A 57671-nucleotide genomic window follows, 5' to 3' on the forward strand; every position below is an offset into this window, starting at 1 on the left:
GTGGCTCGTCCATAGCGGTAGTATGCCGGATTCTACTGATTCTCGCAACTCAGGAGTGACCCACCCTGAACGGATACGACTACACTTCCCCCTGCATCAACGCGACCAATTCGCGCTGATCATCCACATCGTAGGGGCCAAGGACGGCCACATGGAGCGCCTCAGGCAACAAGAGGCGCTGCGCCACCTGCTGAATCTGCGCCGCCGTCACCGCCTCAACCTCCGCCACCACCTGCTCAACCGGTATCACATGATCATAGCGCAGCATATGGGCACCATTACGCGAGGCAACCGACCATGTATCTTCGAGCGAGAGCAGAATGCCACCCTTCACCTGCTCCTTCACCATCGCCAACTCCTCCGCCGTGACCCCATGACGCACCAGATCGTGCAGCATATCACGGCAGATCACCAGCCCATCGCGCAGCGACTCCGGCTCAACACTCCCATAGATCACCCACATACCGGTATCCGAGAGTTCGGTATGGTAGGAACCAACGCTATAGGCCATCCCATTCTCTTCGCGCAGCACCTGGAAGAGGCGTGAAGACATCCCACCACCCAAAACTGAATCGAGCACCTGTAATGCCCGCCGTTCCGGGTCGTTATAAGAGAGACCGGGTACACCCAAGCAGAAGTTACCCTGTTCAATATCGCGCACCATGAGCTTCACCTGGGGGCCACGACAGGCTTGTGGGATCAGCAACGGGGCGGGTGGCAACCCAGGTGGCAGATCAACAAAAGCACGATCCACCGCCTCAACCACCTGATCAACCGTAATATTGCCCGCCACTGAAATGACCATCGTATTACGATTGTAGTGGCGCTGAAAGAAATCAATCAGGTCACTGCGCGAAGTCGCTGCGACCGTCTCGACACTCCCGGCAATATCGCGCCCCAAGGGCTGTTCGCCCCACATCACCTGTTGAAGCAGTTCATGGATCAGATCGCTCGGCGAATCCTGAATCCCCCGGATCTCCTCAATAATGACGCGGCGCTCCTTCTCCAGTTCGCGAAGATCAAAGAGCGGGTGGGTGAGCATATCCGCCAACACCGCGAGGGCACGATCAAAATGGATCGTGGCCACCTTCGCCCAATAGACGGTTGATTCATACGATGTCGAGGCATTCAGGATGCCCCCCACCCCCTCAACCGCCTCAGAGATCTGGCGTGCGGTGGGGAAGGCGTGGCTACCCTTAAAACACATATGCTCAATGAAATGGGCCGCACCGGCGTGGACATCCGGTTCATGGCGCGATCCGGCGTGAACAAAGCAGCCAATAGACACCGAGTAGGTGTGAGGCAACGGCTCAACCAAGATCCGCAATCCGGTGGGGGTCGTAATCAGTTCTGGCATAGGCTATACATCAATATCAATACGGAAGGAGGGGCGAAGCATCGCCCTTTAATATGGTGGGTACATGGTATGGATTAGAGGGCGATGCTTCGCCCCTACGATTTCACACATCATGGAGTTCATGCCAGAACTCCAAATACTGCTCACTCGTATTTGTCTCAGAATCAATCGTAGTACGTTGCACCGTAAAAGAGCGCTGTTCGGGTAACTTACCAACATGTACCAACAACTCCGGGCGCGCCGGATCAGGGCCGGGAATCAACTCGATCCGCACATGCGGCTGGGTCTCTAAGAGATGCCAGACGGCACTGTAGGTCAGGCCCACCAACTCACGGGGATGGCGTCCGATAATTGTATTACAGAAGAGGTGATTAGCGGCAACCAAACGCTCGCCCGCATCAAGCAGAAGCACCCCATACGCGAGGCTATCAAACACCACCCGCAGCGCATTCCGCGAACGTTGGAGTTGCTGGGTACGCTCCTCAACCAGATCCTCTAAGACATGGGCCTGATCGGTGAGCCGCCCGACCAACTGGACATTCGCGCAGGCCGCCGCCACCATATGGGTAAAGACCGTCAGTAGTGACCAAATATTAGCCGAGAACCCACCATTCCCCGGATGCAGCAACACAAAACTGCCAATCGTCAAGCCATGATGGGTGAGGGGCAACGCCAGACATGTCGTATCAGGAACCGGGGTCGTCGAAACAATCCGTTGGGTAGACCAAGCCAAGTGGGCCGAAGGGGCGGCCAATTCAGCATAGGACTCCCAGATATTTACTGGGCCAGGGAGCACCGGATGGATGACCGCATTGGAGGGATCATCCTTCTCGTCGCTCAGGAAGAGCAAGCCCCAACGCGCACCAAAGACTGCCGAACCCTTCTTATTGAGCATCGCCGCCAATTCCGGCAGGCTCCGCTCCGCCGAAAGGAACTGGGTCATGTTCAACAGGGTCATCGCTTGGTCGCGGCGCTGACGTTCACTCGCCTGGTAGCGAGCGGCGCTTAACGTCACCCCCAATAATGCCCCTACCCCCTCCAGCATCACCAGATCCTGGCTATTAAAGGCGTTATTCGTGGGGCGATACCCCGTCAGAACGCCAAATGTCTGGTTAGCCTGACGGATCGGAGTCGCAATCGCACTCCCCTGTTTCGGTTGTTCTCCATGGTGAAGCCAGCGCTGATCACGCGCAATATCGGGGAGTACCACACTACTCCCATTCCGCATTACCCAGCCAGCTAAGCCCTTTTCGATCACCATGCGAGCCACATTGGTATCAATATGTTGAATCTTACCTTCAACAACATACAACGCCAACTCTATTTGCACCCCTGGAGCACTCAAGATGATACCCGCTGCGATCCCCATCGTACTCAAAATCGCCCGCAAGGTCTGTTCAACCAACTGTTCAGCCGCCAACGCCTCACGTGCTTCAATTGCCAACTGGGCCAGCAGCGAGGTACGCCGCATCTGTTCATCAATCACTTCCTGAACAACCGAAGGGATCAGTTCCATTTCAGCGCGCAACCGAGCATTCTCTGCCTGAAGTTCGGCTAACTGTTGGTTCAGATCACTGGCTGGAGAAACCCCATCAGGTGGGACAGATAGCGGCGTCGTCATGACATCACCTCACTACACATTGCCGACGCAGAAGGCATTGGCAACAATTCAAAACAGATCACGCTTCCCGCGCTTCCAACCACACAAACTGGTAGGGAGACAATAGCAGTCCCTCATCTGCGTTCACTGCCGTTCCGCTATGAAGATCTTTAAAGTGGTAACCCATCCCATAGAGGCGCAAGCGGTTGGCACTAAAATCCTGGGGGCACTCGGAGAAATTTGCCACCACCAACAGACGTTGCCCATGATGCTGCCGAATATAGCCTAGCAGGTGGGAGCTACCAGTATCGATCACGGTCATATCACCTCCTGCCAGAGCCGGTAGGTGCTTGCGCAGGCCAATCAGCCGGAGTAGTTCACGGTAGATGGTACCTTCGGGGTACTGCGGGTCTTCCCAGCGTGTATGTTTATTCCAATCAAAGGCAACCCGATGTACCCAGCGACTATCATCGGCCTTAGCCGGGATCGTAACATAGCTATAATCATTGCATGTAGCGACTTCGTCCCCGCTATAGATCAGTGGAATACCACCAATACTCAGTATAATACTATGTAAAAGCAAGATACGTCGAATAGCCATATCAATCAAGGTCGAATCTTGGGTCTGAATAGCTTGCTCCAACCCCGCAAGTGAGGCTAATGTCCCCGAAACCCGCCCATCCCCGGTCTCTGGGTTGACCTGAAACGGAACGCCTCGCGCAAACGAACCCGGAAACTCACCGGTGTAGAAGGCAGTAAGAAACCGCCGATGGCCACGTGGATCAATTCCAACCTGGCGGGCATCCTGATCATCGAAAGTCCAACCAATATCATCGTGACAACGCAGATAATTGACCCACGCACAGCCATCCGCAATCTTCCAACGAGTACGCAGGGCATGGGCCAACAGGCGCACTTCGCGGGTCGCCAAGGCTTCCCAACAGAGCGACATCAGCAAGGGATTGTACGAGAGTTGGCTCTCACCCGGCCCAATATAGCGTACCACCTCATCAGGATGCACTATCGCCTCCGACTTGAAGCAGAGTGCTGGGGCAGCAATACGGGCCAGGGCATTGTAGGCTTGTATGATGAGGTGTGCCTCAGGGCGATTCTCACAACTGGTACCGAGTTGCTTCCAAATGAAAGCCACCGCATCTAGGCGCAAGATCTCAACCCCGGCATTGGCCAGGAAGAGCATCTCGGCGGCCATCGCCCGAAAGACCTCTGGATTCCGGTAGTTAAGATCCCACTGGAAGCCATTGAAGGTCGTCCAGATCCAGCGGCGCATGCCTTCGTGCCAGGTAAAACTACCCCGCCGCGACACAGGAAAGATCGGGCGCAGGGTCGCATCATACTGATCGGGCAGGGTACGATCAGGAAAGAGGAGGTAAAAGTCCTGATACTCATGTTCGCCTGCACGTGCCCGCCTCGCCCACTCGTGTTCATCAGAAGTATGGTTACAGACAAAGTCGAGTACCAAACTGATCCCATCATTGCGCAGGAGTTTGGCTAATTCGGCCAGTTCACGCAAGGTACCGAGGGCCGGATTGATCGTGCGATAACTATTGACCGCATAGCCGCCATCATTCTTGTCCGAGGGAACATCAAAGATCGGCATCAGATGAAGGTAGGTGATGCCAAGTTGTTTGAGGTAGGGCAGACGATCACGCAACCCGGCCAAGCTGCCCGCAAAGAGATCAACATAGAGGACTGCACCAATCATCCGCTGCGACTGGAACCATTCGGGGTCAGCCTCGCGGCACTCATCAAGATCGCGGAGTGACTGGTGACGGGCGAACCAAGCGCGGGCGGCGAGCACCAGCACCTGTTCGAGTTGGAAGAAGAAATCGTACTCGTGACCATAAAGTTGGAAGAGTAGGCCAAAAAGCCGCTCCCACTCACGGGTCAGACGGGCTTCAAAGGTACGCCAAGCTCCCGGATCGGAGTCAGCGTCATTATTGAATGTGCTACGCACCCGTGGTAGAAGCCGATACAGCGATCGCCTGGCACGATCCCGTATCCAGTCTATGTCGTTCATAGCGCTCCGCTACAAAAGCCAGAACTGATACGGCTATTATAGCGGTAAACGTCCGCTTCTGGGGCGTAGTATAAAATATCGGGTGTTTTTTGGCGGCGCATGGCTTCGGCAAGCTCAGCCAGCGGTGCGCTGGCTGAGCTTGTCGAAGCCACCGTATTGATCTATGGCCTCTGAACCAACATGCTGGCCACCAGAATAGGCAGCAAGGTCAGACCGGGGTTGAAGGCGACCTGGGATGAATCAGTGGCGGGGAGGCTGAAGGGTACATGGGGCTGGCCCAAATGCGCGGGCCAAATCAGATCAATCATCTGCTCGCACACCGCCTGATTGACATGCGCATCAATGAACAGGCGATCACTCCTGCGGCCATCAGCATCAATAATCGCCCGATCCAAGTGCATGCCCGGCACGGTTCGCCGTTCAACCTGATCAAGAAACGGGGCTAAACCAGCAAAGTTGGCTGTCTGACGCAATAAGATCTCCATCCGTTGCGCCGACTCTTTGGGGAAACGCTCATAGCCATGCGCAATGTGGAAGCGCACCACTAGGTTGCTATGGCGACGTTGCCGCGCCACATAGCGCCGTGCTGCGCGGTCGTTGGCATCCTGGAACGCCAAAACCTGTGCAGGTGCATAACCACGTTCGGTTGTATCGCGTTGAAACCGCCAGTGTTGATGCAGGGCATCGTCTGGATCGAGGTAAACGGTCAGATCAAAGAGGTTCGCGAGTGAAGACGGAGTAAGCGTGAGCATCCCATACGCAATGACCAACCCGGTTGCGGCAACTGCCTCAGGATCACGCAGGATGCCGGTATCGTGATCATAGACCGGCTTCTGGATTGTGCCCCCCGCCCGCAGAGCCTCCAGATGGGTTGCCATCAGGGTCAAATCATTCGCGTCGGGGTCCGCCCCGGCCAAACCACGGGCCAGCCGTTCAGCACGGCTAAAGCGCTGGTAATCATCGAGGCAGATGGGAGTAACCCCCTGCTGACCGAGGATGCGCGCCACTCCGTGGGTGAGCGTCGTCTTGCCGGTGCCACTATCACCGACAATACCGAGCATACGCGGGCGAGGTGCGTTCATGGTAGGAAGGAGCAGCAGGTGGAGCGCACCTGCTGCCCATTGCGCAATTCTAGTTGCGGGCCTTCCAGTCAGCGAGGAACTGCTCAATACCCCGGTCGGTGAGCGGGTGGCGCATCGCTTGCTGCAACACCTTGAAGGGGCAGGTGGCAATATCGGCACCGGCCAGGGCGCTATCAATCACATGGCGCGGGTGGCGGATGGAGGCCGCTAGAATGCGGGTCGTGATCTCAGAGTCGCTCTTGTAAATCCGGCTGATTTCGCGGATAAGTTCCATGCCATCCACACCTGTGTCATCAACCCGCCCAATGAAGGGGCTGACCACAAAGGCTCCCGCACGCGCCGCCATGAGTGCCTGGGCAGCATTGAAGATGAGCGTGACATTGGTGCGAATACCATCACGAGCCAGTTGGTAGACCGCCTTCAAACCCTCGGTGGTACAGGGAACCTTGACGATCACGTTGGAGTGCCATGTCGCAAATTCGCGGCCCTCCTTGACCATTCCTTCACCATCGAGCGAGATCGCTTCGGCACTGATCGGGCCATCAACCAACTCGGCGATCTCCGTAATCACGGACTTGAAGTCAACGCCCTTCTCTTTGGCGATCAGGGTCGGATTGGTTGTTACGCCACTGAGAATCCCCCACGAAGCCGCTTCGCGGATCTCACTAACATTCGCAGTGTCGAGAAAGAGCTGCATCTGGTGTTCCTTAATACACTATCACTGGTCGGAATGGCGCTAGTATAGCATAGTGGATATGGCACTTATGGGGTATTTCTTTCACCCTTTGGGTAAGCCTCCTGGCGGGGGTTCGGGGGAGGCTTCGCCTCCCCCGAAGAACTTTTTTCTCGTATGGTGGCGGCTTCGCCGCCACCATACGAGAAAAAAGAGGGTCTGGGGCGCAGCCCCAAGCGTGGTTTTTAGGGCGGTAGCCCTAAAGTTCATGTCAATGGGCGGCGAAGTCGGCCCCACACCCCCACCGGAGGTGACGTTGCCCCTACGGCTGTGAACGATCAGGGCAATGGGCATCCTGACAAGGAATTCTGGTATAGTATAGTGGATGACCCACATGCATGCATGAAGATCACTATGTACTATCCATTCTTCGTTTATGGCACGCTGAAACCGGGCGAGCCAAACTATACCCGTCTCTTAGCAGGTCGAATTGTGGGCGAGGAATCCGCCACGCTCGCCGGTGCAGCGCTCTACACGGCTGGGCCGTTCCCGTTTATGGTACGCGAACCCGATCTGGTCGTTCCAGGCGATCGCGTCTTCGGCGCGTTGATCACGGTCGCAGCCGAGCAGTATGCGACCATGATGGTTGATCTTGACCAGCTCGAAGCCTATACGGAGGGCGGTCGGGCGAATATGTATGAGCGTATCCTGCTCCCCGTCGAGACGACTACCGGCCCCCGTACCGCATGGGTCTACCTGGCGGGGCGGGAGGCACTGGCCCAGATCCGCGCTGGGCAGATGCGGCGCATTTCGGAGGGTGAGTGGCGTAGTGATGCGGCGGCGTTAGCCTATTGGAGAAAGCAGTGAATCGATCCCGAATAGTCCAGATTGGTCTCGTTCAGATGCAAATGATGAACGATCTGGAAGCGAATGCGCAGGCGGCAATCGCCGGTGTGCGTGAGGCTGCGGCCCAAGGTGCGCAGATTATCTGTCTGCCCGAACTCTTCCGTTCGCTCTATTTCTGTCAGAGTGAGGATCACGCCCACTTCGCCTTAGCCGAGGCCATCCCCGGCCCAAGTACCGAGCGCTTCGCGGCCCTAGCACGTGAGTTGGGGGTGGTGATCATTGCCAGCCTCTTTGAGAAGCGTGCCGAGGGGTTGTACCACAATACCGCCGTGGTGCTCGATGCCGATGGTACGCTGGTGGGGAAGTATCGCAAGATGCACATCCCCGATGATCCGCTCTTCTATGAGAAGTTCTACTTTACCCCCGGCGATTTGGGCTTCCAGGTCTTTCAGACGCGCTTCGCCCGCGTGGGCGTGTTGGTCTGCTGGGATCAGTGGTACCCCGAAGCGGCGCGCCTCACCGCGCTGCGCGGGGCCGATCTGCTCTTCTACCCCACCGCGATTGGTTGGCATCCCAGCGAGAAGGCTGAGTATGGCGTCGCCCAGCATCAGAGTTGGGAGACGATCCAGCGCTCGCACGGGATTGCCAATGGCTGTTATGTGGTCAGTGTCAACCGCACCGGCCACGAGGGCGATCCGGCGGGTGGGATCGAGTTCTGGGGCCAGAGCTTCCTGAGTGACCCCAGCGGTACGATTCTGACCAAGGCACCTGTTGCAACGCCGGGTACCCTGGTGGCCGAGGTCGATCTGGCCCGCCTGGATGTCCAGCGCACCCACTGGCCCTTCCTGCGCGACCGACGGATTGATGCGTATGGCGATATGACCCGCCGCTATATTGATTAGGGACTCAGCATGACCACCCCCACCCTATTGGGATACCGCATGCCCGCCGAATGGGAGCCACATCAGGCAACGTGGCTCTCGTGGCCGCATAAGGAGGCGAGTTGGCCGGGTAAAATTGAGCAGATCCATCCCGTCTATGCGCAGATGGTCGCTGCGCTCGCCACCTCCGAGACGGTGCATATCAATGTGAATGATGAGGAGATGGCCGCACAGGTGCGCGGCTATCTGGCGCAAGCCGATGCCAGTGGCAATATTCGCTTGCACTTCTGCCCGACCAATGATGCCTGGTGCCGCGACCATGGCGCGATCTTTGTGCGGCGTGCTGATGGTCAACTGGCCGCGACTGATTGGGGCTATAACGCCTGGGGCGATAAGTATCCGCCCTATGATCTCGATAACCAGATTCCGGCTTCTATGGCCAACTATCTGGGTGTGCCACGCTTTGAGGGTGGTATGATCCTCGAAGGCGGCTCAATTGAGGTCAATGGGGCCGGGTTGCTGCTCACTTCCGAACAGTGTCTGCTCAACCCCAACCGTAACCCGGATCTGACCCAGGCACAGATCGAGGCCCGGCTGCGCGACTTCCTGGGGGTGCAACAGATCCTCTGGTTGGGTGAGGGGATTGTCGGTGATGATACCGACGGTCATGTGGATGACATCAGCCGCTTTGTGGCCCGCGATACCATCCTCACAGCGGTGGAGGAAGATCCCAGCGACGAGAACTACCCCATTCTGCAAGCGAACCTGCGGCGGCTCGAACTCATGCGCGGGCTGGATGGGCAACCTCTGCGTATCATAACGATTCCGATGCCGCCGCCGGTGATCTACGAGGATCAGCGCCTACCCGCCAGTTATGCCAACTTCTATATTGCCAACCGGGTGGTACTGGTTCCGTTCTATCATCATCCGAATGATGCGCGAGCCGCAGACATCATTCAGGCATGTTTCCCCGACCGCCGCGTGGTGGGGATTGATTGTCGCGATATTATTTGGGGCTTAGGGGCATGGCATTGTTTGACCCAGCAGGTGCCGGGAGACTGTTCACACTTGGGGTAATCAAAGCCCCTGATTGACGCCAAGGCGCAAAGACGCAAAGGTTGTAATGGGGGCATATCTTGAAGACTTTGCGTCTTAGCGTCTTGGCGTCAAAACCGGGACGCATAGACGGGAGGAGCCGCCGCATGAAGAAACTGATCAATGCGCCTGAAGATGTCGTATCCGAGGCGTTGGCCGGGATGGCGGCAGCGCATGCCGACCTGATCCGGGTGCATGCTGATCCGTTCTTGATCGTCCGTGCCGATGCTCCCATTGCGGGGAAGGTGGGCATCATCTCCGGGGGTGGTAGCGGCCACGAGCCGATGCACGGCGGCTTTGTCGGGCGCGGGATGCTCGATGCCGCATGCCCCGGCCATATCTTCACCTCACCCGTCCCCGACCAGATCCTCGCCGCCATACACGCGGTTGATGCGGGCCGGGGAGTGCTCCAGATCGTCAAAAACTACACTGGCGATGTGATGAACTTCGCGATGGCTGCCGAACTCGCAGCCGCTGAGGGCATCCAGGTGGCCACGGTCGTCACCGATGATGATGTGGCGGTCGAGAATAGTACCTGGACCGCCGGGCGGCGCGGGGTGGGGATCACGGTGTTGTTGGAGAAGATCGTGGGCGCGGCGGCGGAGGCCGGGGCGGATCTGGCCACTCTGACCGCGCTGGCTCAGCACGTAAATGCCGAGGGCCGCAGTATGGGCATGGCGCTCACGGCTTGCACGGTGCCGCATGTGGGGCGACCGGGGTTCGATCTACCGGAGGACGAGATCGAACTGGGTATCGGGATTCACGGTGAACCAGGGCGGCATCGGGTCGCTATGGCGCCAGCAGCGCAGATCGCCGCGATGCTCGCCACCCCAATCCTGGAGGATCTGCCCTTTCAGCACGGGGATCAGGTGCTCGCCTTTGTGAATGGGATGGGTGGCACGCCACTGATCGAACTCTATGTGATGTACCACGAGTTGAATAAACTGCTCACCGCGCAGGGTATTCACATCCGTCGCCGATTGATCGGCAACTATATCACCGCACTCGACATGGCCGGTTGCGCCTTTACCCTCCTGCGCCTTGATGATCACCTCACCCAACTCTGGGACGCGCCCGTCCTTACACCCGCACTACGCTGGGGGATTTAGGCCGTTGCCGCCTTTTTGATGATGTGGAGCTATTGATGGAAATTACTGCAGATCAGATTATCGCCTTTGTCGAACGTGTCGCAGCGTCAATCAAAGCAGAACGTGATTATTTAACCCAGCTTGATGCTGCCATCGGTGATGCCGACCACGGCTTAAATCTTGATCGTGGTTTTAGTGTGGTGATCACCAAACTCCCCGCAGTGGCCGATAAGGATATTGGCAGTATTCTCAAAACCGTCGGAATGACCCTGGTCTCCACGGTTGGTGGAGCGAGTGGCCCCTTGTATGGCACGGCCTTCTTGCGGGCGGGGATGGTGATTGGGGATCGCCAAACAATTGGAACGATTAATCTGATTGGTGCATTTGAGTCGGCCTTGGAGGGTATCCAATCACGCGGGAAATCAACACGCGGCGAGAAGACGATGATTGACGCGATTGCGCCAGGGATCGAGGCGTTTAAGGCCGCCCACTTCAATGGGGTTGATCTGCTAGGTGCATTGGAGCAGGGGCTGGTTGCGTGTGAGGAGGGGATGCAAGCGACCATCCCGATGCTTGCCACTAAGGGCCGCGCCTCCTACCTGGGTGAGCGCTCGATTGGCCACCAGGACCCCGGTGCGACATCGGCCTATCTGATTGCGAAGGCGCTAGTGGAGACGGTGCGTCGGTAGAACTGATGCGGAACTATGCCATACATCGCAGCCATTGATCAGGGAACCACGAGCACCCGCTGTATGATCTTCGATCATACGGGAGGGATCGTTGCGTCCGATCAGCACGAGCATGCCCAGATCTACCCCCAGCCGGGTTGGGTCGAGCATCGCCCAGAGGAGATCTGGGAGCGCACCCAGCAGGTGGTGCGTGGCGCACTCGCGCATGGTGGCCTGAAGGCCCGCGACATCGCCGCCGTCGGGATCACCAACCAGCGCGAGACGACCGTGGTGTGGGAGCGCGCCACGGGTCGCCCGATCACCAACGCGGTTGTCTGGCAGGACACCCGCACCGATCAGATCTGCCACGAGTTGGCCCGCACCGGCGGCCAAGATCGCTTCCGCGCCCAAACCGGCTTGCCACTCGCAACCTACTTCGCTGGCCCCAAGTTGGTCTGGATCTTGGAGCATATTCCGGGTGCCCGCACTGCGGCTGCGGCGGGAGATCTGCTCTTTGGCACAGTGGATACCTTCCTGACGTGGTGGCTCACCGGCGGCCCGCAAGGTGGCGTGCATGTCACCGATGTGACGAATGCCTCGCGCACCATGCTGATGGATCTGGCGACCCTGGATTGGGACGCGGACATTCTGGCGGCGATGGGTATCCCCGCCCAGATGTTGCCCCAGATTCGTTCTAGTTCCGAGGTCTACGGCCACGCGGTGGGCGATCTGGCTGGCGTGCCGGTGGCGGGTATCCTGGGCGATCAGCAGGCCGCACTGGTGGGCCAAACCTGCTATGCGCCGGGCGAGGTCAAGAATACCTATGGCACCGGCTGTTTTATGCTGCTCAACACCGGAACCCAGATCGTCGCCTCGCAGCATGGCCTGATCACCACCCTGGGCTATAAGTTGGGTACCCAACCCGCCGTCTATGCGCTCGAAGGCTCCATTGCCATCGCGGGTGCACTGGTGCAGTGGCTGCGCGACAACCTGGGGATCATCAAGAGCGCCAGCGAGATCGAAACGCTCGCCAACGAGGTGGCCGACAATGGTGGGATCTATATTGTGCCCGCCTTCTCCGGCCTCTTCGCCCCCTACTGGCGCAGTGATGCGCGGGGGGTGATCGTCGGCCTGACTCGGTATGTCACCAAGGCACACCTGGCACGCGCCGTACTGGAGGCCACCGCCTACCAGACTCGCGAGGTGCTCGATGCGATGCGTGCCGATGCGGGGATGGCCTTCAGCAGCCTCAAGGTTGATGGCGGAATGGTCTTTAATCAGACCCTGATGCAGTTTCAAGCCGATATTCTGGGCGTGCCGGTGGTGCGCCCCACGGTTGCCGAGACGACCGCACTCGGTGCGGCCTATGCGGCGGGCCTCGCGGTGGGCTACTGGCCGAGTAGCGCGGCGTTACGGGCCAATTGGGGTGTGGATCAGACCTGGACACCTCAACTCGATGCGACAACCCGAACGAGGTTGTACCAGGGCTGGAAGAAGGCGGTTACGCGGACTTTTGATTGGGAGTAGGGGCGAAGCATCGCCTCCCATGTGGATTGGGGAAGACGAACGATATTGGTGGGCGATGCGTCGGTGGGCGAAGCATCGCCTCCCATGTGGATTGGGGAAGACGAACGATATTGGTGGGCGATGCTTCGCCCCTACACAACGACCAGACGGGAAATCGTTATGCAAACCATCTCAACCGACGTTCTCGTCATTGGTGGCGGTGCCACCGGCAGCGGTGTCTTGCGTGATCTGGCAATGCGCGGAATGCGTGCCATTCTGGTCGAGAAGGGCGATCTGACTCACGGCACCACCGGGCGCTACCACGGTCTGCTCCACTCCGGTGGGCGCTATGTCACCAAAGATCCCCAGTCGGCAAATGAGTGTGCGCGTGAGAATGCTATTCTGCGCCGCATTATGCCGCACTGTATCGAGGATACCTCCGGTTTCTTCGTGATCACCCCCTGGGACGACCCGGACTATGGCGATCTCTTTATGGCCAATTGCCGCAAAACCGGCGTGCCGGTGGGTGAGTTACCCTTGGCCGAGATGCACCGCCGTGAGCGCGTCCTCAACCCGCAGATCTCGCGTGCCTTTGAAGTTGCCGATGCCGCCGCCGACTCATTCCTCGCCGCGCATACCAATGTGCTCGCAGCGCGTGAGTATGGGGCGCAGGTCTTTACGTACCACACCCTGATCGCGTTGCTGCGCGTGGGCGATCAGGTCGTCGGAGCGGTGGTCGAAGATCTGCGCACCGGCGAACGCAAACAGATTGACTCTGCCTGCGTGTTGAATGCTACCGGCGCGTGGGCCGGCAAGGTCGCCGCACTCGCGGGTGTGAAGGTGACGGTACTCCCCGGCAAAGGCACGCTGGTTGCCATGAACCATCGCATGGTCAACACGGTAATTAACCGCTGCAAAATGCCCGCCGATGGCGATATTATTGTGCCGGTACACTCGGTTGCAGTGATCGGCACTACCGACACCTTCGTGCCCGATCCCGACTTTTACGGTATCGAGGCCGAAGAGGTTCAATTCATGCTTGATGAGGGTGAAAAGCTCATCCCCGGTTTCAAGCAGTACCGCGCCCTGCGCGCGTGGGCGGGGGTGCGCCCCTTGTATAAAGACCAGGATGTGGCCAACGACCGCGATCTGAGCCGTACCTATAAACTGCTCGACCATGCCCAGCGCGATGGCGTTGAGGGCATCATCTCGCTCGTGGGCGGCAAGTGGACCACCTACCGGCTGATGGCCGAGGATGCGGCAAACCTGATCGCGCAGCGCTTGGGCAACACCCAGCCCTGCCGTACCGCCGAGGAGGTGATGCCTGCCCCGCCCTTTGAGCGCCGTGATACGGGCAATCATGCGGATGGCCCATCACTGCACTGGCTCGGCAAGCCACTGGCCGCCATTGAGCAGACGCAAGCCTACAACGATCTGATCTGCGAGTGTGAGTTGGTGACCCGGTCACGCCTCCAGACGGCGATGGCGAGTGGAGCGAGCAACCTTGATGATCTGCGGCGCATGGTGCGGGTGGGGATGGGGCCATGTCAGGGTGGGTGGTGCATCTACCGTTCGAGTGCGCTGCTGTACGAGGAGCATAGCGCCAACGCCGACTTTAGTATCGAATATGCCAACGCCGCGTTGCTCCACTTCTTGCAAGAGCGCTGGCGCGGACTGACCCCGGTATTGTGGGGCGATCAACTACGTCAAGCACGCTTGGATGAACTCATCTTCGCCGGGTTGCTGGGGATTCATCGCCTGCGCGACCATGCACGCCAGGGCGGGGGTCTCGTCACCCCAGAGTAGGGTAACTGTTCACACTTGGAGTAAACCGCAGCCACATGTTGACGCAAAGACGCCAAGGCGCAAAGTATTCAAAATCGAATCCAATCAAACCCTTTGCGTCTTTGCGTCAAAACCGAAATGCGAAGAAAAGTGTGATTAGTGACCGAGTAGGAGCGGCCATGCAGTACGACACCATCGTAATAGGAGCGGGCATCGCGGGCATGTTGGCCGCCATTGGGCGCGCCAAGGCGGGCGAGCGCGTGCTCGTCATCGCCAAGGGGCATGCGGCGACCCACTGGACGACCGGGTGTATTGATCTGCTCGATGTCGGTGCAGGCGACCCGTTGGCCGGGATTGCCGCGCTGATCGCCGCCCAGCCCGATCATCCGTATGCGCTGACGGGCATTCACGCCATCGAATCCGGCCTAGCGCGATTGCAGGAGATCTGCGAAGATGGCGGCTACCCGCTGGTCGGCAGCCCCCAACAGAACCTGTTGCTCCCCACCGCCGCCGGAGCGCTACGCCCAACATGCCTCGTGCCGGTGACTATGGCGGCGGGAGATGCACGGCAACTCGCACGCAAAGGGAGCGGCGAGCCACCGCTGTTGGTAGCGGGCTTCCGCGAACTGCGCGACTTCTTCCCACCCATGATCGCAGCCAATCTCCAGATCCAGGGCTTCAACGCCGAAGGCGTCTACCTGACACTACCACCGCTCGCGCACGCCGCCGATTTCAGCACCACGGGGTTTGCCCGACTCTTCGAGCAAGTTGCATTCCGCACCGACGTGGGCCGGAGCCTGCGCAAACTGGTGGTTGAGGGCGGCTACCAACGCATCGCGCTCCCCGCAGTCTTAGGCATCCACCAAGCGCCGCAGATCGTCGCCGAACTTCAATCCATCTGCGGAGCCCTCATCTTCGAGATCCCCACCCCACCGCCCTCCGTAGCGGGAATACGGATCTACCACCTGCTGGAACATGCCTTCCGCGAAGCGGGTGGACGCATCCAGTTGGGAGCCTACGTGCAACGCGGCGAGGCCCACGGCAACCACCTAGAGGCGGTCTTTAGCGAGGCAGCGGCGCGTGAACAACGCCACCGGGCCAGCCGTTTTATACTCGCCACTGGCGGCATCGTCGGTGGTGGCCTGCGCGCCATTGACGCCCATCACCTGATCGAGACCGCATTACGGCTGCCGCTGCGCACCCCAGCCTCGCGAGCCGACTGGTTCTTCCCCGATTTCCTGGCGCAACCCGGCCATCCGATCTTCCGCAGCGGCGTTGCGGTTGATGCCCAACTGCGCCCGCTTGACGCAAAGAATCAAGTCGTCTATACCAATGTCGTCGTGGTTGGTGCCAGTATCGCCGGGTGCGATCACATCCGCGAAGGAGCCTACGAGGGTGTAGCGGTGGCAACCGGCTGGGTTGCGGGTGGCATGTAAGGGGATATCATGGGACATCTTGAAGATTCGCTCGATCAGTGTATCAAGTGCAATGTCTGTATGACGGCATGCCCCGTAGCGGCGGTGAGCGAAGACTTCCCTGGCCCCAAGGTAGTCGGCCCGCAGGCGCAACGCTTTCGCCACGCCGATCAACCCATCCCCGACGCCTCAGTGGACTACTGCTCCGGCTGTCGGGTGTGTAACGAAGTCTGCCCCACCGGAGTACGGATTGCAGAAATCAACGCCCGTGCGCGTGCGGCATTAGTAGCGGCCCAGGGGCAACCGCTACGCAACCGGATCATCGCGCGCGCCGGGTTGGTGGGGCGGCTAAGTAGTGGCCCGCACGCCCCGCTGCTCAACATAGGGTTGGGGTTGCGCCCGGTGCGCTGGGCGATGGAACATGTCATCCAGATCCACCGCGATGCGCCTCTACCGGCGGCGAGTCGCCACACCTTTCGCCACTGGTTCCACCAGCGAGGCCAACGCCACGGATTGCGCCAGATCGTCTATTATCATGGGTGCAGCACCCAGTATTATGAACCATGGGTCGGTCAAGCCGCCGTGGCCGTACTTGAGCATAACGGCTTCGAGGTGATTGTGCCCGATCAGAAGTGCTGTGGACTACCGCTACTCTCCAATGGCGACTTTGTCAACGCAAAACGATATCACGTGTACAATGTAGCACAGTTGTTACCCTATGTTCGTCAGGGCATCCCGGTGGTAGGCACCAGTACCAGTTGTACCCTAACCATTAAGGAGGAAGCACCCGAACTGCTCGACCTCGCCAGCCAAGAGGTTGCCGATGTCGCGGCGCACACCTATGACATCTTTGAGTTTCTGCGCAGCCTCGCCGATCAGGGTGAACTGCGAACCGACTTCCGGGCGATTCGACGCACCCTGCCTTACCACCCACCCTGCCAACTACGTGCTCATCGCATCGGCGTACCGGTGCTGGATGTCTTAGGACTCATCCCAGGGTTGCGCATCGTAGAGAGCCAAGCGGCATGCTGTGGAATTGCCGGTACCTACGGCCTGAAGCGCGAGAAGTACCCGATAGCCATGGCAGTTGGAGAACCCTTGTTCCAGTTTATACGCACATCGGGTTCCGAATTGGCCCTCTGTGATAGCGAAACCTGTCGTTGGCAGATCAGCCATGCGACCGGTATAAGAACCAAACACCCAATTGAAATTCTGGCCGAAGCCTACGGACTCTACCCATCATGATTGGCCTACTCATCATTTCCCATAGCACCGAGATCGCCAGCGGGGTCAAAGCACTAGTTGAGCAGATGGCACAAGGCCGCCTGCCAATTATTGCTGCCGGGGGCACATTGGAAGGTGATCTAGGCACAAGCACCGACGTGATCATGGCCGCAATTGAGCAACTAGGCAGCGTAGAAGCTGTGTTGGCGCTCGTTGATATGGGTAGTGCAATTATGAGTGCCGAGATCGCCCTAGAGATGAGTGGGCTACCCTTCCGGATCAGTCCGGCGCCATTAGTGGAAGGAGCCTTAGTCGCAGCCGTCGAAGCCACCCGCCCCGGTGTCAGCCTCGCCGAGGTCTCACTGGCCGCCGAACGCGCCCTGGAGGCCAAACATGAAGCGTTGGGGAGCGGAGCACTCCTGGTTCCGATCACCCTCCCCAGCCAAGTCAGTCGCTCGCATAGCGAGATCGTCTTGACCGTCACCAACAAGGTTGGCCTGCATATGCGCCCAGCCAAAGACTTTGTACAATTAGCCAGCCGCTTTAAGGCCCAGATCCGTGCGCGTAACCTGGATCGCCCAGATCGTTCCGACGGGAATGCGAAGAGTATTATTGATGTAATGAAACTTGGGGTAACCTGTGGCCATCAGATCGCCATCTCAGCCGAGGGTGATGATGCCCAAGTGGCACTCAAAGCCCTTGCAGAGTTGATCAGGAACAATTTTGGTGAAGCACCTTCCTTCTCAGGATAGTTGGTTATGTCACGCTGAGCGGAGTGAAGCGTCCCGGACGAGATTCCTCGCGACGCTCAGAATGACCAGCCATTCGGCCCAGGGCATGTGCAAAGTTCTTGGGACTGCGCCCCGAACCCCCACCGGAGGTAACTTTGCACATGCCCTGCCATTCGGCCCACTACCCTTCTGAGTGCGGTAATGATTTTGCTATAATACGCTCTATAATAGCCAAGGATGGTGATAAACCCCGTGAATGATCGCCCACGCCCTTCCGATGCGTCCGATGAAAGTAAACTCCCTATGTTAGCGCCCGGCACGATGCTTCAACAACGTTACCGCATCGTCGAGCAGATCGGCAAGGGTGGAATGGGCGCGGTCTATTTGGCCCGCGATCTTCGGCTATCCCATGATGTGGCAATTAAAGAGACCTTCTTTCAAGATGAGACCTACCGGCGCGCTTTTGAGCACGAAGCCAAGTTGTTAGCCCGGTTACGCCACCAAGCATTGCCCAAGGTGAGCGATCATTTCAGTGAGGGCAATGGCCAATTCCTGGTGATGGAGTATATCTACGGTGAGGATCTGGGCAGCCAGCTTACCCGCTTGGGCAAGCGCTTCGCCTCGCCCCAAGCGCTCAATATGGTGTTGCGCTGGGCCGATCAGTTACTCGATGTGCTCAACTACCTGCACAATCGGCCCATGCCGATCATCCACCGTGACCTCAAACCCAAGAATCTCAAACTCACCTCCACCTTCGATATTATTCTGCTTGACTTTGGGTTGGCGCGGGGTGGGGTGACGGTCACGATGGATACCACCAATACCGCTGGCCCCGAACAGCGCAAGATCTATGGGTTTACGCCCCCCTATGCACCGATTGAGCAGATGCGCGATGGAGAGCCTGACCCGCGTAGCGACATCTATTCGCTGGGGGCGACACTCTATCATATGCTGACCGATACGCTGCCACCTGATGCGATGAGCCGCATGGCACGCTTGATCAATGGCAATAATGATCCCTTGCGCCCCATCCGTGAGATTTCGCCCCATGTACCTGAACTGGTTGCGAATCTTATCCATCGCTCACTCAGTATCACGATGGATGGCCGCCCGCAAAATGCCCGCATCATGCGCGAAGAACTCTTCTACGCTCGCCAGGGTGGCATCAGTCCATCCCATATCTCGCAACCACAAACCCCATCGAGTAGTCAAGCACCGCCAAACTACCCGCCGCAAAACTACCCAGCCCAGAGCTATCCACCTGGCCATGCCTTTCAGCCGGGGATGACCATTCAACCGGGGATGACTGTCCAGCACGGGAACACCCTCCAAGGCGGACAGACCTATTACGGTGCCAATCCAACCCTCAATCTCGGTTCCCAGCCCAGCAACGAAACACCGCCGGTGGGGACGATGTTGCGGATGATCACCACCGGCAGCCCTATCCGTACTCTCACCTTCAGTTCGGATGGCGAATTGCTCGCCGCTGGCCATGATGATAAGACGATTAGCATCTGGCGGATGGGTGATTATACCCAACTGCATACGCTCCGTGGCCACGGGAGCGGTATTCGCAGTCTCTTCTTCTCGCCCAAGAACGACCTGCTGGCGAGTGGAAGTGATGACGAGACGGTACGTATTTGGCAGACCAATACCGGTGAATCGCTGCGCATGTTGCGCATGCCCGGCTGTGCCGTCGAGGGAATCGCGTTTAGTCCGAATGGCAAGCTCTTGGCCGTGGGAGGATGGGGGAGTACGATTACCATCTGTACGGTGGATGGCGATTCGATTCGCATTCTCGATACCCTGCCCAGCCCGTTTGTGCAGAGTATCTGCTTCAGTGCCGATGGTGAACTCTTGGCCGCCGGTTGCTTCGATGGAATCGTCTATCTCTGGAATACCTCCGACCACCAGCCCGCCGGGCAACTGACGGGCTTTGCAAGTTTCATCTATAGCGTGGCCTTTAGCCACAATGGTGAATATATCACTGCGAGTAGCCAGTCGAGTATTCGTCTCTGGCGTGCCGCTGAACGCAAGGCAGTGGAGATATTTGAGGGTCACCGCAATCCCGTGCGCTCACTCGCATTTAGCCCCGATGACCAGTTCTTGGCAAGTGCCAGCGAAGATATGACGGTGCGCTTATGGCGGATGAGCGACTCGACCGCCGCATTCACGCCCTTTGAACATCGCGCTGGTGTCACCAGCCTCGCCTACCGCCCCGATGGTCGTGTGTTGGCCACTGGCACCCACGATGGGCGGATCTATTTCTGGCAGGTCTAAGTGTTGCGTACACTTCCGCTCCTCCTATTGCTCGTGCTCCTGAGTGGCTGTCTGCTGCTGAGTGGGGAGGAGACGAGTATTGATCTGCTTGATCAGAGCGGCAATCTGAGTACGACATTTGTCAGTGGCGAAGGCAGCGAAGAGCGCACCTTGCGGGTGAGTGAGGGCGAAACAACGCTGCACGTCATCGTCATGGTGAGCGTCGAATCGGGTGATCTCCAGATCGAGATGCTCCAACCCGATGGGGCAGTGGTCTTTGTGCTTGCGGCCCAACCCGACACACAACTCACCCGCAGTGCGTGGGTACGCAGCGATGCGCAGGGCCAAATTCACTACCGCGTCGCGGCACGCGGGGCGCGCAACGGGTCATATCAGATCTTTGTGCAGCCCTAGCGCAACATCAACATGCGCCCGGTGCCGATCTGTTCCAAGCCGCGTGCGATATTGCTGGTATGCGCCAACATCTCGCCGATGACCGCGTGGGGAATAGCGAGCAAGCGGATCGGAGTGATACTAGCGACCGAGGCCATAGGTGGCCCGCCGCGCAACAGTTCCAACTCGCCAAAAAACTCCTCTGGCCCCACCTGCGCCACCACCTGGGCCTTCGCGTTGGGATCTTCGGCACTGACCCGCAACACCGCTGCGCGCCCCGAAACAATCAGGTAGAAACGGCCACTCGGCTGGCCTTGGCGCACGATCACCGCCCGCGCCGGATGATCAACCGCAACCGCGTGGTGTGCCAACTCGCGCAGCGCAGTGCGTGAGGCACCGTGGAAGAGTGGGATACGTTCGAGCAACCGTACTATCTCCAACAGCGCCAAACCGTCGTTGGCGTGTGGGGCAAGTTCCTTCAACATACGCCCAATCTCGGCCCCTGGCAGGTAGAGTAGGCTGCTTGCAATCGTGGCACGATACGACTGACTCGTCACCGTCTCAAATTTTTCGCCCACCTCGCCAAAGAAATCGCCGCGATGCAACTCCTGCACCAGCGTCTCACCCTGCATCACTGCCACCTCTCCGGCCTCAACGATCCAGAGGCCAGAAGGAGGAACGTGGGCTGCCAATAATACGTCGCCCGCGCCCGCATGACGAGATTCCAACACCGCCGCCAAGTGCTGCAACTCGGCATCATTGCAGGGCACAAAGATCTCCACCTGGCGCAGCAACCGCAGGCGTGCTTCGCGCATGTCGCCAAAGGTGCGCGAGATCTCGTTTGCCCAGGGCGTATTGGGGAAGATATGCCGCCCCGCCGCTTCACGTTCGGGCCACGGCAGCGCATCGTAGGCGGCCCGAATAGCACGGCGGGCAAAACTCGCCCCAGACTGCTCCTCAATCGTCGCCACGGTGTAGCGCAGCACCTCGGCATAGCGTGCCCCTTGCAGATCGAGCGGCGCAGCGCGCAGAGCCGGGCTAATCCGCACCTGCTCACGATCTAGCGTGATGTCCCAGTTGGCGGTTGCGGCCAAAACATCCATACGATCATCGAGTGCCTGGGCGCGCCGGTTGCCGTAGAGCGTGTGCAAGAGCCGGTAACAGCCCGCGTAACACTGCTGGAAGGCACGCTGGAGGCGTTCAGACTCGCTCAGAGTGGGTTGGAGGGGCCAACTCAGCCCCTGGGTATTGATCTGGCGCAGGGTTAAGTAGTGGGTACACCACGCCGCCGCCCACAACCCGGACGAAAGGGTCAGTGCGGCGATGGCGGTAGGGGTATTGCGCCATACCGGCAATACCTCCAATAAGTAGCTCACCGTCTGGGCGGCAATCCCCATCCAGAGCAGCAACCAGCACCAGAGCAAGCGCGAGTCACGCAGGCCGATCAGTTGGGGAAGGAGGAGCGCCAGCGCCAACAGACTCAGATAGATCGGGGCGGCTTGGATGACCACCCACAGGAATGAGGCGTGGGGTTGGGCGTTCTCGATCAGGCCAATCGCGAGGCCCGCAACCACAAAGGCGAGGCCGAGCATAATCGCGCTCAGAGTCAGTTCGCTGGGGCGCGAGTGGTGCAGATCCACATCCAGCAGGGTGACAAACCCGGCAAACATGAGCAACACAAACCCGGCAATTTCAAACCCGGCCCAGATCGCCGAGAAGCGCGGCAGCAACAAGTAGCCACCCAAGGCCAACAACTCAATCAGGCTCACCGCCAGAAAGCTGTTGAGCGCTTGGGCCACCTGCGCCCCTCGGTAATTGGCTTTGAGCACGAACTGCACCCCTAGTGCGATCAGCCAGAGCAGCGGCGGGATGAAGGCCATCTCGATGCCATACCGCAAGGGCAGGCCGGTGAGTGCAAAGGCTAGGCTGGTCAGCAGCAACGCCGCGATCAGCGGGCTACGCCCATACCCGCGCTGCGCGACCCACGTTGCAGCGGCGCGGAGCAAGCCCCAGGCGGCAAAGATCAACCCCAAGCCAAACGGCACCCCAATCACCAAGAGCAGCACCAGCGCGATCAACCGCCCCAACCAACCCTCACTCCAGAGCGTCGCCAGCACCCCCAGCAGTTGGCGTTGCCAGAAGAGCGCCGTGAGCACCACCGCAATCAGTGTGTAGAGTGCTGCAAGCAGGCCGTAGATGCTAAAGAAGCGCTCTTCATGATTGAACGTAGCGCGGCTGCGCAGCTTCTGCCAGAAGGGGCCACTGATGAAGTCGAGGGCACGCCGACGTAGGTTGGGCAGGCGCAACCAATCCACCAAGATGAAGTAGCCATCCAATTCGAGCAGCGGATTGAAGTTGAAGAGCGCGGCCAAATAGGATGCAACCGCGAGTTTGTAGGCCGCCCCCGCGAGCAGGCCATCAGTCAGGAAGAAGGCGGCGAGCGCGGCCAGCGAACCGACCAAAAGATCACTCAATGGCCCGGCCAGCGAGACCAAGATACGCGCATGACGCCCGGCCAGCCACATATCACTCGTATCCACAAAAGCGGCGGGCATGCCATAGTAGATCATCACTCCACCGCGCACCACGCGCCGCCCGCTATGCTTCACCGCCAGGGCGTGGGCCAACTCGTGCAGCACAAAGGAGACCAGCAACGCCGCCCAGAGGGCGAGCAAGCTGAGCAACACATTATCCGGGTTCAGCACCTGATAGGTGTCACCCGCCCCAGCTTTAAGGGTAAACGCCGTCAAGCCCGCCATCGTCAGCAGCGCATGGATGAGCGCAAAGGGGCGCGTAAAGAAGAATTTGCCGCCCATCTGATAGAGGCGAGTGATAAAGTCATCAATCCCGTGTACATCAAAGGTGCGCTGGCGCAACGTATCGAGCAACCGCTCGCCCTTACCCTCAACACTCTGAGCCGCCTCACGCTGGCGCATCCCACGGTAGATACCCACCGGCGCATCAGCCAAAAAGCCTTGCGCACGTAACGACTGCACCAGTTCGGCCACGGGGAGCAACTGCTTAAAGCGCAAAAAGCCCATCGTCGCCAATTGAACCACACTCTGGGTACCATCCATCGCATGCCACAGCGCCCGTTCAGCCGCGTTCAAGCGCAGATAGTTCCCGGTTGGGCTGCGCAGCACCGTCAACGTATGGCCATGCTCTTGGATCGTCTCCTCAGCCACCTCGGCAACTCGTTGTGGGCAATACTGGGCAAAATCCACCCGTTGATCTAGGTTTCTCCAGAGATCGAGCGAACTACCATCATCATGCGGACGAGTCGCAATACGACGGGCCAGCCCGTGATAGAGCCCGCGCCCAGGCAGCGCAGTCGGTATTGTCTGGAGACGGGTATCCAGCGCCGACCAGGGCGTTTCGGCTGGTGTGGTAGCAGACATAGGTGATCGTTCTGTATGCGAGAAAAGGCGGTTATGCTCTCATCCTAGCACAATCTGGGCATCTTTTAGTATAGCCCGTACCCCCCACATTCCGCCCGATTGAAGCAAGGTACGTCAGGGCATGGGCAAAGTCCTTGGGGCTGCGCCCCAAACCCTCATTTTTGTTGGTTTTTGGCGGCTGCGCCGCCAAAAACCAACAAAAAAAGATCTTCGGGGGCGGCTTCGCCGCCCCCGAACCCCCACCGAAGGTGACTTTGCACATGCCCTGCAAGGTACGTTGATCGTGGCGAGGCACACTACACACCTAGACCGATGCGCTCAGCCCGCCCTTCTGGTAGCATCATTGGCGATCCGACAATACACGCGGATGCGAAAACACCGTTCCGGTTGGTAGTCCGGACCCACGGAGCCCAAATCGCGCTGTGGCAGTATCCTTCCCCTCCAGGATGTCCAGCACCCGCAGATAGGCAACTGCGGAGGGACGCATGTCCACATTTACGGTCTACTTTGATGACCCATGGTGGGTCGGTGTGATTGAGCTTGACGAGGATCGGGTATTACGGGTGTATCGTCATATCTTTGGGAGTGAACCGAGCAACGAGGAGGTGCTTGACTTTGTGCTCAATCACTTTATCGCACGAACAACCCAACCGATGGTCGGAGTGCCTATCACACCTCCGCCTCAACGCAAAATCAACCCCAAACGTGCCGCGCGTGAAGCTGCACGTCGCATGCAGGTACGCGGCATAAGTACCAAGGCCCAGGAAGCGTTGCAGCGAGATCAAGAAGCGCAAAAGCAGGAGCGACAAAGGCGTGAGCGCGAGGAACACCAACAGGTTGCTGCGCATAAACGCCAACAGGCACGGGAAAAAGCATACGCACGACGACGAGGGCATTAATCGTGTTGTCCGTCATGATGACCTCAGATGGTTCCGTTTAGCCGACCCAAGCGGTCGCGTCGCATGGTGTCGCCTCTTCAACGGGCGTTGGCCAACGCCTGTTGAAGAGGCGGCTTCGATCAGCGCCCGTTGAAGAATCGGCCATGATCCCAACCGTTGTGGCGGTTACATATCTGTGCTACGATTAAAGTACGTATGCTATGATCTGAAGCCGTCCGAAGGAGACTCACACCATGGATGCTGTGGATGTCGAGAAGGTCGGAACCCCGGAAGAAGCTGGTGCGACTCGTGAAGGAAAGTCGGTTGAACTGATTGTTTTGGCCGATACCAGCACTGGCCCAGACGATCTTGCCGAAATGCCCAATTATCATGTTGATCCGATGGGCACCATTCGTATGCTGGTAGCCGAGGAACGCGCTGGAGATGTACTCGGACTAGCGATCTATAACAAACGCCGTTACAACATTGATCGCATTGGAATCAGCATCATGCTCCAATGCTACGAGGCGGGCGACTATAGCGATGAGCAGCGCACCGCCCTGAGTGGGCTGTTGGACGACATCAGTGCCCGCCACAAGCTCGACGAAAATGCGATGGTGCGCATCCTGCCCGACACCAAGGGCCGCCCACGTGTAACACCGTCGCTGCCCCCTGCACCATCCGCCGTGAGTGGCGATATGCTCGGTGCGGCCCCCATGAGCCGCGAGCAGGAGATGTGGCTCTTCCTGTATGGTGAGAGTTACAAACCGCGTGGTGGTGCGCTGAAGATCGCGCAGGCGCTGCCCCTGCATGCTGCCAAGTTCAAGCTAGGTACACCGCTCGGCCCCAACGATGCCACCACCACCGTCGCCACCGAAGGCCACACCTACAGTGTCCAACCCTTCGCCACCGACCTGATCTTCTACGAAGGCACCCAGTATGCCGCCGTCCAGAGCATGAATGCGCTCTTCGACGATGATGCAGCGGAGATCCCGGCCAAAGGCACATCCCGTGCGCTCCTTGAAGCCTACTACCGCATCTCGATTGCCACCACCGAGAAGCGCACCGGGGCACTCAAGGGCACCAAGGTACTGCGCCCAGATTGGCGCTTCCACCTCGTGGCCAAGAATGGCCGCCTTGGTCCCGCTATGAGCGACAACTATGTCTTCAAGGCCGATCAGGACTACGCCTTCCAGATCTTCGGTGCCGATGTGCTCTACACCCCGATGAGTGACCAGACCGGCTGTGAACGGCTCAATCTGACCGATCCGGCCCATCCGGCCTTCAATGCGCTCTGGGGTGAGGTGTACCGCTTCATGGGGGTACCCTTCGATGCCAACTCGCCCTACCACAAGAAGGCGGTTGAATTGCGTATCGGGGTTCCGCTAACCAACATCTATAGCACCGACTTTGGTGGGGCGACCTACGCGGTGCAGGTCTGGACGCTCGACACGATCTACGCGGGTACCGACGGCCAGATCCGGCGCATGAGCGACCTACCGATGACCGCCGAGGCCCAAGCGTGGACTCCGGCGGCACCCAAGCCAATCCCGCCCACCCCGCCCAACCCACTGCCCCCCGTAGTGCCACCCTCGAATGCGGGTGCGCCGCGCCCCAACGACATCAACTGGCCCCCACGCCCCGACTTCTCCTTCCTCACCGACAAGAACGGGGCACGCGAAAAGGCGTTGGGCAAGATCGAGTGGGTACGCACGAACGGCGATAATATCCGGATCACCAACAGTTTCGCCAGCAACATCATCAAGATCCACGTGCCCCAACTGGCCAAGATCAAAGGCGGTGGTGACGGCCACATCATGTTCCACAAGGTGGCCGCCGAGCAGATGAAGCGCCTCTGGGCGGCGTGGGAAGCCGCCGGGTTACTGAGTAAGGTGTTGATGTTCGCGGGAACCTTCGTTCCACGTACCATCCGCAACAACCCGCGTGTGCTGAGCAACCACGCCTACGGCACGGCCTTCGACATCAACGTAGCCTGGAATGGGCTGATGAAGGTCGCGGCGCTCGTTGGGCAACAAGGCTCGGTCCGTGAACTGGTGCCCCTCGCCAATGCCCACGGCTTCTATTGGGGTGGCCATTGGAATTATGACGGTAAGGGTGCCTCGGACGGGATGCATTTTGAATGGGCGGTGCCACGGTAGGTAGAGACGCAAGTAGAGACGCAAGATATTGCGGCGGTGTCGAGGCGCAAAATGTTGCGGCGGCGTCGAGGCGCAAAATGTTGCGGCGGCGTCGAGGCGCAAGTAGAGACGCAATATCTTGCGTCTCTACCTGTACGGAGGGCACAATGAGCGATCTGGAGGTTCAGGATGTAGGCCGACCAGAGGGATCGGGCAGTAATCGTGGCCGAGCACAGGTGGAATTGATCGTCCTATCTGACGAGACGCGCCCCACCGAAGAAGCTATCGCTGCGTATCTCGCCCCCCGTGCATTGGTGCTTCCCCACTACCATATTGATCGACGGGGCACCATTCGCCGCCTCGTGGATAGCAGTCGCGCCGGGCGTGGGTTGGGTCAAGCGCATTATCAGGGTTTCTCACAACGTATTGATCCGATTGCGATTAGTATTCGGCTCCAAAAGCGGATCACCGCAGGCTACGATGGCCCATTGTTACGGGCGCTACAGACCCTCCTCGAATCGCTGTGTGTCCACTACTGGCTTGATCATAACACCATTACCCGCATCGTCTACCGCACGCAGGGCCAAGTTGCAGTACCCTATGTACCGCCGCCAGCGCCGACCTACCCGCAATCGGGGTTGGAAGCGCATGGCAGTATGATCTTAGGATCGGCAGCGGTGAGTGAGGAGTACGGCGAATTCCTGAGCGAAACCTACGAGACGGAATTGCCACTCGGTACGGCTGATAACGAAACGCTACCGATCCTTGGCGGCGTGCCCACGCCTTCCAGCCCCTCGCTGCTGTGGGAAATGCTCTACACCGAGACATGTAAGCCGCGTGGTGGAACCTTACGCCTCGATTGGGCCTTTACGATCTTCGCTGCCACCAAACACCTGGGTGCCCCCGTAGCCCCCAACCCCAAACAGCCGCTCATCTCCGGTGGAATAGGCTACAACTTCCAGCCCTTTGCGCGCGATACGATCTACAACATCGGGATAGATTACAGCGATGTGCGGCGGCTCAGCGATCTGCTCGGCCCCGGCCCCGCCATCCCGGTTGGCCCCGGCCGCGATCTGCTGGCGGCGAGCTACCGTGCGGCGCTCGATGCGGGGAGTGCGTGTGGCGTGCCCCTCACGGGCAACCAGAACCTCAATCCAGCCTGGAAGTTCCACCAGATTGCGCACAGTGACGGGCTTGGCCCCGCCCTCAGTGGCAACTATGTCACCACCAGCAAACGCTACATTGTCCAGGTCTTTGCCGGGGACACCCTCTTCACCCCAGTCAGCCAGCAAAGTGGCTGTCAACGCCTCAGCGAGACCAGCCCCACCAGCCCGGCCTATGCAGCGATCTGGGCCGAGACCTACAAAGTTGCCCCCGCCCGCTATGATCCAACCTCGCCATTCCAGCAGTTAGCGGCACGTTTGCGGCTAGGTGCCCCGCTCACCGGAGTGTACGACACCACCTTGGCAGGCGATCTCTACACCATCCAGGTCTTTGCGTTGGATACGCTCTACCGGGGCAAGGATGGAGTGATTCGGCGTATGAGCGATCTGCCCTTGCCCGACAAGGTGGGCTGGCCAACTGCAACCCAACGGCTCGCGCCTACACCACAACCAGAGCCAGAACCACGCCGCCTTGAGATTGATGTTGGGCCAGCGCGGCGCAACGATCCCGCTTGGCCACCTCCACCACCCTTCAACTTCCTCGCGTCGCGTCCAGGAGCCGCTGAAGCGGCTCTAGGGCAGATCGAGTGGCAGCGGGTTCCCAGTTCAAGTGATCGTGACGCCATCCAGATTACCAATGACTGGGACGAAGAGCATCTGGTGGTGATCAACATCCCCCAACTACGCAAGTTCCGCTTGGCTGGGTATGGCAAACTACGCTTCCACCGCCGCGCCGCCGCCCAACTCATCCAGCTCTTCGCCGATTGGGAAGAGGCCGGGCTGCTGGGCCTAATCCTCAGTTTTGATGGTGCCTACAACCCACGGACTATCCGCGCCACCCAACCCGGCCAGACCACCAACGTGCTGAGTAATCACGCCTATGGTACCGCCTTCGACATCAACGCCGCTCAGAACCCCTTTATGGGCAAACCAGCATTGGTAGGTGAACATGGCTCGGTTCGTGAACTGGTACCCCTCGCCTATGCCAACGGCTTCTACTGGGGCGGCCACTTTACCTACCGCAACGGCGGCCATGATGGTATGCACTTCGAGTGGGCGGTTGAGGTATAAATTATTTTGGTATTGTTTGGCGGCTGCGCCGCCAAACAATACCAAAAAAGAGACGACCTGGCGGGTCGTCTCTTTTTTATTTATCACACAAATGTTTCAAATAAACTTTCCGAAAAGAAGCAAGTATGGTATAATGAAACGGTTGTGGAGGAGGCGATCTTGAGCGTTGTGAAGCCCCAAAGCCTGAGTTTAGTTGACACGATCAGTGCCGGATATCAGGCACTCAATCGGCGGCCTTGGGCGCTCCTGATTCCGGTGGGAGTTAGTACCTACCTCTGGCTGAGCAACCCCCTCACCCTCACCAAAGGAGGGCGAATTGCCACGGGCATCAACCAAGCCCTCGATCTACTCACCACCAACCCTCAGGCACGCCAGGGGGTCGCCGAACAGATTCTGCACCGTGATCTACGCACCTCACTCGCGTGGCTAAATCTGGTACCAGTGCTAGATCCGCTCACTCCTGGGCGCAACGCCATCCATATTGGTGGGCCATACGCCGTGTTCAGTACCCTCGCCCTGATCAACCTGCTTGCGCTACTCTGGAGTTGCCTCTTCCTCGCGCTGCTCAGTAGCGCGGTACGCTATGAGCCACTCGCCCCCGTACCACTCTTGCGGCGCACCTTTCAGGTTGCCAGCACGATCATCGTGGCCACCCTCATCATCGTGGGGATCAGCATCATCGTCGGCTTACCGCTATTCGCCATCTCAGCCCTGATCGTGATCTTTGTCCCCGCCAGCGCACTGCCTATCGCCCTCGCCTGGTACATCGCCTGCTTCTGGGCCTATGTCTATATCAGCTTTACACCCGAAGCCATTCTGATCAGCCGGGCTGGCCCATTCCGTGCCCTCGGTCATAGCATCCGCGTGGTACGCCATAACATGATCGGGACGGTTGGCTTGCTCATCATCAGCTTTCTTATTCTCAACGGCCTACGCCTGATCTGGGCGCAGGTGGCCGTCAATCCGCTCGGTATAGCGGCGGCCATCCTCGGTAGTGCCTATGTCGGCAGTGGCCTCAGTGCGGCGCGCCTCGAATTTTATCGCGATCAAGTAACCCGCTTCCATGCCTGATCTTGGGTCGAAGATCACGCACCTACATAAGGAATACCTATGACTACAGAGCCACAGAGCTACGATGCCAGCCAGATTACGGTGCTTGAGGGCCTTGATGCGGTGCGCAAACGGCCTGGCATGTATATTGGGCCGACCGACATTAACGGCCTGCACCATATGATCAAGGAGGTGGTGGATAACTCGGTGGACGAGGCGTTGGCCGGGTATGCCGATACGATCACCATCACCATTTTGGCCGATAGTTCGGTGAAGGTGACGGATAACGGGCGCGGGATTCCGGTTGATATTCACCCCAAACATCAGGTCTCGGCATTACAACTCGCTGCCACCGAACTCCACGCAGGTGGCAAGTTTGGCGATGGCGGCTATAAGGTCTCCTCAGGGCTACATGGCGTGGGCCTCTCGGTAGTCAACGCACTCTCCGAGTGGATGCGCGCCGAAGTGCGCCGCCACGGCAAGCTCTGGGTGCAAGAGTACCGCACCGGCAAACCGCAAGGGCCGGTGGCCGCCGTGGAAGAAGCTGAAGGCACCGGCACCGCGATCCACTTCATGCCCGATATAACCATCTTCAAAGACGGGATTGACTACCAGTTCCGGGTGGTGGCGCAGCGCCTACGCGAGATGGCCTACCTCACCAAAGGGCTACGCTTTAAGTTTGTTGATGAACGCACCCAGAACGAGGTCAACTTCTACTTCGAGGGCGGGATCGTCTCCTATGTGCGCCACCTGAACAAGGCCAAGGGTGCCCTGCACCGCCTGCCGTTCTATGTCGAGCGCACCGTAGGCGAGGTGGCGGTTGAGGTGGCAATGCAGTATACCGACACCTACGACACCGACTCGATCTACGCCTTTGCCAACAACATCAACAACACCGACGGCGGCGCGCATCTGTCGGGCTTCCGCACCGCGCTCACCCGCGTCATCAACACCTACGCCCGCAACAAAAATCTGCTCAAAGAGAATGATGCCAACCTCACCGGCGATGATGTGCGTGAGGGGCTCACCGCCGTCATCAGCGTCAAGCTGAAGGACCCGCAGTTCTCCTCGCAGACCAAGGAGAAGTTGGTAAGCCCGGAGGCGGCGAGTGCGGTGGGTACCGTGATGGGTGACGCACTGACCACATGGCTCGACGAGAACCCCGGTGAGGCGCGGCGCATCATCGAGAAGGCGGTCTCAGCGGCGCGGACACGCCTCGCCGTACAGAAGGTACGCGACACCGCTCGCAAGAGCGCCATGGATGGCTTCTCGCTGCCCGGCAAGCTCGCCGACTGCTCGGACAGCAACCCGGCGCGTAGCGAACTCTACATCGTCGAGGGCGACTCGGCAGGTGGTACCGCCAAGCAGGGCCGTGACCGGCGCTTCCAGGCGATCCTACCCCTACGCGGCAAGATCCTGAATGTCGAAAAGAGCCGCATTGACAAGATGCTCTCCAACGCCGAAGTCAAGGCGCTGATCACCGCGATTGGAGCCTCGATTGGGGAACTCTTCAGTGCCGAGAAGCTGCGTTACCACCGCATCATCCTCATGGCCGACGCCGACGTGGACGGCAGCCACATCCGCACCCTGCTGCTCACCTTCTTCTTCCGCCACATGCGCCAACTGATCACCAGCGGCCATCTCTACATCGCCCAACCGCCGCTCTACCGCATCAAGCACGGGCGCGAGCAGGTCTACACCTACTCCGACGCCGAGCGTGACAACTACCTGGCCAAACTGCCCGCCGGCACCAAATCCGAGATCCAGCGCTACAAGGGGCTAGGCGAGATGAACGCCGAGCAACTCTGGGAGACGACGCTCAACCCGGCCAACCGCATCATCCTCCAGGTGACAGTCGAGGACGCTCAACTAGCCGACGAGACCTTCACAATGCTGATGGGCGATCTGGTACCGCCACGCCGCCGCTTCATCCAGACGCATGCGAGTGAGGTGCGGGATTTGGATATTTAGGAGTGCATGTGTGTCAGATTTCACACGAACTGAGACTGGTTTCACACGAACTGAGACTCTATTTCACGCGAACTGAGACTGGCATCTGTTCGATGATCCAAGAGACGTAAGCTGAACGCTCTGGTCAACCATTGTACGTTATCATGCGGATGGTGAAGGAACAACACCCACCTAGACAACATGGAAAGGTCAGAGGGGGAGATCGTGATCACCCCCTCTGAGATAAGAGAATCGGCTCATGTAGGAGGTCAGACGAAATGAGCAAAAAATACCATAGCAAATGAGTCGCTTTCAGCCTCAGTTCGTGTAAAATCTTACAGTATGTGTATAGACGAAATGAGCGTCGGTATCACACCAAACGAATTGCTATACTAGATGAGACGAGCCAATCGCCCCGGCACTACCGAAGCAATCAGGAAATCTCATTGACTAGGCTCCATTCTTTCCTAGCTATTGCGATGACGTGTATCCATAGATTGCGGCGTGTGGAATATGATGATGTCACGCAGTCGCCGAATCTCACCACTATTCTACCTTTTGGAGTGTCACTATGACTATAACATTCCTCGACTCATCAAACCAGTGGATTGATCATCTTGTTGAACTATGTACACCGGTTCCTGCTCAGACCACACAGGGTCTTTTGATTACGCCACCTCTCGTAGACCTTAAAGCCTCTGTGTCTGATGATCTTGCCGAGGATGTTCCTATCTTCCCCGATACACCTGCTACTCCAATAGGTGAGACGTATCGGCAGATTCCTATTGAGGCATTCGTCTTCACCCCTCCTACTCGTGTTGTCAGGGGATTGATGGTAGCAGTAGATAGTGGTGTTATTACTCTAGGCAACCTTGTCGGTGGCGGTGTGGCCTTTGCTATACGCGGTTCAGCGGTTTGCTTTGCGGATAAGAATCTGTTGATTCTTCGCTATAAAACTGGCCCGTTGCTCATCACCCAGAAGAACATTTTATCAGTATTTCGCTACATCGGAACTCGACTTGGTAATCCTGACCTCTATGTGAAAGAGGAGAACAACCAACTTATTCCTCAGCCATCCGTCATTGAAAGCACCAATCAGATCACAGACCGATGCCGTAACTTTATCGAGCGCATGATCCAGGAAGAAGCTCTAGGTATTCTCGCCGGGAATGGTGGAGGAACACTACTCGTTGATGGTGCGCTAACTGTAAGCTACGATACGCCGAAGATCTATCTTGAGATGATGCTGCGAACTGCAAGCAGACGTTCGATTGGTGTGTGTGCTATCAGCAAGCGCTCTCGTATTTCAATTGGCGGCGTCCCAGTTGATTCACTTTTTGACGCCTATCCTACCTTTGTCGGCTATGCTCCATTGCTTCAGGCTATTGACCTTGAGCGGCAAGCATATTCTGACCTTAAACTTCGATCTGCCAATGACATCACGGAGGCAGAAGAGGTTTATGCTGTTCGCTTTGGTTTTGGGCCACCCGGTCTTACTTTCCGTGTTGATGTCACAGGCAGTCCAGCCGCATCTAAAGTTGATGTATTAAATGATGTATACTTCAATGCACAGATGGTTGGCGGCTATCCAAAGCCGCTTATTGATGCTCACCAGTACAGTTCATTCCTGCCTGGTGAGGCCATGAGTTTACTGGCAGACCTAGTTGCGCGTACTGGTATCCGAACGAAAGAGGAACCTTCAATGGGCATTCTCTTTCAGCCATTTGGCGCTTTTGGAAAGTGAACACACCAATGACTCAGAACGATCCGACAAATACTTCCCATCCCGCTCCTGGACAACCTCCGGCTGGTGGTATTCCTATGGAGAGTCCCCTGGTACCTCAAGGATTCTCGCTACCCGTGATCACCTTTCCTCAACAAGGTGATGGTTCTTCTCTAGCTCCTACGCCACCAACACCACCTCGATCTCCCCTCGCTACAGGTGATGCACTATCCGTAGCTGAATTGGTTGAACTAGCGGCGGGGACTGGCACTCTCTTATACTATCCTGTCGCAGTTCCAGTTACGATTGGCGATGTATTCTACTTACGGGAGCGCCAACAGCCGCAAACAGAGAACGGACTCATCATCCAAGTAATCCGCATTGAGACTGCTGCCTATGCTCAAGTTGACCAGAAGGTACTTTGGCGACTACTCACCTCCGTTCGTGCCCAGGAACTTCATCGTGTGCATCATGAGCCACCAGAAGTCATTGACCAATTTCTTGTGGCAACGATCAAGGTGCGTGCGGCTATTGTCAATGGTGTCTGGACGCCCTTTGGTGGTCAGGCTGTGACACGCAACGTAGACATTTTCCTCATTGACCCACAGCGCCTCACTGACAATATTCTCCGCACAAATCCTCGCGCCAATCTGTTCCTTGGCACTTTCAAGCAGCAACCCGTAACATTTTCGGGACGCGGACTAGATAAGGTGAATCTCATCACTGGAATGAAGGGAAGCGGTAAGAGTCATTTGGCAAAGGCTATTATTGACGGCCAGCGGCAGTGTCGGATGAGTACAGTCGTTATCGACATCAACCAAGAGTACCGAGGCTTACCAAACACAACCGTGTTTCGTGTCGGTGACAATTTGCGTTTCCGCCTAGATCGCGTCGAGCCAGGCACATTTGCCAAGATCATTCGTCACCTAGCTCCCTTCGCCGAACGGACAGACACTGTTGCTATTCCTGCGATCTACCGCTTTTTCCGTGAACGGCTCCGAGCCGGAACTGCCAACCAGCTCGACATTGACTCAATGATTCAGCAGGACACACAGGTCTTCCCAGGCTCAGAGGCATACCTCAAAAACATGCGAGCATCATATCGCCAGTCACTGGAAACGCTCGCTACCTATAACTTGTTCTCTACCGGGAATGAGAATATCGCGGAGGATCAGCGTCTTCGTCAGCCTAATGCTCCCGCTACACTCACCTCAACGTTCTACGAACTTGACCAGTTAGGTCAAGCTGGAGTCGTTGTATTCGAAATTGGCGGTCAGCCACGCGAGGTTCAAGAAGTGGTTGTCGATCTGGTTATCGATGGCCTCAAGGCTCTGTGTCAGCGGCAGTACGATAAGTACCGGAAAGACAAAACAATCGTACCTGTCTATCCGACGGTCATGTTTGAAGAAGCCCATATGTATATGGATGATCAGACTATCAACGACTTGATTCCGGTCATCCGACATTTGGGAATGAATCTCTTCTTTGTCACCAATACACCTGGCGAGCTACCGGACTCAGTCTTCCGCCTTCTCGATAACCTCTTCCTGACTAGGATGGTGAACGAGGATGATATTGGGCATATTGCGGGATGCGGACTGACAGATAAAGATACCATCAAGGATTTCGCGCCACAAATCCCGAAATATCATGCGCTTGCGCTCAGTTCAACAAGCGGGGTGACAAGTAACTTCCCTTTCTTATTCGAGGTCGATCCATTCAAGCATCTGCCGTCATCGGGTGAGACCCGGTCGATGTGGGAGGTACTTGAAGCACAACCGTAACAGGTACAGGTACAACGTTCCTACGATGCTAAATAATACGCACGGCTCTGCCCAAGTGTCGGACAGAGCCGTATATGTGTACCCCGTTTTTCAGATTGCCACCTATACTCCATAGCAACCCACCTAATCTGGTTAAAGGAACTACCGGTGGCATAAATAAGCTGGTAAAATGAGGAAAGACTGTGCCTAGTTGTTGTTTGAGAGGATGCTCCGATGCCCCATCAGTCTGTTACCGACCAAGAGCGTATTATCGCCGCAGCACCGTTTGAGACTTGGTATGGCTCTCTCCAATCTATGTTTTCACAGATGCATCCTACAACACAAGAGACACCACGGCTTGTTACGAATCAAGAGAATAATGATCAGCCAATTCATCGCTGGTATAGTCTAAAAGAGTCATTTGCTGCTTCTCTACCTACATGGGTTCGCACATGGATGCAGAACCAATACAATCATACAGTACAACAGGTATGTGACCCGTTTTTGGGGAGCGGAACCACTGGTGTTGCATTAGGAACACTTCCATCTACATCCGTTATTGGGATTGAGTACAATCCTTTTATTCGGTTTGTAGCGGCGACTAAAGCAAGTGTATCATCTGTATGCACGCAATCTTTGGCAGAACAAATCTATAAACTCACTCATACACTCCCATCGTACCGTACATTTTCTGTCCCAGATCTAACGACGTTACGTAACGAAACCTATAGTCCTCCCGCTAATATTCAATATATTCTTGGTGAAGTACATCGTATTCATAATCTTGTCGTTGATAATTCCATCAAACAAGTATTACTTTTAGGTGTTGCAGCTATAATTAACGATGCTGTTCATCTCCATAAAGATGGATGCGCATTGCGTTACCACCCAAAGCCCATGGATGTACCCCTTAATCAAAAACTCTTGTCTCGATGGCAATACATGCTTAGTGATATTTGTCAGTTTCAGTCTCAGCACGGGCAAACGAATACACCCCTCTTCAATGTATATAGTGGAAGTGCTACTAATTTAAAACAATTACACACACTAAGTACACAGGAAATCGGAATTAACAACAAAATCGCCGATACAAGTATTTTTTCACCGCCCTATCTCAATAGTTTTGATTACTCAGAGGTCTACAAACTAGAGCTTTGGCTCCTTGGGTTTATCGAAACATATGATATGTGGCGTGAACTACGACTTGGCACGCTCCGATCTCATCAAGCGATTGCTTTCCCACCCACAAATCACCTTCGGAGCGATCATCGAATGCAGCACATCGCAGATCAACTTGACCAGATGGTAAAATCTAGCTGCCTTCCTGACAAACAGCGATCAAAGCTCAGCCGCGAACTACTCGGCTACTTTGACGATATGTATCTTGTTCTCTGTGAACAGTGGCGGATACTCAAGGATGGAGGAATACTGGCATATATAGTTGCGAATTCACGTCACTATTTTCTTCCAGTAGCGACGGATGTAATCATTGGTGAGATTGCACGTTGCCTAGGTTTTGAGCCACTTGATCTCGCAGTATTACGGAAACGTAACGGACGGACACGCCAGAAGCTATACTTACGCGAGTCTGTCGCCTTCTTTCGCAAACCGGTGTAAGTCTGTTATAAATCTGTACTTAGCCGTTCCACCTCAGCCCGTGCAAACCACCGCTGTTTCTGATCCATGTCGGATAGCGGGGCAAGCCTACCCTGCTTCGCCCAGCGGTCAAGGGTGGCCTTGCTCACGTTGAGCAAGGCCATCGTCTCCCCAAAGGTGAGCCGCTCGTGCCGCCATTGCGCCAGCGCAGCTTTCTCAAAGCGGTAGGCGTGGCTCCCGTCGATCTCTGGCCCAGTGACGGCCTGGATGCGGCCAGCCCGCGCCCAGCCCTGTACGGTGAGCCGGGTCACGCCCAGGATAGCGGCAGCCTCATCAGAGGTGATATAGCGCACCAGGAAGGCCGCTACGTCCTCCTCCGCATACTGATGTCGCACGTCCTTCAGATCGGTGTCGTCGGTAACAGGGATGAGCAGTCCAGCCCCGTAGAGGCGGCGCAGCGTCGTTGGTTTGCAGCCTAGTCGCTCACAGGTTGCATTGACTGACAGGAAGGCTCCCTGCCCTTGCCGCACGTTGGCAAGGTAGCCTAAGAGGGCTACGTCATCGCACCAGAGGACATTCAGGCTCAAACGGTCAAGCAGCCGGGCCGCTGGGAGCGCACCACTCTTGATGTCAAGGAGAAGCTGCGGAAGGCGGCGGCGAACGCCCGTCGCCGCTCGCTGTACCGCCGGGAAATAGCGTACTCGTCGGCCCTTGTCCAACGGCACCGGGCGTATCGGCACATCGCCCAATAGACACTCCAGACCCTTCTCAACGCGGGCTGGCTCAAAGCGCCAGATTGCCCGCTCGTCAACTAACGGGCCGCTCTCCGCTTCCAGCAAGCCAGCGGCGACCAGCGCGACCACTAACTCCTCGCTCGTCCCGATCCGTTCGGCGGCCTGAGCCAGCGTCAGGTGTGCCTCTCGGTTCTGCCTGAGCAACCGCACACTCTCAGCCTCGATAAGCTGCCAGGGGCGCTGTGACGGGCGCGGCGGTGGTGCGGTGGCCCGAAGCTGCCCCTTTGCGATAAACGCCTGTAGCTGCTCCTCAGAGACGCCTAGTTCACGCGCTGCCTCGCGTTGTGAGAGAACTGGGGGTGCTTGCTCAGGCAGCATCTCGGCACGCATCCCTCGGTAGTATCGAAGCCAGGGGACGACCGCAGGATTGAGGTGCATCTCCTCGCGCATAAAATCCGCCCAACCCTGGTGAAGCCAGCGCCACTGTCTGCCCCCAAACTGTTCCGCCAACGCGGCGAGAAAAGGACGGCTCTCCAGAGAGTCTGTTCTATTAGCGGCAATGCGCTCCAGCGTCGTATACCACGGCTCCGGCCAATGTAACAGTAGCCGCCACATACCGACAAACGCCCCATGCATCTGAGCGACGGTCGCTGGGCGCAACCCTTTTCGGGGTCGCGTCCACTCCATGCCCGATGGTAACAGTTCCCGATGAAAGAGCGGGCTGATCGGGTCGTAGATTGCGAGAAGTTGGAAGCCGTGCCAGAGAAACGCTAGGAACGTCGCTGTTGTCATCGAGCGCAGTGGGTGATCATCGGGCAACGGTAAGGTAGAGGGCGGGAACGGCTCCGGCCAGCCCACAAACGCTGACCAGACAGCCTGAGTTAAGCCGGTACTTGCATCGTGACCGGCAACAGAAATAGTCGGCAGCTCGGATAGCGGCGTGCCACACCCGCGACAACAACCCTTTACTCGATCCAGACGCAATGGGGCCTGGCATACGCCGCACGTATCTACCAGCAAGACCTCGTGGATATGGCAGGTGGTGACGTGACGCATGAGCCATGGTAGCAGTAAGACGCCCTGCTCGGCCCAACAGCGCGGGCATAGCTTTGCCGAACGGAGACTGTGGAAGTAAAAACCCTTCTGATCGCTGTACCAGAATCGCTGCGAGAAGGTCGGCTCACTGTTTTTCTCCGCCTCTGTGTCCGATACGGCGAAAGCTGGGAGGAGCCGATGAATTGTGAGGTTGTAGAGCTGTCCCGTCGAGAGGCCGGTCAATTCCGCAAAAGCTGCATAGAGATGCACCATGCGAAGTGCATCGAGTTGCGTATCGTTTATCGGCGGCACAAGCGACAAATACCAGCGAGGCTCCTCGTAGTAGTTCGCCCGCCGCAGCCGCTCCAGGAGGCTCGACAGGCGCTCCAGGGGGTACGGCTCCAGCCGGTTGATCAGGGTCGGCATGGCTACGACCGGATCACGTCGCGCACGGTCAGCTTACGGGGCTGACGAGTGCGGCCACGCCGCCCGGTGGTGGGATGGCTGGACGGCAAGGACGGCGAAGGCACATCAGAGCGTTTCAACAGCGGTAGTTCGCCCTCAAATGGGTTGGGTATGCCTCGCCGCTCACCCGCCAACCGTTTGCGAAACGCCTGAGCCAACAACACATCATCCAGACTCTCCCGACCTGATAACAAGGCATCCTCAGTCGCTTGCCGGATAAGTGCCATCAGGTACGCGGTGACACCATTGCAGGCAACAAAGCAGCGCCAAGCCCGCTCACGGGTAGCAAGCTGTGACGGCCCACGGAGCGGTAGCAAGGCTTCAAGCTGGGCGAGAAATGTGCGAAACTCCTTGACGGTATCAGGCTGGGACTCATCCCAAGTGAAGGGCGTAAGAATGTGGGGATCAGGAAAGAGCCGAGCAAGCTGCGGGTTGGCATTGACCACCTGTTCTGCCTCGCCACTCAGTCCAACAAGGACGCAAGCCACCTTGGTTTCTTTGATCAGTCGCTTCAGCCAGTTGCTCACGTTGAGAAGGATCTTCTGGCTCTCCTGGTCAACAAAGTGCTGAAGTTCATCAAGAATGAACACCTGCACACCGCAATCTTTAATAAAACCTTTGAGCCGCAGAGTCATGCCGTCAATGGTGCCACTAGCAGCACGAGGATCGCCCAGACTGTCAAGCAGTTCCGTGAGCAGGCTCTTGATCGTTGCTTTCGCCGGAATAGTGGCACACAGAATAGGGATGTTCATGCTCCGCATGCTGATCGTGCGTGGGTATCGCTGCGCGTAAGATGCAAGCAGTGTACTCTTCCCCGCGCCAGTCGGGCCAATCAGCAGGAGGCAAGGCGGCTCGGCAGCGTAGGGCTGGCGTTCGTGACAGCGAGCAATTTCGTCAAGGATGGCGTTCCATCGTGGGTAGATAACACGGATCTGCTCCACATAAGGAAGCCGCTGGCGACCAGGGAGAGCAAGGATCTCCTCGCGGCTCAGAGGTGGGGTCTGGGCGTGGTCGCTCATCGCGTATCTCCAGACGAGGGCGGAAGTTGATAGTCACCGCCCCATCCACTCAGGTCAAGGTCATCCAGATTATCGGTTAGGTTCGCCGGAGGTGGTGTGGGATCAGAAGTTGGATCGGGTGATGGTGCCGTTGACTTCGCCTGCCGTGGCTTGCGGACAGGCTTCGTGGGAGGAGCAGGCGTGGTCTGATCCGGCTGCGGCTCTGGTTGTGGCGCAGGGAGGGCTGGAGCGGGGGCTGGGAGTGTTGGGGGAGCAGCAGGCGCATGAGGTTCCGGCACGCCTACGCCCAGAAAGCGGGCTGCCGTCTTGCGGCCCCGACTCGTGCGGGTTAGCGTGTACTCTTCTGCGACAATCTGCTGGATATGAGCCTTGGCGGCGGCCAGCGCCTCAATGTCTACGTCACGCTTCCCGGCCTGCACGAAGCGATTGATGATTCGGTGCTTCCAGAGCGAGAGTCCCTGTGCATAGCTCTGATCTGCCGCCATGACCGGCAACCAGCGATGATGCAGCGGGTCTGCAACGTAGATGCGGCTGATGTCGGTAGGGTCGTACTTGAAACGCACTTCTGTCCCATCAGGTAGCAGTGAGCGCAGCCGCATCAGGTCAGGGCTGCGGTAGAACAGCCACTCGAACTGAATCCCGGCCCGTTGGATGACACGCTCCTCGGTTCGCATCAGCAGGATGCGCGTCTCCTCAGCACTTGTATGGAGGACGGGGAGGAAGCCCATCTGGATACTCTCGTTCCAGCGTTTGTAGGGGATAGCCTTCTTCCCGGTATGCCAATCCTGAGCGTAGACATCAAGCAGAAAGATGTGGAGGAGCTTCCAGAAGGCAGTCAGGGAGATACAGGCGTGCTGCATCGCCTCATAGTCGCCACGCTCCAACACATTTGAGAACGAGGTGCCAGGAAGTCCGTGGATGAGGCCGGTGTTGTTCGTGCGAAAAAACCGCTCCACGCCACCCTTGAACCAGGGTGTTCGGACAGGCATCTGCTCCAAAATGATTCCAAGCTGGCCGCAGGCAGCGCGAAGGTCGGCATTGACAAAATCCTTACCATTGTCAACCACCAGAGTTTCCATCAGCCCAAACACCGGCCACGGGTGCTGTGTCTCGTAGAGATGCTGCACATCCGGCTTGGGCATGATGCTGTGATAGGTACAGGCTGAGGCAGTAAACGCGCTGGCTGGCTCAAAGCCCACGTAGACACCACAGGGCAAGCCACTATGCACATCCAGCGCGTAGGTGAGCAGTGGACGACCGATAGGCAGCCGATCTTCCTCATCCACCACGAACAGGTCGAGCAGAGTGTTATCCATCTCCACCCGCTCCAATACTCGTGTGGTGGTAGGGCCGTCATCTACCGGGGCATCAGCCTGCTCCTCCAGACGGCTCTTACGTCGACTCAAAATAGCCGCATGACTGGACTTAATACGACGGTATACGGTGGTATTCCCTGGAGTAGTGATGCGGTCGTTGTCTGGGCGAGTGCGATTCTCTTGTGCGATACGGTTGACTACCATCAGGTAGACATCGTTCACACTTCGTTTCATTGGATGCGCAGCACACTCCGCCAGCACGGCGGTCACAATAGCCTCAACTTCTCGATCCAGCCGTGTTTCACCTTTTCGGGCGCGTGCTTCAAGATTTGGGGCAAGTGAGCGAATGTCATGCCCACTCGTAACAAATGACGAGAGCCACCGCCAGATACTAGGGCGGCTTAATGCATGCCCGATAGGGACACGTTTACTTGCCTCCTGTTGCATGTGTTCAGAGAATTGCCCTCGCAGTGCCTCAACGTAGGCATTGATAGCGTGTAAGCTGCGTTCAGCGGACTTCTGGCGAAGCAGTGGCAGAATGATCTGATAGCGCCGCCATGCTTCGGCCTGCACCCGAAGCGGGAGTCCCTGGAAGTCGGTGTAGGTATAATCTGTCCCCAGTGGGTCGTTGGTGTCCTTCCGTGCTAACGGTGGAGGCACAGCAAAGACGAGATCTCCCCTGGCCCAAGCGGTGACCAGATCGTTCACTGCCACGGTGAACATACCCCCGAAGCTCTGATTTTCCACCTGCACCATGCCACCGACGAGGATCTGCGTGACGGCAAATACCTCACCTCGGAGTTTGTAGCGCACACCAATCGTGAAAAGGATGCGGGCCATCATGCCCTCCTATGCCCGGAGTGGGGCACCAATGTGAGTAAGAAGGCTCGTAGAGGTAAGCGGGTGATCGAGATCAGTCTTGAGAACATGCTGAAACAGCAGTGCGTAGAGGCACGGGGCGAGATTCAGCGACGGAGCCACCCCATCAAGGGCAGAGATGAGAGCGTGGAAGGGTATCCCCGCTGGTTCCCTAGTCAGTACTCGGAGACATCGATCAGTGACGGCCTGCGGCACGGCAAGGCGAGCATAGCGCCAGAGCAATTTGAGATTGGCAAGCCGATGGCCGGTGCGGAGATCGGCGTCAGTGATCAGCACGAAGTCACAGCCGTTCGCGTCAGCCCACGCCTGTCCCAACGCCACCTGCTGCTGGGTATGGGGGTGATCTCGCTTCGCGGCGGGTTTGCACTCCACTACGGTACGCCTGGTGGTACGTTCCACAAGAATATCGGGCGTGTACGTGTGGGGCACGCCTTCAGCATCGGTTCCCTTGATGACGAAGGGCTGCATGGTATAGCAGCATACCGTGGTGTCATATTCGAGGAAGTAGAGCAGATCCCGCTCAATGGTAGACTGGTAGGAGACGGGTTGACCGTTCTTTAGGGAGGGAAAAGAGCCGATGATACTCCGGCTCGATGTAGTGACGCGCCTAACTGCCATAGCAAACCTCCCTGTATCTGGCATTGACCAGGCAGGCTCCACGATGTATCATTTCGACACAGGGAAGGAGCCGATAACAGAGCGTGGTTGCGCGATAATGAAGCAGAAAACGCGCTGTTATAGCTCATTATAGAACGAGTGTTTGTGTTCGTCAACCCTGAATTTTGGGCACCAGGATGCGCTAGGAGGCATGCCAATGCCACGACAGAGCGGAGTTGATATGCCATCGAACTTTGCGGAGCGGCACCGGCAGATTGGGGCGATATTGGCACAGGCGCGGCAGCGGGAGCAACGCACCATAACCGAGTGTGCGGAAATCGCCGCGACCACACGCCGTCGCTATACCCTGATCGAGCGAGGTGAGGCCGTCGTCGGGGCAGCGGAACTAGAGGCACTGATGCGCTTTCTCAATGTCCCGGCCCACCACATTTGGCCAGATCTGGCTCTGCCTACGGCACCACGCCAGGTCATTGTCCAGGCTCAGCCCGGTGAGTGTGTACAGTTTGTCGTGCAGGTGCAGGGATAACAGGAGCAACAATGACAACCGAGACACCACCCAGGCGTCGGCAGCCGCGAGCCGTCAATCCAGAAACAGCCAATCCACCCCAACGGCTCACCCGTGAGTTCTCAACTTACGATGCCAGCACAATCACCGATCTGCTCAGTATCCTCATGGCAAACATTGAGGACGGCCTCCTCCAATCTGGAGCAACACCGGGCGTAGATTATACCTTCCGCGATCTCGCGACATGGGCGATGCCGATGGTCTATACCGGATGGAAGAAGAACAACCTAAAATGGATGGCTCCCCCGGAAGACCGCCCGATTGATGATTGAGCAACGACGAGGGGAGACTAGCGGATTCACCGTTCCGTCTCCGCATCACCATTTGTTGAGCAAATGGCAGAACTCACCGAGAATGAGCAGCAGCAAGTCGGACAGTCTCACTTCGTATGGAGATAAGTACGGACAGTCTCAGTTTGTGTGAAATAGTTTGTTCAGTTCGTGTGAAATAAGGCCGATTGGAGCCGCTTCCAGTCTCAGTTCGTGTGAAATCTGACAGTACAAAACGTAGCCACACATAGACGAGGTCGAAGTATTAGCGATGGCGGCGTGCCCACGGAAGCATAGCCGTAATCGCGTCACACATCGGCGGTGTACATTGATACCACGTCATCACCACCGTATCAATTTGCTGCTGGAGCGTTACGCACTGATCCCACTGCGCCTGTGCATCGTGACACACACCTTCAAAGACCGGAAGCCATGTTCCAGCGGTGGCGGGGTCAGGCACGCGGATTGTGCGAGCCACTGCCCACTTTAGCCCTTGGACAGTTGGATCATCAAAAAAACGATTCAACATCGTATGCACCGCAGCATGTGGATGCACGATACTGATTCGGTTGTTCTGGTGCAGCCAAGCAACGCGCCGTGATATTGGCCCAGTGATGGTAATAATACCCTGCTGCTCTAACGCATCCAGAGTGATTGTGCCCCCCCCCACCCGTCGTACATACGCGGTAGGCAGAACCGTGATAGTTTCGGGACTCAGTGTTGGAAACGAATCTGTAGGTATCGCAAAGGGTTGCGCATACCGTACCTCGAATACCCGGCGTGCATCGAGCAAGCTATCAGCAAGACTCGTGAGTTGCGCTTCAGGAAAGGTAGATGGGTCAGGGATAGGGAGACGCTCCAACTCATCCTTACTGATGTGACTATTGGTAGAAAAGAGATTGAGGAGGTAGGCAACAGTCGTGCTGCTCAACAACGCTAACAATGCTTTTCCCCGTGCCTCCGTATGTCCTGGCAGCAGCACCATACGCCACACGACATGGGTAAACGCCACCGGATGTGTGCTATCCCGTGTAAACCATGTTGGGGTAAGCCGTTCACGGGTGTTGAGTCTCGCTGTTTCTCGGAGTACAATGCCCATTTGTGGTGATGAGAGGGTTGCAATCTCCGTGAGGATCGTTGCAGCACGCGATTGATTACCCGTTGCGCCTGTTGTTGGAATAGCCCAATCAGACGGCTCATCAGGAAGAGGGGCAAAGGGGCGTACATTCTCTCCCTTGTAGATCGCTACGGCCCCTCGCTGTCCCCGGCCTGCGCTTCCTCGCCGGAATGGATTTGTATAGGTTGCATTGACATCGCCTTGCCGCACCTCGCACGCAGCTAACAGGGTTCGCATCTGATACGCAAACGTATCACTGATCATGCGAACATACTGCCAAATGTCGTACTGTTCTGGACTCGTTCCAACCAGCCATGCACGATGCCATATATCGTCTTCTGGCACGGCCTCAGTGACGTTATTGGCTGAAACGGTGATCATGTTCGACGGCACATCCGCTAATTGCGCTCCACCTCCTACGGTGATGGTAGTCGGCGCAGGTTGGCGATGGATGCACAGAATACCAACGGCCTGATCCACATCACCAAAGAGAATGTCACCGCGAAAAAACCGTATCACCCGATGGAGGCTGAATGGCGTGGTAGTAGAACGGAGCCGCATGGCTGCGGCGCTTGCGTCACCAATAATCGTCAACGGAACGATGTATGCCATCTGCCCGCCATCTGCAAGATAGTACAGCCCAAGTTGGAGAAACAGTAGGTAGAGGTTGGTGTCGCCAGAGAGCGCACTTGCCCAAAATGGACTCCCACGAAATCGGGTTGCAGCCACATCTTCCTGTTTACTGGTTACATAGGGTGGGTTTGCAATGATATACATGAAGCCTTGCTGATAGTCACCCTGGCGGGCTTTGATCACAAAGGCATCATCAAGCAACTGATCACTCAGCCGTTTAGGAATGGTTAGCGGGCCAAAGGAACCGGGCGACCCTGCAAACAACACTTCTAGCGGGAGATCAAGACTATCGGTATTGAAGATAGCGAACCGTTCAATCGGTTTCGGTTCAATGCCGTGCAGAATGCTGAAATCATCGAGTGCCTGGATGAGCAGATTCATTTCAGCCAAGTAACACGCAAATGGATTTCGTTCCATACCGACAAATGCCGTTGTCAACGCATCAAGATAGCGTTGGGCTAACTCGTGCCGTAATATCGCATTCCCCTCAATACTCTCGATTCCCACGGGGAGACTATTGCGTTGACACAGGGATTCGATGAGTGCAGTGCGATACCGACGTGCGGCACGGAGCAGGAAACTTCCACTGCCACACGCGGGATCGAGGAGATTTCGCCCAATCATGACCCGCCCAGTGTAGCCAAGCGCATCTAACATCGAATCCACTACGGAAGCAGGGGTTAAAAAGTGCCCTTTGCGTTTACGGGCCGTCCGGTCGATGTATCGCTCATAGGTGAACCCAATGACATCGCTCGTGACGTGCTGGAAGGAGTAATGGCAAAGGAAATAGAGCGTTTCCAACAAGAGGAAGTCATCAGGAACAAACCAATCAAATACCGCCTGTTGAAAAAAGTGCAAATAGTAGCGACTCGCTTTTCGCACCAGCAGACTGTAAAAGTTGTCTGTAAGAATACTGACGCCTGCAACTTCCTTAAAGTGTAACTGCACATAGGTTTGCCAGTTCTGAAAGCCGCCGTCACTCGCTAGTCGCGGAGAAATGATACCTTTGTCTTCGAGGACACGTACCAGCAAGAGGCGCACAAATAGGACGTAGGCAACCTGTTCTGCATAGATCGTCGGTGTCTTGTCGGCTTCGTCATTTTGGCGCTCACACCAGAGGTAATACGCATCTGCAATGGTAAACGCAGTGCTTTGGTAGCGGATGGCTCGCATTGCCCCGTTGATACGAACGGCACGATCTTGCCAGGTCATAACCGCAGCGCGACTCGATGCCGTCAATCGCCCACCATAGGCGGTTTCGACAATGCGGGCCAATGCCGCAATGTCGGTAGCATTCAGTGTACCTAAGCGTTCAGTAATGCTTGCTGCAGCATTTTGAATGGGTGCCTGTAACGACGGGTAGGCCATCGTTGTAAGAAACAGGGCGGTTGCTGTTTCCCATTCTGCAATCAACCGCTGTTCTTCTTCCGCTTGGCGAGAGCGCCCAACGAGTGCCTCTTGAATCCGTGCCAGAGCCGCAAGCCGGAGGTGTTCGAGTGATTGACGGCTTCCGGCAATAAATTGCTCCAGTGCTGCATCACCTTCCAATGGGATAGCACGGGCAAGAAAGTGTTTTTCGTCAACGGCAATCGCATCAATCAGTGATGAAAAGCGGGTAAAGCGTTCTTTGCGAAATAAGAGATAAAACACTGAGAGTTGATTGCGTTCCGCCTCGAAAACCGGAGGGAGCAGTGTGGTTCCTGCACCAAACAGATTCGCAACATTGATCGTAGCGATGTGTTCATAGTCAAGCGGATCACTTGAACGAAAGCGAACAGCAATGATTCGACGCATATTGCACCAGACCGCGTACCCTGCGGTGCCACCACTGTAGCGACGCATTTGCGGAAGATCGCCAACAAAGTCATCGTGCGAACTGTTTTTATCTTCCCAAATAAAGGCAATACCAATCGTTCCTTGTACGACATAATCGGGTCGGCTTGCGCCTCCACCTGGAAGGGTACGATTATAGATGACGTCTCCACCTTGGGTGAAACCAAGCCATTCGAGGACGTAGCGTGTAAATTGCACATCAACCACCGCTGCTTCGTCGTTATCACGCTCCGAAGCCGGACGTGCAAGGTAGGTTACGTAGCTTTCAGGAGTAGGGGAATGGGTCATACGAACCTGGACTCGGTCAATGACCTGTGTACGGAATGCATCGAAGATGTCGATGGGAACAATGGGTGTTTGTGCGGGAGGTGGCGTTACCGCAGAATGCGAAGTAGTCATAGACACACTCCTGAAACCGGCTTGCTCAAAGTGACGGGATGGATACTCTGTGATTGATATTCTCACCCAATTGTATCATAATACAACTGCATTCTTGGTAAAATTTCAGAACACATGTTGGTATTTGTCAATCTCAATCCTGCGCTTACTGTCACCTGGGCGCAAATTAGAGTTGGCTCGCGACATGAACCACCCCATCGCAATCATAGCTTGCGATGGAATGGTAGAATGGCCTACACTATCGCCTGTCTACACAAGAGCATGCTATGACGATTATCCTGCATGGGACATGGCTACCGCAGGTGAAGCGCTTGTTCATCTGGGGCGAGGATTCGCAGCTACTGGGGCGTGGTGTTCGGAAGGCGAAGACTCCGATCCACCCCTTCCACGCGGCAATCGCCGATCTCCAGCGCATGATCGTACACCTCGTAGGGCAGGCCGAGTCGGCAGAGCAGATCATCTGGCTGCCGTCGGTCGCGGGGCGCCCTGCACCACTGCGTGAGCTGCGTAACACTGGCATTGAGGCAGCGGAAGGCGACGCCAGCCTAGCCGCATGGCGGGTGCGCGGCCTGATATTCGATACCCAGACAGCAACCGATCTGCTGCTCAAGCTGGAAGAGTCCGATATTCTCGGTAGTGATCTGCTGGCATGGCGGGTGGCGGCGCGCCTCGTAGCCGAGTTGGTTGTCGGCGAACAGTTCCTGCCGACCCTTGAGCGCGATGGTTCGCTTCTGCGAGCGCACTGGAGACCACGCCCGCTGGCGACGACTGCCCGCTCGCTCACACGTCTGGCCAGTTCACTGCCGCCACTCTGCCGCGCCATCGTCACCGACCACGCTCAGGCGATGTCGGCGCATGCCCTTCTCGACGATTTTGTCAGTGTGTGTGTGGATCGGCTCGTTCGTGACCTAGCCCGTGAGCAGGATGCGACGGTGGCCACCATTGGACGCTGGCAGCGCCAGATCGGCGCGGCTGGTGCTGCGTGGCTGGCCGCACTCTTCAGCGACGAGCAGATGGTTCATCTCAAACACCACGAGGCCGATGAACTCTTCCGAGCCTGGCGGATCTGGTATGAGCAGGATCATGCCGCTGGTGACGATCAGTTTCGGATCACCTTTCGGCTGGAGGAACCCAACACCACGCAGCCGAATCAGACGGATTGGACGCTGCGTTTTCTGCTCCAGGCAACCGATGACCCCAGCCTATTGGTGCCGGTTGGTCAGCTCTGGCAGGAACGCGGTGTCATGTTTCAGTACCTTGACCGGCGCTTTGCCCACCCGCAAGAGCGGCTCCTGCGCGGCCTTGGGTTTGCGGCGCGTCTGGTTGGCGCAATCGAGCGCAGCTTACGCACAAAGACCCCCGAATATGCCACGCTTTCAGCCGAAGAAGCCTTCGGGTTTCTGAGTGAAGCGGGGCCACTGCTTGAACAGAGTGGCTTTGGCGTACTCGTTCCGGCGTTCTGGGGCGGAGCACGCCGTCTGCGGGTACGCGCCAACGCCACCAAACGAACATCGAAGCGCGCTGATCACGCAGGCCGTCTGAGCTTCGCCAACATGATTGACTTCAAATGGCAACTCAGCATTGGCGATCAGCAGATTGAACTGGCTGAATTTGAACGCTTGGTGGCGCTCAAACAACCATTGGTGCAGATTCGCGGCGAATGGGTGGCGCTCGACCCAGAACACGCACGGCAGACACTCGCGCTCTTGAAGAAGGGCAGCCGCATGAACCTGGGCGAAGCCCTGCGTCTGGGTCTGACTGGCACCGCACCGCAACTTCCCGCCGGACTGGCGTTCGATGGCTTCGATACTGATGGCGACATCGGTGCCCTCCTCGACGATCTCGGCCGCATCCAGCAACTCACCGAGTTACCCCAGCCGACCAACTTCCATGGCACGTTACGCCCCTATCAGGTGCGCGGGTTCTCCTGGCTTGTGTTTCTGCGCCGCTTTGGACTAGGAGCATGCCTAGCAGACGATATGGGTCTGGGCAAAAGCCCTCAGACGATTGCATTACTGCTGCACGAAAAAGCTCAAATGCCGAGCGGCCCGCCAAGCCTGCTGGTCTGCCCAACCTCGGTGGTAGGCAACTGGGAACGTGAACTCTTGCGCTTCGCGCCGAGCCTGCGTATCCTTGTTCACCAGGGTTCCGACCGTAAACGTGGCACGGAATTATCCCAGAACCTCAGCCAGTGCGACGTGGTTATCACCAGTTTTCCGCTACTGGCACGGGATCGCGACGATTTGACGTTGATCGAATGGCGTCTTGCTATTCTCGATGAGGCCCAAAATATCAAGAATAGCGATACGCGCCAGGCGCAGGCCGCACGCGCCCTACAAGCCGAGGCGCGGATTGCACTGACCGGCACACCGGTCGAGAATCGGTTGACCGAACTGTGGAGCATTATGACCTTTCTCAACCCTGGCTATCTTGGCGGCGAGACCGAATTCCGGCGCACCTTCGCCAAACCAATTGAGATGACGAATGACCAACAGGCGACCGAGACGCTGCGGCGGCTGACAGCTCCCTTCATCCTGCGACGCCTCAAGACCGACAAATCAATTATTAGTGATCTTCCCGACAAGATCGAGATGAAGGTCTATGTGCCGCTCAGCCGTGAGCAGGTTACGCTCTACGAGGCAACCGTGCGCGACGCCCTCGCGCAGATCGAGCAGAGTGCCCTTACGAGTGAGCCAACCAAACGACGCGGTATGGTGCTGTCCATGTTGACGAAACTCAAGCAGATCTGTAATCATCCGGTCAATTTCCTCAAAGATAGATCGCCAATCAATGATCGATCCGGCAAGCTAGAGCGCATGGGCGAGATGGTAGAGGAGTTGCTCACCGTTGGCGACCGTGCCCTCATCTTTACCCAGTTCACCGAGATGGGTGACCTACTTGAGCAATACCTTAGCGAGCGCTTCGCCACCCGGCCACTCTTTCTGCACGGCAGCACGCCACCAAAAGAGCGTGACGCTATGGTACGCCGCTTCCAAGCGCCCAAAGGCCCACCGATCTTCATCCTCTCACTCAAAGCTGGTGGCGTCGGACTGAACCTGACCCACGCCAATCATGTTTTCCACTATGATCGCTGGTGGAATCCGGCAGTCGAGGATCAGGCAACCGACCGCGCCTTTCGGATCGGGCAGCAGCGCAATGTTCAGGTACACAAGTTCTTGTGTGGCGGAACTCTGGAAGAGAAGATTGATGATATGATCGAATCCAAGCGCGGGCTTTCGAGCCTCGTCCTTGGCAGCGGCGAAACATGGCTGACCGAACTAACGACGAATCAACTGCGTGAACTCGTTGCGCTTCGCCGCGACGCCGTCGCCGAATAACGATCTGTGTGACACGGTACGGCTATGCCGGATGAAGATTCCTGCCAGCCGTTCTCACTGAACAGTTGCTGAAAGAGAAAGCGATGCCTCGTAAACGATCAGGTCATTCGGATGATTGGGGCTATGGCTATTACGAATCACGCCCGCGCCTACCAGCCGACGGCATCCGCGCCAAAAACAAGAGCGGTGCGTTTGGCACTTCGTGGTGGGCCAAGCGCTGGATCAGTGTGCTTGAATCATTCAATTTCGGCAGCCGCCTGACACGCGGGCGCACCTATGCGCGCGGCGGGGCGGTGCTGAATATTGATATTACCGTTGGTTGGGTGAACTCGCGGGTGCAGGGTTCTAGACCGACCCCATACACCGTTAAGATCGGCATTCAGCCATTGAGCGACACGCAATGGCAGCAGGCGATTGCGGCGATGTCCGAGCAGGCCATCTTTGCGGCGCAACTGCTGTCTGGCGAGATGCCGCAGGAGATCGAGCAAGCCTTTGAATCCGCCAAGGTCGCATTGTTCCCCATGAAATCGAGTGAACTGAGTACCAGTTGCTCCTGCCCGGACTACGCTAACCCCTGTAAGCATATCGCAGCAGTCTATTATCTCCTTGGCGAACGTTTTGATGAAGATCCATTCTTGATCTTCGAGTTGCGCGGACGGAACAAAGACGCGATTATTACCGCCCTACGCGAACTGCGGGCGGGATCATTACCGACGCAGCCTGAGATTGCCGTTCCTGTTTGCGAACCAGAGCCAGCCCTGGCCGATCTGTTGTCATGTTATGATGATCCCGGTACAGACTTAGCACAGATCAACACTCAAATCGCTGCACCGGACGTCAAAGCAGCAATCCTGAAACGCTACGGCACTGCACCTGCTGGCACGCAAACCCACTTAAGCGCACTCTACCAGACGATCAGCCAGAGGATGCTGGCGCGCTTGTTCACTGATGCGGGGTAAACCTTTTCAAGCGATCCTTCAACTCTATCGCTGCCCGTGAATAACCGCCATCAGCTCCATCAACAAAATGCACCTGACGCCCCATACGCTCAAAGACGAGGCAAGTCATGAGGGCACGGTCGGTGACATGCAGGCCATACACAAGTTGACCCTGTTGGTAGGCATGTTCAAGAAAGGCGCTGAGTTGCTGCCGTTGTTCTGGGCGTCCGGCGATGATCATGCGGAGGGTATCATCATACTTCTTATAGTCGGCAGTACGAAAGACCTGCTCACGGTAATCCTGCCACCAAGGGCGTTTGCCGCGTAGCACCTCACCCATAGTGTAGAGCCGTACCCCCAGATTCAGCCCCCAGATCTGAGCCATGTAGATCCAGCGTGCTATCATACGCGGTGGAGTACGGAACTTCGTCTCACCCAGCAGATCCTGGAGTTTAAAGCTGAGGTGGAGATTGGGTACCGCCAGCGGATGATAATCCTGCTCTTGGCCATAGGCAGCCTCGATCTCGGTGATAACCTGGCGATAGATCGCACTCGCAGCATCAGGGGGCATGCCTGGTACAGCCATGACCAACAGGCTCACCGTCTCCCCGTGTGGGCTAGGGATGTCCTGCCAGCGACACTCCAAACCCGTCATATCAGCCTCACGGAGCGGTGCATCAGCAGGCAACAGGTAGCGCAATGCTGTGGTGGGATCTTTGATCAGCCGTTCGGCTAAAGCAGTGCCACCGCCACTCAAGAGTGCCTGGTCGTAGTGTGGAGAGATACGAAGGCGAGCGACTCCAACCTCGACCCCGTGCGCTCGCACCTCAGCCAGTGGCACAAAACCCACTCGGAGATCAAGCTGCATTTCGCGCTGCACCATCGCCCGTACTCCTGCCAGCGTTGCGCGGGCAACCTCCAGCAGATCGGGCGGGATCAGCAATGTTGCTCCATCACCACCAAAGACAAAGGGGATACTATCAGCCGGAGCGCAGTTGAGCAACGCAACAATCGAAGCTGCCCCAGCCATATTCACCGCCTTGTAGTGGCCCGCGTTGATCGCCTGGGTTGAGTTGCGCACATCACTCAGCGCTACCCACCAATCAGCAGGAGCCGGGTGAAAATTGCTGGGTTTAACGATCTGGCTCAACTCGGTGAGAATCGGCAAGTGGGTATAGAAGGTATCGCTCATCCACCACTTCCACAAACTATTCCAAAGGGCGTATATCTCAGGGCTAAAGCTCCTGGGGTTCACGCCCTCTTTTTCTAAAAACTCACACCATCTCCAAAAAATTGGGCGGCGCAAAGATATTGCGCCGCTTCAACGGCTCCGGCGACTCGTTGAGGCAGAGATCGCGGGTGAAACCGGGGCGTTCGGCCCAGGGCAATGCAAAAAATTGGTTCACCGAGCGATCCGCTGCTGGTCGTCCAAGTGGGTGGTAGTTGATTGAATCTTCCAGCCAACAACTCAACCAATGCAGCGGCAGCCACAAGGATGCGCGGATCATCGGTTTCTGGCTTGGGCATCAGTGCGAAACGTGGTCGTTCCCGTAGCCACGCTTGGACATAGAGACGGAGAAGAAGCGCATCATACCCCAAAAGCGCTACCGCCATCTCACCTAAGTGACTTGATGTGGTCAGCGTACTAGTCATTTCGATCCTCCCAGAGCATATCGAACGCATACTGCGCTTTCAGATGCGTGACATAGGGCTGAACTGCATCCCACAACGCTTCTTTCGAGGGATAGTGTGCGGCGAGATCATTCAACACAACCAGTGCATCAGCCTCATCCTGCTCATCGCGCCACGCCGAAAGCTTCATTGCGAGTAACTGCTCCGCGCTGATCTGATAGACCTTGATCCCTGGTGCATCAATCAACAGCGGGCCGTAGCTCATGTCCTGCATAAAGCCCTTCGCCCCATCATTCAGCCAATCGGCGGGCAACCCCAACTCACGGGCGACAATCGTGGCCCAAGCGCGTGTCTCACGGCGCTCCGGCGGGGTGACGAAAAAGGCATCCACATCCTGGGTCGAAAGACGAGCTTGGTAGCGCAATACTAACGCCGCACCTCCAACCACCACCAGCGTGAGGGTGTGTCCCTGCTCGGCGGCCAGCGCCCCTAGACGTGTCAGCGCCTGAGTCATAGAATTAGCCTCATTCCTCCCGCCCGTTTACGGGCGGGAGGAATGAGGCTTGTGCGGCCTCACTCCTTGGTAGGTGCTTACCACCGCACCGCGTTCAGCGGTGTGGGGCAACCACGTGGGTATGCTATACTGTCCATGTGCGAAGGCACAATTCGGGGCACTGCACCCGTGGACCCGGTTTGCAGCACGTGACCAACTGAACCTTGCTGGTTCTGTCGAGGAATCCTTCGGCAGGTAAAACGTTCAGGGTCAGATGCCCGTGCATCTCCCATCGCTGTCGGGTTCGCCCGACAGGGCACCCGTAAACGTGCCGTACTGCTCGGATGCCGATTCGTCGGTAGCGCCAGAGCAAAGCCCCCGCCTTGAGGCGGGTGGTGGTTTACTATAGCGCGATCCAGCCCACGGCGAGCGTCACCCGCGCTAAGCAAAAAACGCGACGCGACAAGAACGACGGTTAGTGTAGCGAAAAGAGCCGCAACAAGTAATGAGGGTAGCATCAGGGTTTCCTCTGGCGCTATAATTCATATACCTTGCTCGACTTGATTATAGAACATATGTTTGTATTTGTCAATCATCATAAAGGCAGTAACTGTTCACACTTGGGGTAAAAGAAACCTCGTGTTGACGCAAAGGGTTGTTGCAGGCTTTGCGCCTTTGCGTCAAAACCTGGAGGCTAGGAGAAGTGTGAACAGTTACTAAAGGCGGAGATTCCCTATGGCTGCGCTGACCCTCGGTGTATTTGCCTTGCGCCTTATCAATGCCTTTCGCTCATGGAACGATCCCACCCACGGGTCAGCCAATACCTATTTTTCCGGCAATCTCGCCCGCCATGGTGGCGATGAACTGCGTCTGCGGGCTTCATTGATTAAAGATCATCTGCTCACCCAGGGTTTCGGCTATGATCCGGCTGCGATTGAGATCGAAGCCGCTGATCGTTCCGATGTTGTCCTCTATGCTGGAAGTAGGAGTGACCGCCGCCCAGTAGCCATTGTTGAAACTAAGAAGTCGGGATTTGGGCATTTGCTTGCCACGCGCCTTGCGACAGGCGAAACTCCACCCCAGCAGTTGGCGCGTTATGTGCGCTTACGTGGTCTCTATCTTGGTGTCCTCACCAATGGCAATATCTGGCACTTTTTCGATCTTGGGGTGAGTTTACAACCGCGTGCCACGATCACCCTGACCGAACTTGATGCACTGTTGGCGGGAAGTACGACTCCGGCGCAGGCAGATGCGGCCCTTGCAGCGCATCCTTCGCTCGCCAATGCACTGCTCATTGCCCAGGATATGCTGGATGCCACGAAGTGGACAACCGTTGATGGGTATTTAGCCGAACTCAATGATGTAGGCCAGTTTCATAGCATTGCCTTAACAACGCCTGAGGCACGTAGCGGGTTGGTCCAGCAGATTGCACAGCGACTTGGCCTACTGCGTGAAACCATTAGTGCCCAGTTTGCCCTTTTGTACCAGGATTTGACTACCTATACCCAGCTTTGTAGCCAGATCAGCGCAACCGATCCACGGCTCTATGCGGATCGCGTCGTGGATGAGATTGCGCTCCTGGTTGGGCAGGTGACTGAACCGGATCTGCGTGACGCATTGCTTACATTGGTACACGACCTCGTGGCTGAATTTGAAGCTACCGGCGATGCTGATTGGTTCTATGCGACCTATATCGTACGCGCCCAGTCCGTCTTAGCCTATCAACAATCAGTGTTACCCGGTATGGCTGTTCCTGTTAGCAGTAGCCCAGTTGCAATACCGAAGCCTGATACGCTCCTAGCGCTGCTTTCTACCCATTTCACCTATATCACTGCCCTCGGCGAGTCCTATGCAGCATCGGTGCGATTACAACGCGCCTATAGCGAATGGCAACGCCGTGTACGCGGTGTCTATGCCGATCCCGCCCGTGAGTTTTGCCTCCAAACCGGCTATATTCACTTTGTGCGCCTCTTCTTCGTGCGCGTGTGTGAAGACTATGGGCTGATTCAGCGCCGTATCTCCGATGGCCCTTTTAGCCAGTTCGATGCCTACCGCCGTGCCTTGCTCGCTGGTGTGCGTGATGTCTATCAACGCCTCTTGCACGAGACCTTTGAGCGTGCCGCGAATGTCTACCACAACTTCTTCAGTCGCGCCGATCTCTATGATTGGTTCCAACTTGATGAGCGTAGCATCTTGGGGATTCTTGCGGCTCTCAATCGCTACAACTTCCAGCAACTTGATTTTGACCTGCTAGGGCATATCTATAACGAGGGCTACATCGAGGAACAACGCCGCAGTGAGCACGGCCAATTCTATACCCCGCATGCGGTTGTGACGTACATGGTAGATAGCCTGAATCTCTTTCCGGTACGCCATGCTTCCGATACCCACCCCCTAACCACTGAGGAACGGGCGGCGATCAACCTCTCGGTCATTGATGTCTCGTGTGGGAGCGGTTCGTTTCTTGTCGAGATCGCAGCACGCAAAGCGGCCATTCTGCATGTGATGGTGCAACAGGCGCTCCTCCAACCGAGCGAGGCGATAGAATACCTCGTTGATACGCTCGCTGGGATTGATATTAGTCCCTTTGCCTGCTATCTGGCCGAGATCAACCTGATGATGCGCTGTATGCCGTTCCTGCGCGATACCACGAGCGGTAGCCTGATTGCCGCCCATAGTATCAGTCGGATTCATATCTACTGCGGGGATACGTTGGAGCCAACCCGGCGTGAGTTGGTCGAGTATCACCTGGGCCATAATGCCTCGGCACTTGGGGCGAGTGTGCCGATTGTTGAGCCGGTGCGCCTCTCTGATGAGGAGCGCCGCTTACAATCAATGAAAGATCGCAAGGCGACTCCAGGGCGGCTCATGCAGGGCAAACAGGGCTTCGATGTGGTGATCGGCAATCCACCCTACGTGAAGGCGAACGAGAGCCAGGAGACAAGCACCTATCGCCATCAGATTCGTAGTTGGGGCATCTACCCGGTGCGCGATAAATGGGATCTGTTTGTCCCCTT

General features: G+C 57.1%; 39 protein-coding genes (1 of these 39 running past the window's edge). 25 read left to right on the forward strand and 14 right to left on the reverse strand.

Features of this window, described 5'->3' with window-relative positions; translation table 11 throughout:
- Window positions 1-79: 79 nt before the first annotated feature.
- From EKD03_RS10185 to fsa, 5 genes are all read right to left on the reverse strand, one after another.
- A complete protein-coding gene (locus tag EKD03_RS10185) occupies window positions 80-1357 on the reverse strand; it encodes a M16 family metallopeptidase (protein WP_129630208.1) in 1278 nt (425 codons plus the stop codon).
- A gap of 103 nt (window positions 1358-1460) precedes the next feature.
- A complete protein-coding gene (locus tag EKD03_RS10190) occupies window positions 1461-2978 on the reverse strand; it encodes a GAF domain-containing protein (RefSeq protein ID WP_129630210.1) in 1518 nt (505 codons plus the stop codon).
- A gap of 58 nt (window positions 2979-3036) precedes the next feature.
- On the reverse strand, window positions 3037-4932 hold the full coding sequence (locus tag EKD03_RS10195) for an alpha-amylase family glycosyl hydrolase (protein WP_129630212.1): 1896 nt from the start codon (window positions 4930-4932) through the stop codon (window positions 3037-3039).
- Window positions 4933-5156: 224 nt separating this feature from the next.
- Window positions 5157-6077 carry a nucleoside/nucleotide kinase family protein gene (locus EKD03_RS10200; protein WP_129630214.1) on the reverse strand — a complete coding sequence of 307 codons (921 nt, stop codon included), beginning with the start codon at window positions 6075-6077 and terminating at the stop codon, window positions 5157-5159.
- 49 nt (window positions 6078-6126) lie between these two features.
- Window positions 6127-6774, reverse strand: coding sequence for a fructose-6-phosphate aldolase (gene fsa, locus EKD03_RS10205; RefSeq protein WP_129630216.1), 648 nt, complete (start codon window positions 6772-6774; stop codon window positions 6127-6129).
- A 390-nt stretch (window positions 6775-7164) separates the two neighbouring features.
- On the opposite strand from fsa, the gene EKD03_RS10215 reads away from it, so the two are divergent.
- The 12 genes from EKD03_RS10215 to EKD03_RS10270 all read left to right on the forward strand — a co-directional run bounded on the left by EKD03_RS10215 (window position 7165) and on the right by EKD03_RS10270 (window position 20662).
- On the forward strand, window positions 7165-7617 hold the full coding sequence (locus EKD03_RS10215) for a gamma-glutamylcyclotransferase family protein (protein ID WP_238613480.1): 453 nt from the start codon (window positions 7165-7167) through the stop codon (window positions 7615-7617).
- Window positions 7614-8498 carry a carbon-nitrogen hydrolase gene (locus EKD03_RS10220; RefSeq protein ID WP_238613481.1) on the forward strand — a complete coding sequence of 295 codons (885 nt, stop codon included), beginning with the start codon at window positions 7614-7616 and terminating at the stop codon, window positions 8496-8498. The genes EKD03_RS10215 and EKD03_RS10220 overlap by 4 nt, the downstream gene beginning before the upstream one ends.
- A 9-nt stretch (window positions 8499-8507) precedes the next feature.
- A complete protein-coding gene (locus EKD03_RS10225; RefSeq protein ID WP_129630222.1) occupies window positions 8508-9554 on the forward strand; it encodes an agmatine deiminase family protein in 1047 nt (348 codons plus the stop codon).
- A gap of 125 nt (window positions 9555-9679) precedes the next feature.
- Complete coding sequence (dhaK, locus tag EKD03_RS10230; RefSeq protein ID WP_129630224.1) at window positions 9680-10681, forward strand: dihydroxyacetone kinase subunit DhaK; 1002 nt, start codon at window positions 9680-9682, stop codon at window positions 10679-10681.
- Between the two features lie 35 nt (window positions 10682-10716).
- Window positions 10717-11349, forward strand: a complete 633-nt coding sequence (dhaL, locus tag EKD03_RS10235; protein WP_129630226.1) for a dihydroxyacetone kinase subunit DhaL — start codon at window positions 10717-10719, stop codon at window positions 11347-11349.
- A gap of 15 nt (window positions 11350-11364) precedes the next feature.
- On the forward strand, window positions 11365-12855 hold the full coding sequence (gene glpK / locus EKD03_RS10240) for a glycerol kinase GlpK (RefSeq protein ID WP_129630228.1): 1491 nt from the start codon (window positions 11365-11367) through the stop codon (window positions 12853-12855).
- Between the two features lie 159 nt (window positions 12856-13014).
- Window positions 13015-14640, forward strand: a complete 1626-nt coding sequence (gene glpA, locus EKD03_RS10245; protein ID WP_129630230.1) for an anaerobic glycerol-3-phosphate dehydrogenase subunit GlpA — start codon at window positions 13015-13017, stop codon at window positions 14638-14640.
- Window positions 14641-14798: 158 nt separating this feature from the next.
- The gene (gene glpB / locus EKD03_RS10250) at window positions 14799-16055 is read left to right on the forward strand and encodes a glycerol-3-phosphate dehydrogenase subunit GlpB (protein ID WP_129630232.1); all 1257 of its coding nucleotides are present in this window, start codon (window positions 14799-14801) and stop codon (window positions 16053-16055) included.
- 9 nt (window positions 16056-16064) lie between these two features.
- On the forward strand, window positions 16065-17279 hold the full coding sequence (locus EKD03_RS10255; protein ID WP_129630234.1) for an anaerobic glycerol-3-phosphate dehydrogenase subunit C: 1215 nt from the start codon (window positions 16065-16067) through the stop codon (window positions 17277-17279).
- Window positions 17276-18010, forward strand: a complete 735-nt coding sequence (gene dhaM, locus EKD03_RS10260; protein WP_129630236.1) for a dihydroxyacetone kinase phosphoryl donor subunit DhaM — start codon at window positions 17276-17278, stop codon at window positions 18008-18010. Before EKD03_RS10255 ends, dhaM begins: the two co-directional genes overlap by 4 nt.
- A 282-nt stretch (window positions 18011-18292) precedes the next feature.
- Window positions 18293-20269 (forward strand): WD40 repeat domain-containing serine/threonine protein kinase, encoded by a 1977-nt coding sequence (locus EKD03_RS10265; protein ID WP_238613482.1) that lies wholly within the window; start codon window positions 18293-18295, stop codon window positions 20267-20269.
- Window positions 20270-20662, forward strand: coding sequence for a hypothetical protein (locus EKD03_RS10270; protein WP_238613483.1), 393 nt, complete (start codon window positions 20270-20272; stop codon window positions 20660-20662).
- On the opposite strand, the gene EKD03_RS10275 is transcribed toward EKD03_RS10270, so the two are convergent.
- Complete coding sequence (locus EKD03_RS10275; protein WP_129630240.1) at window positions 20659-24039, reverse strand: cyclic nucleotide-binding domain-containing protein; 3381 nt, start codon at window positions 24037-24039, stop codon at window positions 20659-20661. The genes EKD03_RS10270 and EKD03_RS10275 overlap by 4 nt on opposite strands.
- Window positions 24040-24524: 485 nt before the next feature.
- Here EKD03_RS10275 and EKD03_RS10280 point away from each other — a divergent pair, with 485 nt between their 5' ends.
- From EKD03_RS10280 to EKD03_RS10315, 8 genes are all read left to right on the forward strand, one after another.
- Window positions 24525-24938, forward strand: a complete 414-nt coding sequence (locus tag EKD03_RS10280) for a YjdF family protein (RefSeq protein ID WP_129630242.1) — start codon at window positions 24525-24527, stop codon at window positions 24936-24938.
- A 233-nt stretch (window positions 24939-25171) separates the two neighbouring features.
- Complete coding sequence (locus tag EKD03_RS10285) at window positions 25172-27076, forward strand: M15 family metallopeptidase (protein WP_129630244.1); 1905 nt, start codon at window positions 25172-25174, stop codon at window positions 27074-27076.
- A 146-nt stretch (window positions 27077-27222) separates the two neighbouring features.
- Window positions 27223-29289: a M15 family metallopeptidase gene (locus EKD03_RS10290; RefSeq protein WP_161569232.1), complete on the forward strand. Its 2067-nt coding sequence runs from the start codon at window positions 27223-27225 to the stop codon at window positions 29287-29289.
- A 168-nt stretch (window positions 29290-29457) separates the two neighbouring features.
- Entirely contained in the window at window positions 29458-30360 is a 903-nt protein-coding gene (locus EKD03_RS10295; RefSeq protein ID WP_476695790.1) for a DUF7847 domain-containing protein, read from the forward strand.
- Window positions 30361-30399: 39 nt separating this feature from the next.
- Complete coding sequence (gyrB, locus tag EKD03_RS10300; RefSeq protein WP_129630251.1) at window positions 30400-32310, forward strand: DNA topoisomerase (ATP-hydrolyzing) subunit B; 1911 nt, start codon at window positions 30400-30402, stop codon at window positions 32308-32310.
- Window positions 32311-32860: 550 nt separating this feature from the next.
- Window positions 32861-34033 (forward strand): DNA double-strand break repair nuclease NurA, encoded by a 1173-nt coding sequence (locus EKD03_RS10305; RefSeq protein WP_129630253.1) that lies wholly within the window; start codon window positions 32861-32863, stop codon window positions 34031-34033.
- A gap of 116 nt (window positions 34034-34149) precedes the next feature.
- Window positions 34150-35796, forward strand: coding sequence for an ATP-binding protein (locus tag EKD03_RS10310; protein WP_161569233.1), 1647 nt, complete (start codon window positions 34150-34152; stop codon window positions 35794-35796).
- Between the two features lie 213 nt (window positions 35797-36009).
- Window positions 36010-37392: a hypothetical protein gene (locus EKD03_RS10315; RefSeq protein WP_129630257.1), complete on the forward strand. Its 1383-nt coding sequence runs from the start codon at window positions 36010-36012 to the stop codon at window positions 37390-37392.
- A gap of 5 nt (window positions 37393-37397) precedes the next feature.
- Here the strand turns inward: EKD03_RS10315 and EKD03_RS10320 are convergent, their stop codons facing one another.
- From EKD03_RS10320 to EKD03_RS19080, 4 genes are read right to left on the reverse strand one after another with little or no spacing between them, the layout of a single operon-like run.
- Entirely contained in the window at window positions 37398-39566 is a 2169-nt protein-coding gene (locus tag EKD03_RS10320) for a helix-turn-helix domain-containing protein (protein WP_129630259.1), read from the reverse strand.
- 2 nt (window positions 39567-39568) lie between these two features.
- The gene (locus EKD03_RS10325) at window positions 39569-40624 is read right to left on the reverse strand and encodes a TniB family NTP-binding protein (RefSeq protein WP_129630261.1); all 1056 of its coding nucleotides are present in this window, start codon (window positions 40622-40624) and stop codon (window positions 39569-39571) included.
- Window positions 40621-42780, reverse strand: coding sequence for a Mu transposase C-terminal domain-containing protein (locus tag EKD03_RS10330; RefSeq protein WP_161569234.1), 2160 nt, complete (start codon window positions 42778-42780; stop codon window positions 40621-40623). Before EKD03_RS10330 ends, EKD03_RS10325 begins: the two co-directional genes overlap by 4 nt.
- A 9-nt stretch (window positions 42781-42789) precedes the next feature.
- Window positions 42790-43461: a TnsA endonuclease N-terminal domain-containing protein gene (locus EKD03_RS19080; protein ID WP_153188293.1), complete on the reverse strand. Its 672-nt coding sequence runs from the start codon at window positions 43459-43461 to the stop codon at window positions 42790-42792.
- 196 nt (window positions 43462-43657) lie between these two features.
- On the opposite strand from EKD03_RS19080, the gene EKD03_RS10340 reads away from it, so the two are divergent.
- A complete protein-coding gene (locus EKD03_RS10340) occupies window positions 43658-43963 on the forward strand; it encodes a helix-turn-helix domain-containing protein (RefSeq protein ID WP_161569236.1) in 306 nt (101 codons plus the stop codon).
- Between the two features lie 11 nt (window positions 43964-43974).
- Window positions 43975-44274 carry a hypothetical protein gene (locus EKD03_RS10345; RefSeq protein ID WP_129630269.1) on the forward strand — a complete coding sequence of 100 codons (300 nt, stop codon included), beginning with the start codon at window positions 43975-43977 and terminating at the stop codon, window positions 44272-44274.
- A 262-nt stretch (window positions 44275-44536) separates the two neighbouring features.
- On the opposite strand, the gene EKD03_RS10350 is transcribed toward EKD03_RS10345, so the two are convergent.
- The gene (locus tag EKD03_RS10350; protein WP_129630271.1) at window positions 44537-48253 is read right to left on the reverse strand and encodes an N-6 DNA methylase; all 3717 of its coding nucleotides are present in this window, start codon (window positions 48251-48253) and stop codon (window positions 44537-44539) included.
- Window positions 48254-48519: 266 nt separating this feature from the next.
- Here EKD03_RS10350 and EKD03_RS10355 point away from each other — a divergent pair, with 266 nt between their 5' ends.
- Both EKD03_RS10355 and EKD03_RS10360 read left to right on the forward strand, forming a co-directional pair.
- Entirely contained in the window at window positions 48520-51591 is a 3072-nt protein-coding gene (locus tag EKD03_RS10355; protein WP_202976786.1) for a DEAD/DEAH box helicase, read from the forward strand.
- A gap of 83 nt (window positions 51592-51674) precedes the next feature.
- On the forward strand, window positions 51675-52550 hold the full coding sequence (locus tag EKD03_RS10360) for an SWIM zinc finger family protein (protein WP_129630273.1): 876 nt from the start codon (window positions 51675-51677) through the stop codon (window positions 52548-52550).
- On the opposite strand, the gene EKD03_RS10365 is transcribed toward EKD03_RS10360, so the two are convergent.
- From EKD03_RS10365 to EKD03_RS10375, 3 genes are all read right to left on the reverse strand, one after another.
- Window positions 52534-53721, reverse strand: a complete 1188-nt coding sequence (locus EKD03_RS10365) for a DUF3095 domain-containing protein (protein ID WP_129630275.1) — start codon at window positions 53719-53721, stop codon at window positions 52534-52536. The two genes, EKD03_RS10360 and EKD03_RS10365, sit on opposite strands and share 17 nt — an antisense overlap.
- 82 nt (window positions 53722-53803) lie before the next feature.
- Window positions 53804-54037 (reverse strand): hypothetical protein, encoded by a 234-nt coding sequence (locus EKD03_RS10370; protein WP_129630277.1) that lies wholly within the window; start codon window positions 54035-54037, stop codon window positions 53804-53806.
- A 137-nt stretch (window positions 54038-54174) separates the two neighbouring features.
- Window positions 54175-54675 carry a DUF6036 family nucleotidyltransferase gene (locus tag EKD03_RS10375; protein WP_129630279.1) on the reverse strand — a complete coding sequence of 167 codons (501 nt, stop codon included), beginning with the start codon at window positions 54673-54675 and terminating at the stop codon, window positions 54175-54177.
- A 714-nt stretch (window positions 54676-55389) separates the two neighbouring features.
- Between EKD03_RS10375 and EKD03_RS10380 the strand changes: the two genes are divergently transcribed.
- Window positions 55390-57671: the 5' portion of an Eco57I restriction-modification methylase domain-containing protein gene (locus EKD03_RS10380; RefSeq protein ID WP_129630281.1), read on the forward strand. It continues 1534 nt past the right edge of the window; only the first 2282 of its 3816 coding nucleotides appear in the window; the start codon lies at window positions 55390-55392; its stop codon lies off the right edge, out of view.

Source organism: Candidatus Oscillochloris fontis (assembly GCF_004138135.1).
GTDB classification, from domain to species: domain Bacteria; phylum Chloroflexota; class Chloroflexia; order Chloroflexales; family Chloroflexaceae; genus Oscillochloris; species Oscillochloris fontis.

Excerpts from the sequence above, each read along its gene's own strand:
- EKD03_RS10345 (WP_129630269.1), top strand. The coding sequence starts at position 43,975 with ATGACAACCGAGACACCACCCAGGCGTCGGCAGCCGCGAGCCGTCAAT.
- EKD03_RS10325 (WP_129630261.1), bottom strand. The coding sequence starts at position 40,624 with ATGAGCGACCACGCCCAGACCCCACCTCTGAGCCGCGAGGAGATCCTT.
- EKD03_RS10290 (WP_161569232.1), top strand. The coding sequence starts at position 27,223 with ATGAGCGATCTGGAGGTTCAGGATGTAGGCCGACCAGAGGGATCGGGC.
- EKD03_RS10360 (WP_129630273.1), top strand. The coding sequence starts at position 51,675 with ATGCCTCGTAAACGATCAGGTCATTCGGATGATTGGGGCTATGGCTAT.
- EKD03_RS10350 (WP_129630271.1), bottom strand. The coding sequence starts at position 48,253 with ATGACTACTTCGCATTCTGCGGTAACGCCACCTCCCGCACAAACACCC.
- glpA (WP_129630230.1), top strand. The coding sequence starts at position 13,015 with ATGCAAACCATCTCAACCGACGTTCTCGTCATTGGTGGCGGTGCCACC.
- gyrB (WP_129630251.1), top strand. The coding sequence starts at position 30,400 with ATGACTACAGAGCCACAGAGCTACGATGCCAGCCAGATTACGGTGCTT.
- glpK (WP_129630228.1), top strand. The coding sequence starts at position 11,365 with ATGCCATACATCGCAGCCATTGATCAGGGAACCACGAGCACCCGCTGT.
- EKD03_RS10330 (WP_161569234.1), bottom strand. The coding sequence starts at position 42,780 with ATGGCCCGCATCCTTTTCACGATTGGTGTGCGCTACAAACTCCGAGGT.
- dhaK (WP_129630224.1), top strand. The coding sequence starts at position 9,680 with ATGAAGAAACTGATCAATGCGCCTGAAGATGTCGTATCCGAGGCGTTG.
- EKD03_RS10190 (WP_129630210.1), bottom strand. The coding sequence starts at position 2,978 with ATGACGACGCCGCTATCTGTCCCACCTGATGGGGTTTCTCCAGCCAGT.
- EKD03_RS19080 (WP_153188293.1), bottom strand. The coding sequence starts at position 43,461 with ATGCCAGATACAGGGAGGTTTGCTATGGCAGTTAGGCGCGTCACTACA.
- glpB (WP_129630232.1), top strand. The coding sequence starts at position 14,799 with ATGCAGTACGACACCATCGTAATAGGAGCGGGCATCGCGGGCATGTTG.
- EKD03_RS10355 (WP_202976786.1), top strand. The coding sequence starts at position 48,520 with ATGACGATTATCCTGCATGGGACATGGCTACCGCAGGTGAAGCGCTTG.
- EKD03_RS10285 (WP_129630244.1), top strand. The coding sequence starts at position 25,172 with ATGGATGCTGTGGATGTCGAGAAGGTCGGAACCCCGGAAGAAGCTGGT.
- EKD03_RS10375 (WP_129630279.1), bottom strand. The coding sequence starts at position 54,675 with ATGACTCAGGCGCTGACACGTCTAGGGGCGCTGGCCGCCGAGCAGGGA.
- EKD03_RS10255 (WP_129630234.1), top strand. The coding sequence starts at position 16,065 with ATGGGACATCTTGAAGATTCGCTCGATCAGTGTATCAAGTGCAATGTC.
- EKD03_RS10275 (WP_129630240.1), bottom strand. The coding sequence starts at position 24,039 with ATGTCTGCTACCACACCAGCCGAAACGCCCTGGTCGGCGCTGGATACC.
- EKD03_RS10320 (WP_129630259.1), bottom strand. The coding sequence starts at position 39,566 with ATGCCGACCCTGATCAACCGGCTGGAGCCGTACCCCCTGGAGCGCCTG.
- EKD03_RS10200 (WP_129630214.1), bottom strand. The coding sequence starts at position 6,077 with ATGAACGCACCTCGCCCGCGTATGCTCGGTATTGTCGGTGATAGTGGC.
- EKD03_RS10315 (WP_129630257.1), top strand. The coding sequence starts at position 36,010 with ATGCCCCATCAGTCTGTTACCGACCAAGAGCGTATTATCGCCGCAGCA.
- EKD03_RS10215 (WP_238613480.1), top strand. The coding sequence starts at position 7,165 with ATGTACTATCCATTCTTCGTTTATGGCACGCTGAAACCGGGCGAGCCA.
- EKD03_RS10265 (WP_238613482.1), top strand. The coding sequence starts at position 18,293 with ATGTTAGCGCCCGGCACGATGCTTCAACAACGTTACCGCATCGTCGAG.
- dhaL (WP_129630226.1), top strand. The coding sequence starts at position 10,717 with ATGGAAATTACTGCAGATCAGATTATCGCCTTTGTCGAACGTGTCGCA.
- EKD03_RS10280 (WP_129630242.1), top strand. The coding sequence starts at position 24,525 with ATGTCCACATTTACGGTCTACTTTGATGACCCATGGTGGGTCGGTGTG.
- dhaM (WP_129630236.1), top strand. The coding sequence starts at position 17,276 with ATGATTGGCCTACTCATCATTTCCCATAGCACCGAGATCGCCAGCGGG.
- EKD03_RS10340 (WP_161569236.1), top strand. The coding sequence starts at position 43,658 with ATGCCATCGAACTTTGCGGAGCGGCACCGGCAGATTGGGGCGATATTG.
- EKD03_RS10305 (WP_129630253.1), top strand. The coding sequence starts at position 32,861 with ATGACTATAACATTCCTCGACTCATCAAACCAGTGGATTGATCATCTT.
- EKD03_RS10370 (WP_129630277.1), bottom strand. The coding sequence starts at position 54,037 with ATGATCCGCGCATCCTTGTGGCTGCCGCTGCATTGGTTGAGTTGTTGG.
- EKD03_RS10185 (WP_129630208.1), bottom strand. The coding sequence starts at position 1,357 with ATGCCAGAACTGATTACGACCCCCACCGGATTGCGGATCTTGGTTGAG.
- EKD03_RS10225 (WP_129630222.1), top strand. The coding sequence starts at position 8,508 with ATGACCACCCCCACCCTATTGGGATACCGCATGCCCGCCGAATGGGAG.
- EKD03_RS10365 (WP_129630275.1), bottom strand. The coding sequence starts at position 53,721 with ATGAGCGATACCTTCTATACCCACTTGCCGATTCTCACCGAGTTGAGC.
- fsa (WP_129630216.1), bottom strand. The coding sequence starts at position 6,774 with ATGCAGCTCTTTCTCGACACTGCGAATGTTAGTGAGATCCGCGAAGCG.